Below are 54,450 nucleotides of genomic sequence, written 5' to 3' on the forward strand. Positions count from 1 at the left end.
GCGGTCGGGCAGCAACGGCTCGATCCGTGCCCATTGGGCGTCAGTCAACGACACACATCAACCAACGATCAGATGATCCGTAAGAAACGGCCTAGTGGTGGAACCCCGAACGGGGCGCCGTGGTCGGTACGGGCGGGGGTGAGGCCGTGAGGTGCTCCACGGACCGGCGCAGGTCGGCGACGAGCAGGGCGATCTGGTCCCGGGTCACGCCGTGCCGGACGAGGACGCGCTGGATGACCGTGTCCTGTCGGTCGGCGGGCAGCGGGTACGAGGGCACCTGCCAGCCCCTCATGCGCAGTCGTTCGGAGAGGTCGTAGAGGGTGAAGCCGGCCGCTTGCGGGTCGGTGAGCTTGTAGGAGACGGCCGGCAGGCCGCCCTCGCCGTCGTAGAGGAGGGTGAAGGGGCCCATCCCGGCGATCTCGCCGGCCAGGTACTGGGCGGTCTGGGCGCAGGCCTCCTGGACGCGCCGGTAGCCGCCCCGGCCGAGGCGCAGGAAGAGGTAGTACTGGGCGATGATCTCGCCGCCGGGGCGGGAGAAGTTCAGGGCGAAGGTCGGCATGTCGCCGCCCAGGTAGTCCACGTCGAAGACGAGGTCCGCGGGCAGCAGGTCGGCGGTGCGCCAGACGATCCAGCCGACGCCGAGGGGCGTGAGCCCGTACTTGTGGCCGGAGGTGTTCACGGAGGCGACGCGCGGCAGCCGGAAGTCCCACACCACGTCGGGGTGGAGGAAGGGCGCGACGAAGCCGCCGCTGGCGCCGTCCACGTGGATGGGGACGTCCCAGCCGCTCTCGGCCTGGATCCGGTCGAGTTCCGCGGCGATCTCGGCGACGGGCTCGTAGACGCAGGTGTAGGTGACGCCCAGGATGGCGACGACGCCGATGGTGTTCTCGTCGACGTACGCGGCGAGCTGATGGGGCAGCAGGCCGTTGGCGCCGGGCTCCATCGGGACCTGGCGCAGCTCGACGTCGAAGTAGCGGGCGAACTTCTCCCAGCAGACCTGGACCGGGCCGCACACCAGGTTGGGGCGGTCCGTGGGGAGGCCGGCGGCGCGGCGGCGTTCGCGCCAGCGCCATTTGAGGGCGAGGCCGCCGAGCATGGCTGCCTCGCTGGACCCGGTGGTGGAGCAGCCGGTCGCGGTGACGCCGGCGGGGGCGTTCCACAGGTCGGCCAGGATGTTGACGCAGCGGGACTCGATCTCGGCGGTCTGCGGGTACTCGTCCTTGTCGATCATGTTCTTGTCGAGGCAGTCGTTCATCAGGCGGTGGACGCCCTCGTCCGACCAGGTGGTGCAGAAGGTGGCCAGGTTCTGGGCGGCGTTGCCGTCCAGGAGGAGTTCGTTGCGGAGCAGTTCGTAGACGACCTCGGTGGGCGAGTGTTCCTCGGGCATCCGGTACTTGGGGAGGACCTCGCCGCTCAGTGCGGACGCGAACACGTCCGTGTCGGCGTCACGGGAGCGCGCGTCCTTCGTCTCATGAAGAGCCATATCGGGACTATAGGCGACAAAGGCCCTCAATTCGGGATGAGATCAAAGCGACGCGAGGGATGGATGACGCTCTGCTTCCGGCCGACTCTGCGGTGTGACCCTCCACATACCGACCCTGGTAGTCCGAAAAAATTACTGTCCAGTAGACTCAGCCCCGCAGATCTTCCCGTTCGAACCCCAGGAGCCGGTCCGAACGGGAAGATCATCCAACTTGTTCTATGCGCAACATATCCGCCGATGTCCGGATAGCAGCCCGACGTTCCCGCGGTCCTGATACCTCTCTGACCATGAACAAGATCACCCGCCGTCAGGCCTTGGGTACAACCGCCGGTGCACTCACCGTCCTTGGCCTGACCGCTGCCGCCGCGAGCGTCGCCACAAGCGCCGCCGCGACCCCCACCGCGTCCACACCCCCGGGCACGGTCGACGAGGTCTACAAGGGCCGCCGCATCCAGATCACCCCGGGCGAGGGGGGCCACCACGGCGGCCACCACTCCCCCGGCCAGCCCACCGTACGAATAGACGGCCGCGAACTGCACGTGATGCGCAACGCCGACGGAACCTGGATCAGCGTGATCAACCACTACGAGACGTTCTCCGACCCGACCCTGCTCGCCCGCGCCGCCGTGCGCGACCTCCAGGGCGCTGCCCTCGCCCCCTTCGGAGGTGCGGCATGACCGTCCGCAAGAACCAGGCCGCGCTGACCGCCGACGAGAAGCGCGCCTTCACCTCGGCCCTGCTGGAGCTCAAGCGCACCGGCAGCTACGACCGCTTCGTCACCACCCACAACGGCTTCATCATGAGCGACACCGACTCGGGCGACCGGGTCGGCCACCGCTCCCCCTCGTTCCTGCCCTGGCACCGCCGGTTCCTGCTGGAATTCGAGGCGGCGCTGCAGAAAGTGGACGCGAACGTCTCGCTCCCCTACTGGGACTGGACCGTGGACCGCACCTCCCGCTCCTCTCTCTGGGCCCCCGACTTCCTCGGCGGCACCGGACGGGCCCGCGACGGACAGGTGCTCGACGGCCCCTTCGCCTACTCCACGGGCAAGTGGAACGTGAACGTACGGGTGGACGGTCGCGCCTACCTGCGCCGCACGCTCGGCGAGGGCGTCGCCCAGCTGCCGACCAAGGCCGAGGTGGACACCGTGCTCGCCATGCCGGTGTACGACGCGGCCCCCTGGAACAGCTCCTCCAGCGGCTTCCGCAACAACCTGGAGGGCTGGCGCGGCGCCAACCTGCACAACCGGGTGCACGTGTGGGTCGGCGGCCAGATGTCCACCGGGGTCTCCCCGAACGACCCGGTGTTCTGGATGCACCACGCCTTCATCGACAAGCTGTGGGCCGACTGGCAGGCACGCCATCCGCAGTCCACCTACCTGCCGGCGGCGGGCACCGCGAACGTCGTGGACCTCAACGACACGATGCGGCCGTGGAACGACGTGACCCCTGCCGACATGCTGGACCACCGCAAGTTCTACACCTTCGACACCGAACCGGCCGCCGCCAGCCAGCGGTAGTGCAGTTCGGGGCGACCGACCTGGCCGTACCGGGGGGTGCGGTCCGCCCGGCCGGTGTCCACCAGGTGCTCCAGGTAGCGGCGTGCGGTGATCCGGGAGATCCCGGCCGCCTCGGCCGCCCCCGCCGAGGTCAGCCCCTCGGGCGCCGCCCGCAGCAGCGCGGCGACCCGGTCCAGGGTCGGCGCGCTCAGCCCCTTGGGCAGCTCGGCCGGACGGGGTGCTCGCAGGGCGGCCATCGCCCGGTCCACGTCGTCCTGGCCGGCGGCCTCGCCCGCGGTCGCGCGGAACTCGGCGTAGCGCAGGAGCCGTTCGCGCAGGGTGGGGAAGGCGAAGGGCTTCAGCACGTACTGGACCACGCCGAGGGAGACGCTCTCGCGCACCACGGCCAGGTCGCGTGCGGAGGTCACCACGATCACGTCGACGGGATGTCCGGCGGCGCGCAGCCCGCGTGCGTAGCGCAGGCCGTGCCCGTCGGGCAGACCGAGGTCGAGCAGCAGCAGGTCGACGCGGGTCCGCTCCAGGACCCGGGTGGCCTCGGCGAGGGAGTGGACGGCTCCCACGGCGCTGAAGCCGGGCACCCGGCCCACGTAGAGCGCGTGCGCGTCCGCGGCGACCGGGTCGTCCTCGACCACCAGGACGCGTACGTCGCCCGCGCTCACCGCGTACCCCCTGCTGCCGGATCCGCCGCGGCGCCCCGCGGGGGCACGGCCCGATCCGGCTCCGCCCCCTGCGGGGCCGGCAAGCGGACCGTGAACTCCGCGCCGCCGCCCGGGCCCTGCGCGGCGGTCACCGTGCCGCCGTAGCGCTGGGCCACCTGCTGGACCAGGGCGAGACCCAGGCCGCGCCCCTCGCCCTTGCCGGACCAGCCCCGGCGGAACACGTCCACCCCCTCGGGCAGTCCCGGTCCGTTGTCCGCGACCCGCAGCAGCAGCTCGTCCCGCTCCGGCCGCAGCGTCACCGCGATCCGCGCGCCCGGTACGGCGGTCACGGCGTCGACCGCGTTGTCGATGAGGTTGCCCAGCACCGTGACCAGGTCACGGGCCGGCGGCAGCCCGCCCCCGTCGGCCAGGCTGCGGCTGTCCGCGGTGACGACCAGCTCCACGCCCCGCTCGTGCGCCTGCGCGGCCTTGCCCAGCAGGAGCGCCACCAGCACCGGCTCCCCGACCGCGGTGACCACCTCGTCGGTGAGGGCCTGGGCCAGTTCCAGTTCGGCGGTGGCGAAGTCCACCGCCTCGTCCGCACGGCCGAGTTCGATGAGCGAGACCACGGTGTGCAGCCGGTTGGCCGCCTCGTGGGCCTGGGAGCGCAGGGCCTGCGTGAAACCCCGCTCGTGGTCCAGCTCGCCGGTCAGCACCTGCAGTTCCGTGTGGTCCCGCAGGGTGACCACGGTGCCCCGGCGGCCGCCGCCCGCCACCGGCGAGCTGTTGACGACCAGCACCCGGTCCGCGGTCAGGTGCACCTCGTCCACCCGGGGCCGGTCGGCGAGCAGGGCTCCGGTGAGGGGGGCCGGCAGACCGAGGTCGGCGACCCCGGTGCCGGTGATCTCGCCGCCGGGCAGGCCCAGGAGTTCCCGCCCGGCGTCGTTGATCAGGGTGATCCTGCGCTGCCCGTCGAGCATGAGCAGCCCCTCGCGGACCCCGTGCAGGGCCGCCTGGTGGTAGTCGTACATCCGGCTGAGCTCGGCCGCGTTCATGCCATGAGTGTGGCGGCGCAGCCGGGCGTTGACGACGTACGTGCCGACCCCGCCGAGGGCGAGTGCGGCGGCCGCGACCCAGGCGAGGGCGGAGAGCTGCGCGCCGAGCCGGTCGCTGATCGCGCGGACCGTGATCCCGGCGCTCACCAGGCCGACGATCCGGCCGTCGTCCTCCAGCGGGGTGACGACGCGGATGGAGGGGCCGAGGGTGCCCGTATAGGTCTCGCTGAAGGTCTCGCCGCGCAGCGCGGGGGCGGTGTTGCCCATGAAGGGCTCGCCGATCCGGCGCGGGTCGGGGTGGGTCCAGCGCCGCCCGTCGGGGGCCATGATCGTCACGAAGTCCACCCCGGAGTCCGCGCGGACCTTCTGGGCGTAGGGCTGAAGCTCGACCGACGGATCGCTCCCGCGGGCCGCTCCCCGTACGGCCTCGCGTACGGAGGGTGAGTCGGCGACCGCGTGGGCCACGGCGCCGGCCTGCCGCCTGGCGGCCTCCTCGGCCTGGCCCCGGGCGGTGGCGTACGCGTAGACGGCGCAGCCCGCGACGACCAGCGCGACCAGCAGGACCTGCATGGCGAAGAGCTGGCCGGCGAGGCTGCGCGGGGGGCGGGGAAAGCGGAACATGGCGCTCAGTGTGCACCGGGTCGTGAACTCAATGAACGCAAGGGTGACCGGGGTCACAGCCCTGGGCGATGGTCTCCCCGAACGTATTCACCACCGGGAGGCATCGTGGCCGCCAGACGCGACAGAACGCACTATCTCTACATCGCGGTGATCGGCGCGGTGCTGCTCGGCATCGCCGTCGGCTTCGCCGCACCCGGCGTGGCCGTGGAGCTCAAGCCGCTGGGCACCGGCTTCGTCAACCTCATCAAGATGATGATCTCGCCCGTGATCTTCTGCACGATCGTGCTGGGCATCGGGTCCGTCCGCAAGGCCGCCAAGGTGGGCGCCGTGGGCGGTCTCGCCCTCGGCTACTTCATGGTCATGTCCACGGTGGCGCTGGCCATCGGCCTGCTGGTGGGCAACCTGCTGGAGCCGGGCAGCGGGCTGCACCTGACCGAGGCGGCGCGCAGCGCCGGCGAGGCGCAGGCCAAGGCGGGCGGGGCGGAGAGCACGCCGGAGTTCCTGCTCGGGATCATCCCGACCACGCTGGTGTCCGCCTTCACCGGGGGCGAGGTGCTCCAGACGCTGCTGGTGGCGCTGCTGTGCGGGTTCGCGTTGCAGGCCATGGGCGCGGCGGGAGAGCCGGTGCTGCGGGGCATCGGACACATCCAGAAGCTGGTGTTCCGGGTCCTCGCGATGATCATGTGGGCGGCTCCGGTGGGCGCCTTCGGGGCGATCGCGGCGGTGGTCGGGGCCACCGGCATCGACGCGCTGAAGTCCCTCGCCGTCATCATGATCGGCTTCTACACCACCTGTCTGCTCTTCGTGTTCGTGGTCCTGGGCACCCTGCTGCGGGTGTGCACGGGGGTCAGCGTCTTCGCGCTGCTGCGCTATCTGGGCCGGGAGTTCCTGCTGATCCTCTCGACCTCCTCCTCGGAGTCGGCGCTGCCGCGGCTGATCGCGAAGATGGAGCACTTGGGTGTGTCGCGGCCGGTCACCGGGATCACCGTGCCGACCGGGTACTCCTTCAACCTGGACGGGACCGCGATCTATCTGACGATGTCCTCGCTGTTCGTCGCCGAGGCGATGGGCAAGCCGCTCGCCCTGGGCGAGCAGATCTCGCTGCTGCTGTTCATGATCATCGCCTCGAAGGGTGCGGCCGGGGTGACCGGCGCGGGCCTGGCCACCCTCGCCGGCGGACTCCAGTCGCACCGGCCGGAACTGGTCGACGGGGTCGGCCTGATCGTGGGCATCGACCGGTTCATGAGCGAGGCCCGGGCCCTGACCAACTTCGCGGGCAACGCGGTCGCGACGGTGCTCATCGGGACGTGGACGAAGGAGTTCGACCACGCGCGGGCCGCCGAAGTCCTCGGGGGCCGGTTGCCGTTCGACGAGACCACGCTGGTCGACGACGGGCACGGGGCGGAACCGGCCGGTGCGGAGCCCGTCAGGACGCAACCGTCCGCGGCGGAGCCTGTCGGGACGGAACCGGCCGGGCCCGACACCGCTCCGACCGCCATGCCCGCCCCGTCGCACGGCCCCAAGGACGGCGTACCGGTGTAGCCGGTCCGCCCACACGGGCCGGCCGGGCAGGGCTCGCCCCCACGGTGCCCAGCCCGGCCGGCCCGCCACATTCTCCGCACTTGCACCCATAGTCGGTATTCGGCCACCGATAAACGAACCCCGGTGCTGCAAAAGGTACTTCCGTAACCGGCCGCGTGCATGACATCTTGCGTCCACCACTTGTTTCGTACGACCCGGCATGACCACCGGGTCTTCGGAGGACGCATTGATACCCCACATATCCAGCCGACCTCGACGTACCCTCGTGCTGGCCGCCACGCTCGGCGCGGCACTCGCCTTCGGGGCACCCGCCGCGCTCGCCGGCACCGCCCCCGTCTCTCCCTCCGGCTCCCCCGCCTCCGCCCCCGCGGCGGCGGCACCCCGGGCCGCGGCCCCGACTTCCCAGAGTGCGACCTGGGTTGCCGGTACCCGCGCCTACCTCGTGATCACCGCCCCCGGTGACACCACGGCGGTGCGGGGCGCCATCACCGCCAACGGCGGCACGGTGTTCAACAACTACGACGCGATCGGCGTGATCATCGCCCACTCCGCGTCCGGCACCTTCGCCACCACCATGCGCGGTGTGAGCGGCGTCCAGCAGGTCGGCGCCACCCGCACCTCGGACGTCCCCGCGGACGCCTACAACCCGGCGCTGCCCGCCAACCCGGCGCAGTCCACGACGCCTTCGGGCGAGCCGGTCCGCGCGGACATGACCCAGATCAAGGCCGACCAGGCCTGGGCCGTCACCACCGGTTCCGCCTCCGTCAAGGTCGGCATCCTGGACACCGGTGTGGACGACCAGCACCAGGACCTGGCCCCGAACTTCAACGCGGCGGACTCCGCGTCCTGCGCCTACGGCAAGCCGGACACCCGTACGGGCGCCTGGCGGGACGTCGGCACCCACGGCACGCACGTGGCCGGTACGGTCGCCGCCGCCAAGAACGGCAAGGGCGTCATCGGCGTCGCGCCGGGCGTGAAGATCTCCTCGGTGCGCATCGCCGAGCCGACCTCCTCGCTCTTCTTCGCCGAGAACACCGTCTGTGGCTTCATGTGGGCCGGTGACCACGGCTTCAAGGTCACCAACAACAGCTACTACACGGACCCGTGGCAGTTCAACTGCCCGGACAACGCCGACCAGGCCGCCATCATCGAGGGCGTCAAGCGCGCCCAGGAGTACGCCGAGGGCAAGGGCTCGCTGCAGGTCGCGGCGGCCGGCAACTCCAACATCGACCTGGCCAACAAGACGACCGACACCGAGTCCCCGAACGACTCCACCCCGGTCACCCGCACCATCACCAACGCCTGCCTGGACATCCCGACCGAACTCCCGGGCGTGGTCACGGTCTCGGCGATGGGCACCACCGCGAAGGCCTCGTACTCCAACTACGGTCTGAACGTCGTCGACATCACGGCCCCCGGCGGCGACACCACCGGCATCTACAGCACCCAGCCGGGCGGCAAGTACGGCACCATGAGCGGTACGTCGATGGCGTCCCCGCACGTCGCCGGTGTGGCGGCCCTGCTCGCCAGCACCAACCCCGGCATCACCCCGGCGCAGCTGCGCGACAAGCTGGCCACCCAGGCCAACGACGTCGCCTGCCCGTCGGACAGCCGCTGCAAGGGCACCACGGCGAAGAACGGCTTCTTCGGCGAGGGCCAGGTCGACGCCCTCAAGGCGGTCGGCTCCACCCCGCCGCCCGGCAAGTACTTCGAGAACACCGGCGACTTCGCCATCGGTGACAACACCACCGTGGAGAGCCCGATCACCGTCAGCGGGGTGACCGGCAACGCCCCGGCCACCCTCAAGGTGGGCGTGAACATCGTGCACACCTACATCGGTGACCTGAAGGTCGACCTGATCGCCCCCGACGGCACCGTCTACACGGTCCACAACCGGGCCGGCGGCAGCACCGACAACATCAACCAGGTCTTCACCGTCAACGCCTCCTCCGAGGTCGCGAACGGCACCTGGAAGCTGCGGGTCAACGACAACGCCGGCGGCGACACCGGCAAGATCGACTCCTGGAACCTGACCTTCTGAGAAGGCGGTCCTAGGACCTGAGCACATCCGCGAGCCAGTCGAACACGACCTCGCAGTGCTGCTGGGGGGCCATCGGGGAGCAGTGCAACTGCGCCCCGGTGGCCTCCGTCATCTTCACGTAGTCCTTGCGCGAGCGGAGCAGGTCGTACATCTGCCGCGGCTGGCCCGGGTAGAAGGTCTCGAAGTCGTAGTCCAGGACGAGCACCGGTGCCTTGATCCGCGGCACGACCTTGGTGACGTCGAGGCCGATGGCCACCTGGGCCGGCGTCCAGACGTCGGTGAGGACCTTCCCGGCGCGGGCCTGGAGCAGGGCCTGGCGGTCGAAGATCTCGAAGCGCTTCTTGACCGTGAAGGCCAGCTGCGGGGTCAGTTCCGGGACCACGTCCTCGTTCCAGACCCGGTTGGTCTCCTCCTTGTCGGCCGTGACGATGTCGCGCAGCTCCTTGTCGAAGCCGAGCCACGGGCTGACGCAGCCCGGCTGGCAGACGACCGCCGCGAGCCGGTGCTCGAAGGCGGCGGCGCGGGCCACGAGGTTGCCGCCCATGCTGAGGCCGGTGAGCGCGATCCGGGCGCTGTCCACGTCCTTGCGCCGGTCCAGCCAGTCGACGATCGGGCCGACGACCTCCTCCCACTTGGTGGTGAAGGGCATCTCCTCGACGAAGAGCAGCTGCCCCTGCCCGGGGCCGTCGTAGACGAGGGCGTTCCAGCCGCGGTCGAGGGCCGCGGACACCCCGTAGGTCCACATGTCGAGGTTCTGCCCGTCGCTGCCGTTGGTGAGGATGACGGTCGGGCGGGCGGTCTCGGGGCCGTCCGGGCGGAAGAACCAGACCGGCAGGTGCGTGCGGCCGTACGGGACCTTCGCGCGGACGGCGGGCGGGCTGCAGAGCCCGGCGAAGGTGTCCCATGCGGTGCGTCCGGCCCGGTAGACCGCCTCCTCGTCCCCGGGGTGGTCGGTGCCGAGGACGTAGAACAGTGCCTGCGCGTAGTACTGGGCGGCCCGCAGGGAGCGGAAGCGCCGGGTCTGCGAGGGGGCCTCGTGGCCGCTCCGGCCGGCCGCCGGCGGTGCGGCGAGCTTGTCGCCCCAGGAACGGAAGGTGTCGCTGAAGCTCTGCTCCGACAGCCCGGCGGCGTTGATCGCGTTGACGGCGGTCAGCACCTCACCGACCTCGGAGGCCCGCATTCCGGCCGCGCCGAGGGCCAACAGGCCGGCGAAGTTGAAGCCCGGATCGGCGAAGAGCTTCATCGCCCCCGGCGTGGGGTCGGGGGCCGCGGCGGACGGTTCGGCCGAGGCGGACGGCGGGGGTTCGGCGGCCGCCGCCGGGGCGCCGCCGCCCAGGGCGAGGGAGCCCGCACCGACGGCGAGTCCGGTGAGCGCGGCGCGGCGGGACAGCTCGGACGGCTGGTGCGGTGCAGGAGCGGTCATGCACCGGACCGTAGGAGGAGCCCGGGTGCCACCGCAGCCAGCCACACCCTGCACTCATCCGAACGGCCCCCGGACAGGGCCTAGCGCGTCCGCAGCACGCAGTCCCCGCAGAGGCCGCCGCCGGGCACCTGGTAGTACAGGCAGCAGCTGCGCCGTACGAAGGCCACCCCGAGGCCCTCCTCGTGGATGAAGGTGCCGGTCCCCGCCAGGGCTCCGCCCTCGGCGAGCAGGGCGCCCGCCAGCGTCACGGCCGCGCCGCCCGGCACCCGGTCGAGCAGCACCCGCAGCGCGCCGACCAGCCCGGACGCCGCGTTCCCCCGCAGGACCTTCTGCGAGACCCCGAACCGCTCCCGAAGGCCCGCGTCGAGCACGGCCAGGTTCCCGAGGACCGTCTCTCCGAGCGTGTCGGCCGGCCGGTCCGCGGGCTCGGGCAGCCACAGCTCGAGCGAGCCCGCGTCCGGCAGCCGCCACCACACCCGGTCGGCGGCCAGGTCGGGCACCCGCCCGGCCAGTGCCGCGCACCCGAGCCCGAGCGACCACAGCCGGGAGGCGATCCCGAGCTGGGCCGTCGAGGCGGCGACCCGACCGGGGCCGCTGCCGATCCGCCGGCCCACCTCGGCCACGTACGGCCCCAGCCGCTCCCCGTACAGCGCCGTCAGCGGCCGGAAGCCGGGCCCGGGCGGCTGCGTCCCGTACGGGACGGTGAAGAAGGGCCCCACGGCGGCCAGTCGCCGCAGTACGTCGTCCATGACCGCCATGATCTCAGGCCCGGCCGGGGCGACCCGGGGCGGTCGGCTCAGAGCCCGGCGAGGAACTCCAGCAGCGCCCGGTTGAAGGCCTCCGGCTGCTCCACGCCGGGCAGATGACCGGCTCCCTCGATGACGGTGAGCACCGCGTTCGGCAGCAGCGCGTGCAGGGCCTGGGCTTCGGCGACCGGGGTGTAGACGTCGTCCGCCCCGACCAGCACCAGGCAGGGCTCCGCGGTCTCGGCGAGGACGGGCCGGTAGTCGGGGCGCTCGGCCCGGCCGCGCAGGGCGGCGGCCGCGCCCTGTGGGTCGGTCGCGCACATCATGGCGCTCACCCGTGCGGCGGCCTCGGGCATGCCGGTCACGTTGTAGGGCGCCAGCATCTTGTCCATGACCTCCTCGGCGTACGGCCGCATGCCCTCGGCGATCAGCCGTTCGGCCGTCTCGCGGCGCAGCTTCGCGCCCTCGTCCGTCTCCGGTACGGGCGAGGTGTCGGAGAGCACGAGGGCCCGTACCAGACCCGGGTGGCGCAGTCGGAGCTCCATCGCGATCTGACCGCCCATGGACACACCACCGACGACCACCTGTTCGATGCCCAGGCGGGCGAGGAGGGAGGCGAGATCATCGGCGAGATCGGCGAGCAGGGCCTTGCCCCGCACGACCGGGCTTTCCCCGTATCCCCGCAGGTCAGGGGCGATGACACGGTATCCGGCGGCCGTGAGCGCGGCCGTCTGGGGGGCCCACATCGTGCGGTTGAAGGGATGTCCGTGGATCAGGATTACGGCCGCTCCGTCGCGGGGACCCAAGTCCTCGAAAGTCAGCGTCACACCATTGCCAAATTGGGGGTTCATGAGAGGACATTAAGGGGCTACATTGAGCCACTCGCGTTCACCTGACAGCCGGTTGCCTTTCACTCGTGTTTTGCACGGGGGGCGACGTCATGGACGCAGACTGTGCAACCACCCCACCGCCCAGAAGGACCGAAGGCTCCGTGCCCGTACCCGTACACCTCGCGGGCCGCACCGTGCGGCTCGAGCCCCTCGCCCCCCACCACACCGAGGCTCTGGCCGTGGCCGGGGCCGAGGATCGTACGACTTACGCCTTCACCCCCGTACCCCATGGGGTGCAGGCGTCCCACGAGTACATCGACCGTGCCCTCGCCGATCAGGCGGCGGGTCGATCGCTCCCCTTCGCCATCGTCAGAGCCACTGACGGGCGTGTCGTCGGTTCGACCCGGTTCCTGGAACTCGACTACTGGCAGGGGCCACTGGTGTGGCCCGCCGTGCCGGGCGTCCCGTTCGGCGATCCGGCGACGGCGATCCCCGATGCCGCCGAGATCGGCAATACCTGGCTGTCCCCCGCCGCCCAGGGAACCGGCATCAACACCGAGGCGAAGCTGCTCATGCTCCGCCATGCCTTCGAGACCTGGGGTGTGAGGCGCATCTCGCTGCGCGCCGATGCGCGCAACGGCCGGTCGAGAGCCGCGATGGAACGTCTCGGCTTCACCTGCGAGGGGGTCCGACGGGCCCATTCGCGGGGACTGGACGGCGCCGTCCGCAGTACTGCCTTCTACTCGATCCTCGACGAGGAGTGGCCGGCCGTGCGGTCGATCATCGAGCTGAGGCTGTCGGCCGGCGCGCAGCGCAAGCGTCGCCGCAAGACGCTGATCCCGGCCTAGCCGGAACGGACATCGGAACGGACACCGGAACAGACAAACGGAAAAACGGTCCTGCCCCGGCCCCGGCCTGCCACCGGCCGGTCGTGGGGGCGGCCGTTCCCGGGGCCTCGCCGCGGCCTCCTCATCCGAGGAAGGCCGGGGCGAGGGCCGAGTCCATGAGCCTGGCCGGGGCTCCGCTCCCGTCGGCCGGTACCGAGTACAGATCGGCGCCGAAGTCCCCCGGCAGGGCGTAGACGACGGTCCGGTCGTCGGTCCACACCACCTGGTCGTCCACGCTGCGCTCCTCACCGAGCGGGGTTTCCGCGCCGGAGGCCAGGTCCAGCGCGTACAGCCGCCACGGCGCCTCGGCCGGCAGGCCGGGCACCCGCTTCTTGAACACCACCCGGGTCCCGTCGGGTGACAGCGACGGGCACTCGACGTTCTCGCGCAGGGTGGTCACCGTGCGCGCGCCCACGTCCCCGCGGACCAGGTGGGTCCGGCCGCCGGTCGCCAGCGTCGCGTAGAACGTCCGCTCGTCGGCGGCGAAGGTGACACCCCAGAAATTCACGTCGGCGCTGCGGTACGGCTTGCCGTCCTTGAGGATCGTGAAGTCCTCCAGCGAGGCGTCGAGCCTGCCCGTGCGCAGGTCGAGCACCGAGGTCCGCGTCGAGAAATTCGTACCCGCGTACGAGTCCCCGCCGACGAAGACGGTCCAGGCGGCGAGGTGCCCGCCGGGTGAGACCCGGGCGCGGGTGGGGACACCGTTCAGCGGATGCGCCGACACCTCCTGCAGGCGGGCGTCGAGGACCACGGCCCGGTAGCCGTCCTGGACCCCGCTCCGGTCCGCCCGGAGGCAGATCCCGGTGCCGCCGGCCGCGTGGAAGCGCAGGCAGCTCACCCCGGACGCGGTGCGGGCACCCTCGGGCGCGCCGGCCGGGACGGTGGCGAGCTCGTCGCGGTGCGGGCCCCAGGCCATGTTCCGGAACACGATCCGCCGGCCGCCCTCGTCCGGGGCCAGTGAGACCGCGCCCGCCGAGATCCCCGGGCCGCCCGCCCGGGCGTGGTCCTTCTCCTCGGCCCGGGACGACGCCCGCAGGACGGCGACCACGCCCACGGCGGCGAGCAGGAGCACCGCGGTCGCGAACAGCAGCATCCGGCGCTGGAAGGTCATGAAGCGGCTCCGGGCGGGGTGGGGGTCCGGGGGCTGGGCGGGGGCACCATACCCAGCGGCCCCTGCATGAGCCAGGGACGTACGGCGTCGGGTGGGGGAACTCCATGTGCCGTTCCGGCGGCAGGCAATGACCTCCCCCAGGGCACCCCAAGAGAAGTCAAAATGCGGAACCCTGACATGCTTTCGTTCATCCTTCGAACGGAAGGATCCAGCTTCCAGACCACCCCGCCCCTCTGGGGCAGCACCAGCCGGAGAGCCACCGCACATGTCGTACGCACCCGACGGGCAGCAGTACCAGCCGTACCGGCCGCAAGGGCAGAGCCCGCAGCCGCCCTACGGCGACCAGTACGGCCAGCCGTACGGACAGCAGCCGTACGGGGCCGGGGGCGGCCAGCAGCAGCCCCCCGGCCGGCCGCAGCCTCCGTACGGGCAGCAGCCGCAGTACGAGTACGAGCCACAGGACCACCAGGGCTACCAGGAACCGCCCGAGCCCCCGCGCCGCAAGTCCCGGGGCCGGCGCTGGGTGATCGCGGGGGCCACCGTCCTCGCGCTCGCGGGCATAGCCGCGCTCGTGATGAACCACTACGAGATACCCCCCTTCACCGACAAGGGGTCCGCCGTGTCCTTCGGGCAGCCGTCCGCAGGCGGCGGCGGCAAGAAGAACGACGCACCGCAGCAGGCCGCGAACTCCAAGATGCTGATGCCGACGGGTCCGGCCGCCGACTTCAAGAACTCGATGACCCTGCCCGACGGCACCCACGTGGCCGTCACCACGCTGGACGGCAAGAAGTCCGGCTTCAAGGGCAAGGTCTGGGTCTGGGCGCCCAAGGAGTACAACGACCCGAAGTTCGCCAAGAGCGGCTTCCCGGTCATGATCGCCCTCCCGGGCGGCGCCGGTTACCCCAGCAACTACTGGATGGGCACCGACCTCGGTCTGCAGACCAGCATCAGCAAGTGGTACGCCGAGGGGAAGAGCAAGCCCTTCATCCTGGCCATGCCGGTCCTCAACCCGGCGCCGGACGACAAGGGCATCTACTGGGACGGCTCCGACATACCCGGCCAGCCCAAGATGGGCACCTGGCTGACCGAGGACGTCCCGGACCTGATGAAGGCGAACTTCCGCACCGTCAAGTCCCGTGACGGCTGGGCCTTCATGGGCTCGTCCACCGGCGGGTTCGCGGGCCTGAAGGCCGTGCTGAAGCACCCGGACAAGTTCAAGGCCGTGATCGCCTCCGGCCCGGACGTCGTCCCGGACTCCTCCCTGTGGAAGGGCCACGAAAAGGAGAAGGCCGAGAACAACCCGGAGGTGCTGGCGAAGCAGCTCATCGACAGCAAGGGTCCGGACGTGTACCTGGCCTTCCAGGTCGGCGACAGCGAGAACAACAAGAAGACCCTGCCGGACGTGCAGAAGTTCATCGCCACCTACGGCAACAAGGGGCCCATACACACCGAGTTGAGGGTCATCAAGGGCGGCCAGCACAACGCCAAGACCTACGTCCCCAACATGGGTGAGGGACCGGTCCAGTTCATCAGCAAGGTCATGGAAGGGCCCGTCGAGTAACCACCGGCGCCCCCGCACGATCGAGTTCCGGCCCGCCGAACACCTTCGGCGGGCCGTTGCCGTCCCAGGCCGCCCAGCCCGGGTCGCCCGTCACCGCGAACCGCACCCAGGCCGCGTGCATCTCGTCGGCCAGCGCCTGCGGGGCGTCCGGCCCGGCCAGCCAGGAGGCCTCCGGCGCCGAGAGCGTGTCGAACACGAAGCCGATCTCCAGGGCGTGGCAGGCACCGAGCCCCGGGACGCCGGAGGGCCAGCCGAACTCGTACAGGTAGCTCGGGGCCGCCCGCCGCGCCCCGGCGAGCCTGCGCAGCGGGTCGCGCAGCAGCCGGTCGGTGATCAGCTGGCCGGCGAGCTCGGCCGGGCCCGCCCCGGGCAGGGCTGCGCGCAGCGCCCGTACGTCGGCCCGCTCCTTGCCGGCGCGGGCCCGGGCCAGCGCCACGGCGAGCGGGCCCAGCCGGTCCAGCAGTCGCATCCCGCCGGTGGGGGCGAGCCAAAGCCGGTACTCGTCGCTGGTCCATCCGAGGAGCAGGGGCACGTCGCCGGAGACGGCGGAGCCGGTCAGGGCGTCGAGGGGGTCGCCGGGGACGGTGCCGGGATCGGCGACCAGGCCGAAGGCGGGGCCGCCGAGGAGCGGGCCGGAGCGGCGCAGCACGGCCGCCTGGGCGGCGAGCAGGGTGGGCAGGGCGGTGGCCGTGAAGGCCTCGGCGGTGGCGCCCACCTTGAGCAGTGAGGCCATCCGCCGGACCATGGTGCGCACCTTGTCGCGCGGCAGGACCTCGGGGGCTCCGCTCTGCAGGACGGCCCGGGCGAAGAGCCCGGTGGCGCGCGGGGCGGCCAGGAGGGCGCCGATGCTGATGGCTCCGGCGGATTCGCCGAAGACGGTGACGCGGGCGGGGTCCCCGCCGAAGGCCTCGATGTTGTCACGGACCCATTCCAGGGCGGCGATCTGGTCGAGCAGGCCGCGGTTGGCGGGGGCGTCGGGGAAGAGGCCGTAGCCGAGGACGCCGAGGCGGAAGTTGCAGGAGACGAGCACGACCCCGTCGCGGGCGAAGGCCGAGCCGTCGTACACGGGGACGGCCGAGGAGCCGCGGGTGTGCGCCCCGCCGTGGATCCACACCATGACGGGCAGCCGGGCCCCGGGTGCCGGATCGGGGGTCCACACGTTCACGCTCAGGCAGTCGTCCCCGGGGATCTCGGGGTCGGGCAGCAGGGCCGCGAACGTGTCCGGATAGGGCACCTTGGGCGCGGTGGGGCCGAAGGCGGTGGCATCGCGCACGCCGTCCCAGGCGGCAGCGGGCCGGGGCGCCGCGAAGCGCAGGGCGCCGACGGGCGGAGCGGCGTACGGGATGCCCCGGAAGACGGCGGTCCCGTCGGCCCCGGTCCGGCCCTCGACCACGCCGGCCGCGGTCCTGACCCGCGGCCGGCCGCCGACTGCGGCTCCGGCGTCGCCCACTGCGCTCATCCCGTCCTCCTGAACCCTGGTGCTGGGCGCACGGTCGCACAGCCGTCCAACGGGTGACAAGGCGTGACCGTGCCCGGGCCCGCCCAGGTTGGACGGGCATGCGATTCCTGCGTATCCACCACACCACGGTGCCCGTCCTGCTGCTCGCGGGCGCCTCGCTCCTCGGCGGCCCGGCCGTGGCCGCGGCCGGGCCGGAGTTCCAGTACGTCGGCCAGGACGACCAGGTCCACGGGCTGACCGCGCCGAAGGGCTGCGTCGAGGCGGAGGGCGGCGGCGCCCGGGCGGTCACGAACGGGACCCGGGGCACGGCGACCCTCTACCGGGAACCGGGCTGCGCGGGCCGGGTGGTCGGGGTACTGCGGCCCGGCGACGTCAGCCAGGTGCGGCCGTACTTCGCCTCGGTGCGTTTTCCCGTCACCGGGTAGGCCCAGCGGCCGTGACCCCTTGGCCGCCCCTGCGTTGTATGCCATGTCAAATGCCGCAGATTCTGCGGCGCCCCACATCTCACGAGGAGATCTTGATGTCGCGTATCGCGAAGGCATTCGCCATCACCGCTGTCACCGGTAGCGCCGTGGTCGCCGGTGCCGGTCTGGCCGTCGCCGATGCCGGAGCGCACGGTGCGGCGGTCGGCTCCCCCGGTGTCCTGTCGGGCAACCTGCTCCAGGTTCCGGTGCACGTCCCGGTCAACGTCTGCGGCAACACGGTGAACGTGATCGGTCTGCTGAACCCCGCGTTCGGCAACACCTGCGTCAACGCGTCGGGCCACGGCGGCGACCACCACACCGAGGGCGAGGGCTACGGCCACTGATCGTCTGATCGACCGAAGGGCCCCCGCCACACCGGCGGGGGCCCTTTCATGTGCGCAGGAGGGCGGACAGTGCGTCCTCGAGGTCTTCGATCCGGCGGTAGTGGACGGCAGCCATCCCCACCTCGCGGGCCGCGACGACGTTCTCGGAGGTGTCGTCGATGAACAGGCAGCGGTGGGCCGGGGCTCCGACCCGTTCGGCGGCTATGCGGTAGACCCGCGGATCCGGCTTCGCGACACCGATGCGGGAGGTGTTCACCACGACGTCGGCGAGGTCGTGAAGGCCTTGTCGGACAAGGTCCGACTCCAACCGCGTGGTCGCGTTGGAAACCAGGGCCACGGCCACGACTTCGCGGACCCTGGTGAGCAGGGAGACGACCTCTTGGTCGACGCGCGGCACGAGTGCGGACCAGGCCGCGACGATGCTGCGGGCGCGGTCCGTCGATCCACATGCGTCGGCGAGGTCCGCGGCCACCGCGGCACGCCATTCCTCATCGGTGACCTCCCCCGTGATCGCGGGGTGCAGGCGGGGCGGCGCGAAGGCGGCCGCCGCGATCGTGCCCGCGGGAAGTCCGTGGACATGGTCGAGGTCGGCGGGGCCGGGAGCGGGCCAGTGCCTCAGCACGCCGTCGATGTCGCAGAGCACGGCGTCGTAGGGGCGAACCGTCATGATCGGGACTCCTTCACGGTGTTCCACTCGTGGCAGGATCGCCACGGGATGGGTACCGAAGGCATCCTCGCAGGCCGTCCCCCCGGCGTATCACTCGTAGCGGTAAAGGGTCTGGTGGCCGAGGATTTCGCGTGGGGGGATGTTCCACGGGGGCATCGGCTCGTCGAGGGAGATCACGCGGCCCTGCTGGAGGTCGCCGCGGGCGAGGGGGGTCGCGGGGAGGTAGCCGGCGGCGGGGTGCTTCTGCTGCCAGCGGTCCCAGATCAGGTCCACGAAGGCGTGGTGCAGCCAGAAGGCCGGGTCGTTGGGGGCCGTGCCGCCCGTCATGTGGCCGCCGATCCACTGGTGGACCTTGTTGTGGTTGCGCCAGCGCTCGCTCTTGGGGGCGGCCCAGCCCTCCAGCTTGTTGCGGAAGCCGCCCGCGCCGGCGGTGGAGTCCCACGGCGCGCTGTCGTAGACCGGGTCGTCGATCGCCCACTGCAGTTCGGCCGCGGTGGGCAGCGTGATCGGGTTTTGCGGCCGGCCGAGGTTGCGGGTGAGGAAGGCGGACTCCGTGATGCCCACGGTCACGGTCCAGTTGCCCTTGTCGTAGGCGAACGGCCCGGTCATCACCTTGCGGTCGCTCGCCCGGCCGGTGCCGCCGAGGAAGTCGTCGGCCCAGAGGGAGGAGACCGGGCTGGTGTCGGTGGTCCAGTCCCAGTACGGGATGGACACGCCCGCGTCGATCTCCTGCAGCTTCCGCTCGAACTCCAGCAGGTAGAGCCGGTGCCAGGGGAAGAAGGAGGGCGACATGTGCCCGACGCGCAGCTTGCGGTCGCGGTCGGGCACGAAGTACTTGTCGTGGGTGCGCACGAACGTGTCGTAGGTGCCGTTGCGTTTCAGCTCCAGCACCGCCGTCGTGAACCGCTTCTTCTGGGCACTGGTCAGGTTCTTCTGGTTCTGCCGGGTGTGCAACGCGGGGCTCCTCCCGTTCCCGTGGGTGTGTCAGCCGTGGTGCGGGGCGGCCGCGAACGCCAGCTGCGCCGTGCCGAGTTCGTCGACGGCGGCCCGGGCCAGTTCCATCGGCGTCTCATAGGACTGGAAGTGGTTGATCCCGCTGAGGTAGCTGCCGTCGGCCCGGCGCATGACGTGCAGGGGGCGGCCGTCGATGCGGACCCCGGCGACGTCGACGGCGATGTGCCGGCCGCGGTACGTCTCCTCCTCCGCGAGCGGCGCCGGGGTCAGGGTCTGCCGGGGGCGCCGGGCGCGCAGCACGGGCGCCAGGGCCGCGGCCGTACCGGCGAGCACGGCCGCGGTGAAAGCCGTACGCAGGACCGCGCGGCGGGTCGGTGGTGCGGCGTCGGATGCAGCGGACATACGGTCTCCCTCGCTCGGTGGCCGGCGGCTACGGGTCTAACGCCGCGGGGCGGGCGAGGTCACCCGTGAGCGTTACGGGGCCGCTTGTAGTAGAGGGTGGTGGGGTGGAGACGGCCGGCCGGATCGGTGGCGTAGTCGGGGATGGTGCCGACCTCCGTCCAGCCCGCGGAGCGGTAGACGCGCTCGGCGCCGCTGCCGGTCTCGGTGTCCAGGAACAGCAGCACCACCCCGGCGCGGGCGGCGGCGCTCTCGGCCTCGGCCAGCAGCGCGCGGGCGGTTCCCCGGCCGCGGGCGGCCGGGTGGACCATGAGCTTGCGCAGCTCGGCGCGGTGGCGGCCGTTGGGCTTGGACTCCCGGTACCAGCTCACGGTGCCGTCGATGCGGCCGTCCTCGCCGGTGCGGGAGACCCACAGCGCGAGGGATCCGTCCTCGACGGCGGGCAGCAGGGAGTCCCACCAGGCGGCGGCGCCCTCGTGGTCGAGGCCGGCGAGGAAGCCGAGGGAGGAGCCGCCCTCGACCACCGCGAGGAGGAGCGCGGCGAGTTCGTCGCGGTGGGCGCGGAGTCCGGCCGCGTCGAGCACGGTGATGGTCTTCGTCATGCGGCGAGCGTAGGGATCAGCCGGGGACGCGCTGCAGGCGGGGCAGGTGGAGGTCGCGGAAGACCGCGGCCATGCGCAGGATGAACACGAGGCCTGCGGAGACGGCCGCGTTGGCCGTGTCCGGGAGCCCGGCCCAGTGCAGGCCGAGGTAGGCGGCGGCGCCGGCGAGCGCGGCGGTCGCGTACACCTCCTCGCGCAGCAGCAGGGGCGGGAACTCCCCGCAGAGCACGTCGCGGATGACCTCGCCGGTGACTCCGGTGAGGACGGCGAGGATGAGCACGGCGACGGGCGTGACCTGGGCGTCGATGGCGGCGCGGGCGCCGATGACGGTGACGACGGCGAGCCCGACGGCGTCGACGACCATGAGGGCGCGGTGCGGGAGTTCCCGGCGGCGCAGGTAGATCATGGTCAGGACGGCCACGGAGGCGATGAGGACGAGCAGCACCCAGTCGTGCGTCCAGTAGAGCGGGTGCCGGTCGAGGATGAGGTCGCGCAGGGTGCCGCCGGAGATGGCGGCCGCGAAGGCGAGGACCAGCCCGCCGAAGGGGTCCATGCGGGCGCGGTGCGCGGCGAGCACGCCGGAGGCGGCGAAGGCGGCTATGCCGAGGAGGTAGAGGGCGTGCAGCATGGCGGCCTCCTTCACGGGGCGGGCGGGTGAACGGGTTCTGCGCGGGCAACCCGTCGAGGGTGCCGCACCCGGCGCCGCCACCGCATCGGCCGTCCGGCCGGGGCCCACGGGACCCGTATCGGCCGAAGGTACGACGCACGGCCCGCCGTGGTGGCACCCCGGCGGGCCGGCCGTCACGTCCCGTACGGCGCCGGAGTCAGTACAGTTTGTTCACCGCGGTGCGCAGGACGTTCTTCCATGCGGCCACGGGCGGGGCTCCCCAGTAGCTCGACCACCGGACCAGGGTGACGGTGTCCCCGTCGCGGCTCACGCCCCACAGGTAGTTGAAGTCCGGGCGCTCCTGGGCGTCGGTGTCGAAGGTGGACATGCCCTGGAGGGTGGCGCCCTCCTCCACGTTCACCACACCGTGGTCGTAGCCCGTCGCCTTCAGGTCGGGCCGCTCGTTGCGGCGGCGGGGGCAGTCGGCGTAGTTCTGCCGGGCCGCGTCCGCGAACGCGACGGCCTCGGCCTCGGTCGCGAAGACCACCACCTTCTGCTCGGCGGTGGCGGTCTCGGCGGTGGTGAACTCGCGGTGCCAGACGTTCACCTCGGGCCGCTGCCACGACCAGTCCTCCAGGCAGTCGTACGAGGCCCCCCAGCCCTGCTGGACCGGCGGGGCCGACCACCCGACGCCGTCCCCGAGGCGGATGTCGGAGATGTAGAGGGTCCCCGGCCTCGGCCGCCACGGCTCGGCGCTCGCCGCCGGTCCCGCCGTCACGAAGGCCAGCACCGCGGCCGCCGCCACCGCCGCCGATCCGCGCATCCCCGCACGTACCCGTACCCGCATCGCTTTCCCCCTGAGTGTCCCGGTGTCCCCGCCCCGGCCGGGGCGTGGATACGCTCCAGCCTGCGCAGCGCCGCCCCGGTCACGGAGGCCCTTCGGAGACGATGACCTGAATTCCCGTCGGACTGTCCGAAAACGACAAAGACCCCAACAGGGAACCTTTCACTCCGGCATGCGTCCATCGCTCGGGACCGCGAACGCTGTAGGGGGTGAGGCCGCTACGACACGCGGCCGGGGAGACGCCGGCCGGGGCACGGCCCGGGCCCGGCTGTTCGGCGTGGCCCGGAACCGGCATGTCCGCGCCCAGGTGCTCGCGCTCCACGGGCGGGGTGATGCCGCTCCCTGATCCCCTGCCGGAAGGACCTCCTAGGGAGCGGGGAGTTCGGCGAAGTCCGCGACCAGGCCTCGGTGGTGGCCCGCCGTGCCGAGGGCCAGGGAGTCGGCCTTGGCCCGCTTGAGGTAGAGGTGGGCCGGGTGCTCCCAGGTCATGCCGATGCCGCCGTGGAGCTGTACGCACTCCTCGGCGGCGCGGACGGCCACGCCCGAGCAGTAGGCCTGGGCGACGGCGACGGTGAGCGGCGCGTCGGGGGCCTCGGTGGCGAGGGCGTCGGCCGCGGCCCTGGCCGCCGCGCGCGCGGAGGCCACGTCGAGCCAGAGCCGGGCGAGGCGGTGCTTGAGGGCCTGGAAGGATCCGACGGGCCGGTTGAACTGGTGGCGGGTGCGGACGTGCCCGACGGTCTCCGTCAGGCACCACTCGGCCAGCCCGAGCTGCTCGGAGGCGAGCAGTCCGGCCCCCGAGAGCAGCGCTCCGGCCACGGCCGCCCGGGCTGTGGCGGGGTCGGCGAGGCGGGTGCCGGCGGCCGATCGCAGGGTGACGGTGGCGAGCGGGCGGGTCAGGTCCAGCGGGACCTGCGCGGTCAGCTCGGCGGAGGCGGCCGGGACGGCGTACAGCCCGGTCTCGGCGAGTACCAGCAGGACGTCGGCGGCCACCGCGTCCGCGACGGCGGTGACGGTGCCGCTCAGCGTCCCGCCGCCGGAGTCCCGGATCGCGGGCGGGAGGGGCGCCCCGGGAGCGAGGGTCAGCGGCACGGCCGGTACGCACACCGTGTGTCCGGAGGCCAGCTCCCGCAGCAGCGGGGCGGCCTCCGGGGTGTCGCAGCCGAGCAGGATCTCCGTGGCGAGCACGGCGCTCGTCAGGTACGGGACGGGCGCCACGGCCCGGCCCAGCTCCTCGAGCACCACGGCCGCCTCGCGGTGGCCGGCGCCCTGTCCCCCGAGCTTCTCGGGTACGAGGAGCCCGGCGGCGCCGATCCCGACGGCGAGCGTGTTCCACAGTGCCGGGTCGTGCGGCCGGCCTGTCTCGGCCCGGGCGAGGACGCTCTTCGCGTCGCAGCGGTCGGCGAGGAGGGCCCGTACGGCGGAGCGGAGCTCCTCCTCGGTCTCGGAGTAGAGCAGGTCGGTCGGCGCGGCGGGTGTCGGCTGCGTGGTCGGCGTCGGCTGCGTTCGCTGCGTTGTCATCGGGAGAGGTCCTTCCACGCGATGTCCTTGTCGTCGCGCGGCTCGGGGGGCAGGCCGAGGACGCGTTCGGCGACGATGTTGAGGAGGATTTCGCTGGTGCCGCCCTCGATGCTGTTGCCCTTGGCGCGCAGGTAGCGGTAGCCGGCGTCGCGGCCGGTGAAGTCGACCAGTTCGGGCCGGCGCATGGTCCAGTCCTCGTACAGGAGGCCCTCCTCGCCGAGGAGTTCGACCTCCAGTCCGCTGATCTCCTGGTTGAGCCGGGCGAAGGTGAGCTTCATGCCCGATCCCTCGGGGCCGGGCTGTCCGGCGGCGAGCTGCTGGCGCAGCCGTTCCCCGGTGAGGCGGGCGACCTCTGCCTCGACCCACAGTTCCAGCAGCCGCTGGTGGAGGGCGTGGGTGCGCAGCGCGGGGCGCTCGCGCCAGGCGGCGGCGACCGGCGCGATCATGCCGCCCTCGCGCGGGATGCGCATGCCGCCGATGGAGACGCGTTCGTTCATCAGGGTGGTGCGGGCGACGGCCCAGCCCTCGCCCACCGCGCCCAGGCGGTGGCTGTCGGGGATGCGGACGCCGGTGAGGAAGACCTCGTTGAACTCGGCCTCGCCGGTGATCTGGCGCAGCGGCCGGACCTCGACGCCGGGGGCGTGCATGTCGCAGAGGAAGTAGGTGATGCCCTGGTGCTTGGGGAGTGCGGGGTCGGTGCGGGCGATCAGGATGGCCCAGCGGGCGGTGTGGGCGCTGGAGGTCCACACCTTCTGGCCGTCCACGATCCAGTCGCCGGAGCCCGTCTCGCGGACCGCGCGGGTGCCGAGCGCGGCGAGGTCGGATCCGGCGCCGGGCTCGCTGAAGAGCTGGCACCAGACCTCCGCGCCGACCCACAGGGGGCGCAGGAAGCGGTTCTTCTGCTCCTCGGTGCCGTACGCGAGGATGGTGGGCGCGGCCATGCCGAGGCCGATGCCGATCCGGCGCGGGTCGTTGTCGGGGGCGCCTGCGGCTTCCAGCTCGGCGTCGACGACGGCCTGGAGGGTGCGGGGTGCGCCGAGGCCGCCGAGGCCCACCGGGTAGTGGACCCAGGCGAGTCCGGCGTCGAAGCGGGCGCGCAGGAAGTCGGCGCGGGCGGTGTCCCCGGGCGGGTGGGCGGCGAGCAGGTCCCGTACCCGGGCGCGCAGCTCCTCGGCGGTGGTGGCCGCGGCGGTCATCGCGGGCCTCCGTCCTGGGCCGGTACGACGACCAGCCGGCCGGTGGTGGTCCCGTCGGCGAGGCGCTGTACGGCGTCGGCGGCCGCGGCGAGCGGGACCCGTTCGCTGACCAGCGGTTTCACGGCTCCCTCGGCGGCGAGGCGGGTGAGCTCGGTGTGGCAGGCGAGGATGGCGGCGGGCTCCTTGGTGGCGTAGAGCCCCCAGTGCAGGCCGAGGATGGCGTAGTTCTTCACCAGTGCGTGGTTGAGCGCGGGGGCCGGGACGGTGCCGCTGGCGAAGCCGACGACGACGATGCGGCCCTCGAAGGCCACGCACTTGGCGGAGGCGGTGTAGGAGTCGCCGCCGACCGGGTCGTAGACGACGTCGGCGCCGCGCCCGCCGGTGAACTCCTTGACGCGGGCGACGAGGTCCTCCGCCGTGCGGTCGATCACCAGGTCGCAGCCGAGCTCCTCGGCGGTGCGGGCCTTGGCCTTGCCTCCGACCACCCCGATGACGGTGGCGCCGGCGGCCTTGCCGAGCTGGACGGCGGCGCTGCCGACCCCGCCGGCGGCCGCGTGCACGAGGAGCGTCTCGCCGCTCTGCAGGCGGGCGCGGCGGTGCAGGCCGAACCAGCCGGTCTGGTAGCCGATGTGCAGGGCGGCCGCCTCGGCGTCGTCGAGGGTGTCCGGGGCCGGGAGCAGGGCGCGCGCGGGCGCGGTGACGTACTCGGCGAAACCGCCGTGCGGCAGGCTCGGGTTGGCGATGACGCGGCGGCCGTCCTCCGTCTCGCCGCAGATCTCGACGCCGGGGGTGAAGGGCAGCGGGGGCCGGATCTGGTACTGCCCGCGGACGAGCAGCGCGTCGGGGAAGTTGACGTTCGCCGCGAGCACTTTGAGCCTCACCTCGCCCTCGCCGGGTACCGGCTCGGGAACCTCTTCGAGGCGCATGGCCTCACGGGGCTCACCGGGGGTATGTACTCGCCATGCCTGCATCCGGGGCCTCCAGCCGCCGTCGAGGAATCACGCTCCGCGCGCATACTAAGCGGTCGCTTGCCCTTCTGTGAACCCATCGCCTCCGAAGGTGTGTGCACGGGGCCTGTTCGTCGTGCAGCATGTGTCCCGTAGATCAACAGTGATCGACATCGATCAACAGGCAGATGCCGCAGGGCATATGACCGCACCATCGGGGGGACTCGCGCCATGAACAGAATCGGGATGAGAAACGTGACGGCCGCGGCGGGGGCCGCCGCCGTCCTCGCGGGGCTGATCACCGCCGCCGGACCGGCCTCCGCCGCCTCCGGCGCCGCCGCGTGCAGCCCCGCCATCGAGCTGCTCCCCTCCCTGCCGGGGGTGAGCGGGGGCGCCGTGGCGGGCTTCGGCACCGGCGGGCTCGTGGTCGGCGACAGCGGCGGCCGGCCCGCGTACTGGACCGGCGCCGAGCACACGGTCCACGCCGTTCCGCTGCCCGCCGGCTTCGACCGGGGCAGCGTCAAGGCCGTCAGCGCCAAGGGCCTGATGGTGGGCACGGCCACCCGCGACTCGGACAGGGCGAGCATCGCCTTCACCCACCAGGCGGGCGCCGCCACCTCCGAGGCCCTGACCACCGCCCTGCCCGAGTGGCAGGACGTCGGCGTCGACGTCAACGAGTCGGGCCGGGTCGTCGCCGTGGACAACGGCGTCGCCAAGGAGTGGGTGGACGGCAAGGTCGTGCGCGAACTGCCGGTTCCCGCGGGCGAGATCCCCGGTACCAAGATCACCTCGCTGAACGGCATCAACAAGCGGGGCGACATCGTCGGCACGGCCACCGGCTCCTACTTCGACGCCGAGAACGACATCATGGTCACCAAGACCTTCCCTGTCGTCTGGCCGGCCGGCGGCGGCTACCCGCCGTACAGCCTCCAGGTGTGGAACGGCTACCACTACTCGTACTCCACGATCGGCAGGGACATCGACGACCGCGGCCGCGTCGTCGGCCTGGAGGACTACTACTACCGCAACGACCCGAAGCTGACCCCGGCCGTCTGGAAGAAGCCGTACGACGCCCTGCCCGCCGACCCGGGCCGCCTGAACGGCTACCGCGACCTGGAGCTCTCGGGCAGCAGCCCGACCTCGAACGTGGCCGTCGGCACCGCCACCACCTTCGAGGAGAGCTGGCCCAGCTACTTCCAGGCCGTCTACTGGCCCGGGAAGGGTGCTCCGCTGGCGCTCCCCTTCCCGACGGGCGCCCCGGGCGCCGTTCCGCGCACCCGTGCCTTCGCCGCCACCGACGACGACCGCGTCGGCGGCACCGTCAGCGACCGGGAGACCGGGGCGAGCAGCGCCGTGATCTGGACCTGCGCGAGCAAGCAGGCGTACGCGCCGAAGAGCTGATCCTGTCCGGGGCATGGTGATCTCGGCGCCCGCGCGCTATCGATGCCCCATGACGGACGACATCCCGCGCGGCCTGCCCGCGCCCCCGCCGCTCGGCGCCGCCGCCCTGCCCCCCGGTACGTACGCGGGGCAGGTGGTCCTCGTGACCGGCGGCGGCACCGGGCTCGGCAAGGCCATCGCCACCGAGTTCGCGCGGCTCGGAGCCGATCTGGTGATCGCCGGCCGGCGCTCCGAGCAGCTGAAGGCGGCGCAGGAGGAGCTGGCGGCCGTACCCGGCGCGGGCCGGGTGACGGCCGCGGTCTGCGACATCAGGGATCCCGAGCGGATCGCGGAGGTGTTCGACGCGGCCGAGGCGGCGCTCGGCCCGCCTGACGTCCTGGTCAACAACGCCGCCGCGAACTTCCCCTCCCCCGCGGAGGACCTGTCGCCGAACGCCTGGCGGGCGGTGGTCGACATCACCCTGACCGGGACCTGGTTCGTGACCCGCGAGTTCGGCCGCCGCCACCTCGCCGCGGGCACCCCCGGTTCGATCGTGAACGTCGGCGCCTCGTACGCCTGGACGGGCGGGCCCGGCTTCGCCCACAGCGCCGCCGCCAAGGCCGGGGTGAAGAACCTGGTGGAGACGCTCGCCGTCGAGTGGGGCCCGTACGGCATCCAGGTCAACGGGCTGGTGCCGGGGCTGTTCCCGCACGCCGACATGACCGAGGACATCCGCGGCGGCCTGGAGCGGGCCGCGCCCCACTCCAAGGACGCCCGGCAGCCCGCGCTGCGGGTCGGCGCCCCGCGTGAACTGGGCTGGGCCGCCACCTTCCTGGCCTCGCCCTACGCCCGCTTCGTCACCGGCCACACGCTGGTGGTCGACGGCGCGAACTGGCAGCGCCGCTCGGTGGTCAATCCGGCGGTCGTCCCGGTGCGGGAGCAGCTGGGGCGCGGCCCGTTCGTCCCCTGAGCGACGCCGGTTGTCAGTGACCGGTGCGAGGATCGGATCATGTCTCTCGCTGATCTGACCCTTGACCGCTGGCGCTCGCTCGACGCGGCCGCCGCCGAACGCCTCGCGCACGAGGCGGCCGCGCAGGTGGGCGGCCGGGTGGTGCTGTTCGACGCCGCCCGGCACCCGGGCGGGTCGCTGCACCGCGTCCGCGTCGAGCGCGAGGGACGGGAGTTCGCCCTCATACCCGGCGGGACGGTGCGGCTGGGGTTCGACGCGGACGCCTTCACGGCGACGCCCGCGCAGAACGCCGACTACGCGGAGAGCGTGGACGAGGGGTACGGGTACGGCCACCCCGACCTGAAGTCCTATCTCGCCGACGTGCTCAGCCCGCCGCGCACCGCGACGCTGGCCGCCGTGCTCATGGCCGTGGAGGACGAGGCCCTGAGCGACCACCCGTCCGGCATGCCGGACGCCCTCGCGGCGCGCGGGCTGCGGATGCCCGGCGCCGACGAGTGGGAACACGCGTGCGGGGCCGGGGCGGGCACGCTGTTCCGGTGGGGGAACGAGTGCCCCCTGGGCGAGCCCTCGTACGGGGGCAGCGGCGGTGTGCGGCACGAACCGAACGCCTTCGGGCTGCACATCGCCTACGACAGCTACGGCACGGAGCTGAGCGGGGACCCGACCGCGGTGCACGGCGGCGACGGCGGCGAGGCCGTCTGCGGTGGGTACGGCGACCTGCTCGCCTGGCTGCCGCTGGCCACCGCCAACCGCAACCCGTACACGGCCGAGTTCGTGTACGGGCCGGAGGGCGAGGGCATGTACGGGGATTTCTCGACCCGGCCGGTGCTCAGCCTCCGCTGAAGCGCGGGGGGCGGCGGGCCGCCTTGGCCCCGTAGCCCTCGCGGCAGTCGTCCGAGGTGAGGGTGAGGGCCGCGGTCATCGCCACCCGGTCGAGGGCCGCGGGAAGGGCGGCGTCGGCGTACGCGTCGACCGCGCGCTTGATGCCCTGGACGGCGAGGGGCGCGTTCGCGGCGATCTCCGCGGCCAGGGCGCGTGAGGCCGGCTCCAGTTCCTCGCCGGGGACGAGCAGTTGGACCAGGTTCAGGCACCGCGCCGTCGCCGCGTCGATCCGACGGCCGGTCAGGGCCAGGTACTTGGCCCAGCCCGCGCCCGCCTCGCGGGCGATGCGGAGGTCGCCGCCGGCGTCCACCGCCACGCCCAACCCGGCTTCGGGCAGGGCGAAGACGGCGTCCTCGGCCGCCACCCGGATGTCGGCCATCAGGGCCAGTTCGAAGCCGAAGCCGAGGCAGTAGCCCTGGACGGCCGCCACCACCGGCTGCGGCAGCCGGGCGAGGACCGCGAAGCGCTCGTGCACCCAGCGGATGCCCTCGTAGTAGTTCCGGGTGCGCTCGGCGGCGGATCCGCCCGTGATGCCACCGCCGGGGGCGGTCACGTCGATGCCCGCGCAGAAGGCCCGGCCCTCGGCCCGCAGCAGCACCGCCCGGACGGACGCGTCGAAGCGGATCCGGTCCGCGAGCAGCCCGAGCTGGCGGGTGGACTCCCAGCTCCAGCCGTTGAGCTTGTCCGGGCGGCACAGTGTGAGGACCGCGAGGCCGTCCGCGACCTCCAGCCGGATCCGCTCCTCACCCTCCGCGATCTCCGTGGAGATGGTGTCGATCACCGTGTCCCGCACCCCCGGCCCGATGGCTGAAACCGACGAACTGACGAGCCGTCAGACTAGGGGTGGAGGGTCAACGGGGGAAGACCTCGAAGGGCACGGCCGGACGGCCGCCGAAGCGGGCCGCCGCCTGCTGGGCGTTCCCGGTGAGGAAGGTGCGGACGTACTCCTCCGGGTCCTGGTCGGTGAGCACCTCGATGTACGCCTTGTGTTCCAGCAGGGACTTCACCGATCGCTCCAGCCCGGGACCGGCGTCGGCCGCGTGCGTCGGGGTGGTGGATCCGGCCACCGCGACCCAGCGCACGCCGTTCCACGGCTCCAGGCCCTGCTCGATGAGCTCGGGGAAGATCCAGCGGTTCCCGGCGTCCCCGGCCGCGTCCAGGACGGCCCGTCCGACGGCCTTGTGGTCGGGGGTGTTCCAGAAACCGCCGCCCTGCGCGCCGCCCCACGTGTCACGGTGGTTGAGGGTGACGATCAGCTCGGGCCGGTGTCGCCGAATGGCCGCGGCGATGTCCCGGCGCAGATCGAGTCCGTACTCGACGACGCCGTCGCGGTAGTCCAGGAACTCCACCTCGGACACGCCGACGACCGCGGCACTGGCCCGCTGTTCCGCCTCTCGCAAGGGAGCGCAGTCGGCGGGCGCGATGCTGTCGATGCCCGCCTCGCCGCGCGTGGCGAGGAGGTAGACGACCTCCCGCCCCCCGTCCGTCCAGTCCGCGACGGCAGCCGCGCACCCGTACTCCAGGTCGTCGGGATGGGCCACCACGGCGAGAGCGCGCTGCCAGTCGGTGGGCATGGGTTGCAAGGCGGTCTGCTGATCAGGTTGTTCGGTCATGATCACACCCTAAGAGACCCGGCCCCCACCGGGCGGGTGACGGCGCCGCCGGATGACCGGGGCGGCGCCGCCACGCCCGTCTCCTAGGCCTCGTCGCGTACGAGGGAGAGGAGTCGGTCCAGGACTCGGGTGCCGCTGGCGCGGACGCCGTCGTGCTCGTACTCGTCCGTCACCCAGGTGCGCAGGCCGCGTACGGTGCGGGCCGTGGCCAGGGAGCCGGCGGTGTCCACGTACATGTCGTCGTGGTAGACGGCGGCCGCCACCGGCACCTCGTTGGCCGCCAGGCGCGCCGGGTCGTAGAGGGGCTGCCAGCCGGTACGGGCGGCCAGCAGTTCGGCGGTCTCGCGGAGCGGGACGAGGGACGGGTCGGTGGTGAAGTGCCAGGGGTGGATGGTCTCGCCGGTGAAGAGCAGGGGCTCGTCGCCCGCGAGGGCCTTCGCCGCGTCGAACCGGGGGTGTCCCGCACGGACCCGTTCCGCGGCCCAGGCGGTGGGCGTGGCCGGGTCCTGGGCGTAGATCGCCTCGTGGACCAGCGCGTAGAGGGGGTGACCGGCGAAGGAGAGCAGGGCGCGGGCGCCCTCCAGGAAGGCGTCGGAGAGGGCCGGGCCGGCCGGGGTCGGCACGAAGGCGTCCTCCAGCAGGTAGTGGAGCTGGTGGCTGCCGTCGCCGCCGCCGAGGAGGATGCCGAGGGACTGGAAGGCCTCGACGGTGAGGCGGTGGCCGCCGGGGAGTTCGGCCGGCTGGTCCGCGAGGTGGGCCGCGATCCGGCGGGCGCGCTCGGCGTCCATCGGGTATCGGGCGTAGTGGGCCAGGTTCTTGCGCTCCATGCGGGGGAAGGCCGCCTCGTACACCTCGTCGGCGGTGGCCGTGAGGGAGGGCAGGCCGCCGGTGATCAGGGCGGCGCTGAGCCCCTCGGGCGCGGTGGAGAGGTAGTGGGTCGCGCAGAAGCCGCCGAAGCTCTGGCCGAGCACGGTCCAGGGCGCTCCGCCGGTCAGGCCGGGGCGGATGGCCTCGGCGTCGCGCACGATGGAGTCGGAGCGGAAGTGGGCGAGGAACTCCGCCTGCTGGGCGGGGGTTCCGCGCAGGGGCAGGGTCTGCCGGTTCAGCGGGGTGGAGCGGCCGGTTCCGCGCTGGTCGAGCAGGAGCACCCGGTACTCGGTGAGGGCCCGCGCCAGCCAGGCCTGCCGGCCGACGAAGCGGCGGGCGCCGAAGCCCGGACCGCCCTCCAGGTACAGCAGCCACGGCAGCGTCTCGGGATCCTTGCCGGTGGCGACCACCTCACGGGCGTACAGCTCGATCCGCTCCCCGTCCGGGCGTGCGTGGTCCAGGGGGACGGTGAACCGGTGGTCGGTGAGGACCGTGCCGGGCTGGCGGTAGCTGTGGGCGATGGTCACGGGCGGCCCCCTGGGGTACGAGGTGCGGAAGGGCGCGCCCCGGCCGGGTGGCGGCGGGGCGCGGTGGTGGCGGTCGGCCGAGTCTATGGGGTGCGCTGCCGGCCGGGCCGGGCCCCGTGGGGCCTTCGGCCCGGTGCGGCCTTCGGGCCGGTGGCCTCCGGCCCGGCCGGCGGGCTCGGTGTCAGAACTCGACGACCGAGCGGAGCACCTCGCCGCGTTCCATCCGGGCGAAGGCGTCCTCGACCCCGTCGAGGGGGATGGTCTCGGAGACGAAGGCGTCCAGGTCGAGCCGGCCCTGCAGGTAGAGGTCGATGAGCAGCGGGAAGTCGCGCTCCGGCAGACAGTCCCCGTACCAGGACGACTTGAGGGCGCCGCCGCGGCCGAAGACGTCGAGGAGCGGGAGTTCGAGCTTCATCTCCGGCGTCGGCACGCCCACCAGGACCACCGTCCCGGCGAGGTCGCGGGCGTAGAAGGCCTGCCGGTAGGTCTCGGGGCGGCCCACCGCGTCGATGACCACGTCCGCGCCGTTGCCTTCGGTCAGGCCCTGGACGGCCTTGACCACGTCCTCCGTGCGGCCGTTGACGGTGTGGGTGGCGCCCAGGCCGCGCGCCCACTCCAGCTTCCGGTCGTCCAGGTCCACCGCGATGATCTTCGAGGCGCCCGCCAGTCGGGCTCCGGCCACCGCCGCGTTGCCCACTCCCCCGCAGCCGATGACGGCGACGGAGTCGCCCCGGCCGACGTTGCCGGTGTTGAGGGCGGCGCCGAGGCCGGCCATCACCCCGCAGCCGAGCAGTCCGGCGGCGGCCGGGGCCGCGGCCGGGTCCACCTTGGTGCACTGACCGGCCGCCACCAGGGTCTTCTCGGCGAAGGCGCCGATCCCGAGGGCCGGGGAGAGCGGGGTGCCGTCCTCCAGGGTCATGCGCTGCGTGGCGTTGTGCGTGGCGAAGCAGTACCAGGGCCGCCCGCGCTTGCAGGCGCGACAGGCGCCGCACACCGCGCGCCAGTTGAGGACGACGAAGTCGCCGGGGGCCACGGAGGTGACGTCCGGGCCGACGGATTCGACGATCCCGGCGGCCTCGTGGCCCAGCAGGAAGGGGAACTCGTCGTTGATCCCGCCCTCGCGGTAGTGCAGGTCGGTGTGGCAGACCCCGCAGGCCTGGACCTTGACGAGCGCCTCGCCGGGTCCCGGGTCGGGCACGAGGACCGTCGTCGTCTCCACCGGTGCGCCCTTGCTCCGGGCGATGACCCCTCGTACGCGATGCGTCACGTCTTACCCCGCTCTGATCGAATCGGTCTGGATCAACGAACGTACACGGACGGCACGCGGTACGGGAGTTGTGTCACGTTTCGGCGCGCGACCCGACCAGATCCGGCGGTACGGCGGCCCGGAGCGCCGCGCCGAAGGCGGCCACGGCGGGATGGGCGCCGGCCCCGCTGCGAAAGGCGAGGCCGGTACGGCGGCGCACGGGCAGCCGGGTGAGGCGCACGGCCGGATCCGCGGGGCCGGTGACCCCGAGCTGCGGTACGAGGGCCACCCCCTGGCCGGCCGCCACCAGCGCGAGCACGGTGGCGAACTCGTCGACCTGGTGGCGGACCCGCGGCGTGAAACCGGCGGCCTCGCAGGCCCGTACGGTCATGGCGTGGCAGAGGGTGCCGGGCGTGGCGGTGATCCAGGGCGCCCGCGCGTGCGCGCGCAGGACCGCGCCCGGGTCGGGCCCCTCGGACGGCTCGGGTGTCTCGCCCGCGGGCGCGGCCAGGAACATCGCCTCGACGAAGAGCGGCTCGGTGGCCAGCCCCGGCTCCTGCGGGGCGGGGACGAAGTCGTACTCGTGGACCAGGGCCACGTCCAGGTCGCCGGCCCGCAGGGCGTGCGCCACCGCCGCCGGGTCGGTCTCGGAGACCATCGGCTCCAGGGCGGGGTGGCGCCGGGCGAGGGCGGCCAGCGCGGCCGGGACGATGGCCCGGGTGGCCGTGGGGAAGGCGCCGATCCGCAGGGCTCCGGCCAGGCCGCCGCGCGCCTCGGCGAGGTCGGCTTCGGCCTGCTCCAGCCGTTCGAGGACGGCCTCGGCGTGCCGGACCAGGTTCTCCCCGGCCGGGGTGAGCCGTACCCGGCGTCCGGTGCGCTCCAGCAGGGGCAGGCCGGCCTCCCGTTCCAGCACGCTGAGCTGCTGGGAGACCGCCGAAGGGCTGAACGCGAGGGCCTCGGCCACGGCGGCGATGGTGCCGCGGCGGGCGAGTTCGCGCAGCAGGCGCAGGCGTCGTACATCGAGCATCGGCCCAGCTTACGGTTCCGGTAAGAAACACGAACTGGATTTGACGCTCCGGGGAGGCGAGGCTCTTCGGCATGGCACAGGACACGGCACACCCCATGGCGCAGGACACGGCTCAGGAGACAGTTCAGGACACGGCTCAGGACATCGCACGGCACAGCGCGGGAGACCTTTCGCTCGACGGGATCCACGTACCGCTCGTCACCCCCTTCACCCCCGCCGGGGACGTGGCCGCCGGGGCCCTGGAGGCGCTCGCCCACGAGGTGCTCGACGCGGGCGCCACCGGGATCGTCGCCCTCGGCACCACCGCGGAGGCGGCCTGCCTCGACGAGGCGGAGCGCGACCTCGTCACCGGCGTGTGCGCGGAGGTCTGCCGGGAGCGGGGTGCGCTGCTGACCGTGGGCGCCGGGGCGAGCGGCACCCGGGCCGCCGAGGCCTCCCTGGCCCGGCTGGCGCGGTGGCCGCAGGTACGGGCGGCGCTGGTGACCGTGCCCGCGTTCGTACGGCCTTCGGCTCCGGGGGTGCTGGCGCACTTCGCGCGCCTGACGGAGGTGAGCCCCGTACCGCTGATCGTCTATCACATCCCGTACCGCACCGGGCAGCCGTTGGACGCGGTCGCGCTGCGGGCCCTCGGTTCCCTGTCCGGGGTCGCCGGGATGAAGTACGCGGGCGGCGGCATCGACCAGGACGCGGTGGCGCTGCTCGGGGACCTGCCGGCCGGGTTCGAGGTGCTGGCCGGCGACGACGCGTACCTGTCGCCGCTGCTGGCGCTGGGTGCGGCGGGCGGGATCCTCGCCTCGGCGCACCTGGCGACGGAGCGGTTCGTGGAGCTCGCGGCGGCCTGGCGGGCCGGTGACGTGGCCCGGGCGCGGCCGCTGGGGCACGCGCTGGCCCGGATGTCGGCGGCGGCCTTCGCGGAGCCCAATCCGGCGGTCGTCAAGGCCGTGCTGCACGCGCAGGGCCGCATTCCCAGCCCCGGCGTACGGCTCCCGTTGCTGCAGGCCTCGGAGGCGGCGGTGGCGGCCACCCTGGAACGCCTGGGCGAGCTTCCCGACGGCCCGCCACAGTAGGCGACGGATGCCGGAAAGAGTCCGTTGTGGGCGATTTGCCACCTAAGGGCCTGTCGCCCGAATGAGGCGCATGGAGACCGAACTTGCCCCTATTGGGCAAAGGGGCCCCGACCCGTGATGTGAGTCACGCGGGAGGGGCCAACATCATTTCCACAGAACGGCCGATTCCCTTTTCCCGGAAAGGGAATCGGCTATTTCACCGAGGGGCCTTCATGGTCATTTAACGGGCCGATAGCGGGATGTCGATCTATCGGTGGAATTCGGGGCTTGTTCCCGCCCTCAGAGCTCACTTACCTTCACCTCACTCCAGGTGGTCCGCTCGCCGAATAGGCCGCCGCCCGGGCTCTCCCGTCCCCCCACGTGAGGAATTCCCCCATGCCTGCAAAGGGTAAGCACCGTCGGCCGAAGCACCACCCGATCACCCGCAAGCTGGCCCTGGCCGGCACCGGTGGAGCGGCCCTCACCCTGCCGCTGATCAGCGCGACCACCGCGGGTGCGGTGCCGACGGCGACCGCGACCACGGTCGCGACCACCACCACCGCCGCGACCGCCACCACGGCGGCGGACGTGGTGACGGCGGCCGCCAAGACCTATTCCGTGGTCGCCGGCGACACCCTTTCGGAGATCGCCGCTGACCATTCCGTGAGCGGCGGCTGGCAGCAGCTCTATGCGGCGAACCGGAGCGTCATCGGCGACAACCCGTCGATCATCCGGCCCGGCATCAAACTGGAGCTCGGCACCCAGGCGGAGACCGCCCGTGCGAGCAGGTCCGCCGCCCGGACCGCCCTCGCACCCGCTGCGAAGCCGGCGGCCAAGCCCGCCGCCGCCAAGCCCGCCAGCGCCTACCCGAACAACCTCGACGGGTGGATCCGCGAGTCCCTCGACGTCATGGCCAAGCACGGAATTCCCGGCAGCTACAACGGAATTCACCGCAATGTGATGCGGGAGTCCTCCGGCAATCCGATGGCGATCAACAACTGGGACATCAACGCCCAGAACGGGATCCCGTCCAAGGGTCTGCTCCAGGTCATCGACCCGACCTTCCAGGCCTACCACGTGCCCGGTACCTCGCAGAACTCCTACGACCCGGTCGCCAACATCACCGCCGCCTGCAACTACGCGGCAGCCCGCTACGGCTCGATCGACAACGTCAACGGGCCCTACTAGACCCCGCCTCGGTGACGGGCGGCGCGGACCGACGGGCGGCGCGGACGAGGATCCGCAGGGGCGCCGCCAGGCCGTAGCCGACGTCCCGGCGCAGGGCACCCACGCCCGCCCGCTCCACGCGGGTCAGCTGGTGCTCCATGAGCTCCTTCATCGTCGCGATCACGGGACGCAGTCCTGGTTCGGCGAGGTCGAGGACGCCGTGGGTGGCGTCGAGGGCCGTGCGCGCACGCCGGCTCTCGCCGGCGAGGAGGGCGCGCACGCCCGGGGTGTCACGGGCCTGTTCGAGGTCGGCGCGGGTCACGGAGTGCTCCGCGAGCCGCTCGCGCGGGATGCAGAGCCGGCCGTCCGCGAGGTCACCGCAGAGGTCGGCGAGGAAGTCCACGCGCTGGGCGGCGTCGACGAACCGCCGCCATCCGGCGGCCTGTTCGGGGTCGGGGCCGCCCCGGTACTGGAGTCCGGTGAAGACCAGTACGCCGGGCCACGCGTAGGCGTCGAGATAGTCCTGGAAGTCCTCCTCGGCGGCGAAGCCGTCGAAGGCGGCCTCGGCGGTGGCGGCGCCCTCCAGGAAGCGGGAGACCCAGTGCGCGGGGAGGGCGCGGGAGTCCACCGCGTGGGCGTAGGCGCGCAGCACGGGGTCGGCGCTGTCCCCCGATGTCAGGGCCGCCTCGGTCCGCCCGGCCAGCGCCGCGAGTCCCTCGGCCCGCTGGTGCGCGGTGCCGGTCTCGGCCACGTCGTCGACCAGGTTCATGAAGGCGAGTCCCGCGGCCAGGTACGGCACCAGCGGCGGCGCCGCGAGCAGCCGCAGCGCGAGGTACGGGGCCGGTTCGCGGCGGAGCACCCGGCGGGCGGCGTGCGTGTAGTCGTCGCGCAGCCGGGGGCCGGATATTCCGGCCGCCGTGAGGGTGGTGCGCCAGCTGGGCATGGAGGTCGAACTCCTTGAACGTGTCGGACCGTACGTGCGGCCGCGTCCGCGACCGCACGTCTGTACGGGTACACGATCTCAGGAGGCGACGACCTTCTTGACCTTGCCGTCGATTCCGGCGAGGACGTAGCCGCCGCGGCCGTACTCGTCGCTGAGGTAGGGCCGCATGCAGGGGACCTGGTCCATCATCCAGGGTTCGACGATGACGTAGCGGGAGGTCGGGTTCGGGACGTTCAGGTCCTTCTTCGACTGCTCCAGCAGGGCGGGCAGCGCGTCCCAGTTGACCGTGGCCATGTCGATCAGCGGCTCGCCCTCGTCGACGGTGCCGTCCGGGCCGGTGCGCTTGGCGGTGCCGTCGCGGTACTGCCAGGCGTCGACGGTCTCGGCGCCGGGGGCGGTCGGGATGGAGGCGAGGACGTAGCCGTCGTAGACCTTCAGGTCCACGAACGTCGTGGTGCCGGTCTGCTGCTTGAGCGCTTCCAGGGCCGTCCGGATGTTCTCCGGAGTGAGCATGCTGCCCTTGGGCGCCGTCCCGGTCTTGGGCGTGCTCGCCTTCGGTCCGGGGGTCGAGGCGCCGGCAGTGGTGGGGACGGACGGGGCGGCGGCGGTGCTGGTGCGGGTGTCCGAGGCTTTCGCGTCGTCGCCGGAGTTGCCGTCCGGCAGCAGCTGGACGATCCCGAAGACCCCGGCCGCCAGTACCGCCGTGAGCGCGACGGCGAGCAGGACCGGGCGCCGGTTCGGGGCGGGCGTCGCCCGGATCGTCGCGGTGGTGCCCGCGTAGGGGGAGCCGGCCGGGCTGCCGAACGGCGTCGGCGTGGGCGGCGAGGCGGGCGGCCCGTAGGGGCCGCCGTACGGACCGTACTGCCCGTACGGACCCGATGCGGCCGAGGCGACCGGGGCAGCAGGGGCGGCAGGGGTAGCCACGGACACGGCGGCGGCGCCGCCCGCACCCGAGCCGGCCCCGAGAGCGGCGCTCGCGTCTCGGAGCAGTTGTTCCAGCTGCGCTCCGTCGGGGCGCGCGGCCGGGTCCCGTACGAGCAGCCGTTCCAGTACGGGCCCCAGCGGGCCGGAGCGTACGGGCGCCGGGATCGGCTCGTCGAGCACGGCGACGACGGTGGCCAGGCTGGTGGCCCGGCGCAGCGGGTGGACCCCTTCCGCAGCCACGTACAGCAGCATGCCCAGCGACCACAGGTCGGAGGCGGCCAGCCCCTCCTCCCCGCGGACGCGTTCGGGCGCTATGTACTCGGGCGAGCCGATCAGCACCCCGGTCGAGGTGAGCGCGGTCGATCCGTGCAGCGCCGCGATGCCGAAGTCGGTGAGCACCGCCGACCCGCTCGGGCGCAGCAGCACGTTGGCCGGCTTCACGTCGCGGTGGAGGACCCCCTCGGCGTGTGCGGCGCGCAGCGCGGACAGGACGTCGAGGCCGAGCCGGAGCACGTCCGCGGGCGGCATCGGGCCCGAGACCAGACGGTCGTGCAGGGAGCCGCCCTGGACCAGCTCCATGACGATCCACGGGTGTCCGTCCGCGCCGGCCGCCGGTTCGACGATGTGGTGGATCGTCACCACGTGGGGGTGGGCGAGGCGGGCGAGGGCGCGGGCCTCGCGGACGGCCCGTTCGCGCAGCTGGTCGGTGAGGCCGGGCTGGGCGGCGGCGGTCGCCGGGTCCGGCGGGCGCACCTCCTTGAGTGCGACCTCGCGGTGCAGGGCGATGTCGCGGGCCCGCCACACCGTACCCATGCCGCCGCTGCCCAGGGGCGCGACCAGTTCGAAGCGCCCGTCGATCAGCTGTCTGCCGGCATCACTCGTGTCCATGGCCGGTCATCGTAGGCGCCCGCAGTGTCAGCAGCGCAGGCGGTCCACCGTCACCGTGCCCTGGACGGTGCCCACCGTACGGTCGTAACAACCGCCGGGTGCTCCTGACCCGTACAGGCGGTGGCGGGCGCTGGTGGTGGCGACCGCGTGCCGCTGGTCGCGCGGGACGTTCGCCGTGTAGGTGGCGTCGCCCGTGTACTGGTCGTCGAGCCGGGCCGAGTCCACCGGCCGGCCGCCGCGCAGGGTGACGGTGTCCGCGCGGTCGCCGAGCGAGAGGACGGTGCGCAGCCGGTCACCGGCGCCGAGGGTGGTCTCGCCGTTCATCGTGTAGGTGCGGGCGGTCCGGGTGGTGGTCGGCCCGTGCGTCACGCTCTCCTCGTCGGTCCAGGTGGCGTCGAGGGCGTCGAAGTTCTCGCCCTCCGTCCACCGGTGGACGGAGGTGTTGTGCACGGTGCGGGTGACGGTGGTGGCCACCCGGCCGTGGGAGGTGTTCAGGTGCCCGGTGACGGTCAGTCGGTGGCCGCCCTCGGTGTCCAGGCGGTGTTGTCCGCCGGGGGCGGCGGGCGTCCAGCGGGAGTGGCCCGCCGGATCGCTCTGCTCGTGCCGGGTCAGGGCGCCGGTGACGACCCGTCGGGCCTCGTCCTGCCACAGCAGCAGGTTGGTGGGGGTGCTCCAGCCGCTCTGACCGGCCGGCACCCCGGCGACGGACACCTCGATCCGGTGCGGGCGGCCGTCGTTGAGGAGGGCGGCGTAGGGGGTGAGGTCGTAGCGGATCGGCTGGACGTCGAAGGCGCGCGGGCCGGGGGTGACGTACCAGAGGAAGGGGTTGGACCAGCCGCCGGTCCAGACGGTGGGGAAGGGCGCGGCGATGCCGGCGAGCTGCCCGTCGACGGAGACGCCGACCTCGCGGTAGGGGCCGTCGGCGGCCTTGCAGGAGTACGGGGCCGCCTCCGGGGTGGTCATGTACCAGTACTCCTCGCAGCCGCCGCCGGAGCCGGTGGCGTACACCTCGGCGAGGATGCGCTCGGTGTTGCGCGGGGTGGTGACCGACGGGGAGGTGAGGGGCAGGACGCGGTCGGGGGTGTCGGGGGCCGCGGCGCCGCCCTCGGCGGCGTAGAAGGTCAGGGTCACCTTGACGTCGATGACGCCGGTGTACGTGTCGTTGACGACGTTGCCGATGAGCATCTCGACGGGCTGCGGGCGGGCGAGGGTGTCGCGGTAGCGGGTGACGTCCTTCTCCACGGACCAGGTGATCCCGTCGGGCGAGGGCTGGGGGGTGGAGGTCCGCAGGATCTCGACGCCGCCGACGGAGAGGTGGCCGAGCCTGTCGTACTGGCGGCCCTTGACCTTGCCGTCGAGGCGCAGGACCACCTTCGCCCAGGGGCCGGTGCCGCAGGCCGCGTGCGGCGCGTAATTGCCCTGGTACGGGGTGAAGTCGCGGAACTGCGCCTCGGCGAGGGTCACCTCGCAGGACCGGGTCGCGGGCCGGGTGACGGGCGGGGCGGGGGTGAGGGGGTCGTGCCAGTCCGTGCCGAACTCGGCGGGCGGCGGGTCGGCGGGGGTCACGCCGTGCACGGCCGGCGGGGCGGTCGGGGTGAGGCCGTGCGCGGGTCCCGCGGCGGCCAGGGTGCCGGCGGCCAGCGCGATCGCGCCGAGCAGGCCCGTGATCCTGTGTCGTCTCATGGACCCGCAGTGAAACGCGGGCCGGCCCGGCCGTGCCAGGGCCGGTGCGCGGACCCTGGCCTGTTCTCGCCGTCAGCCGCGCAGGACGACCACGCCGTCGTCGTCCGCGTGGACCGTGTCCCCGGGGCGGAAGGTGATCTCGCCGATGGTGACGGGCTCGTCCACCGCGCCCTCGCCGGTCTTGCCGCTCTTGCGCGGGACCGTGCCCAGCGCCTTGATGCCGAGGTCGAGGCCGCCGAGGGCGACGCTGTCGCGGACCGAGCCGTTGATGATCAGGCCCGCCCAGCCGTTGCTCTCGGCCGCGCCGGCGAGGAGGTCGCCGACCAGGGCGGTCCGGGGCGAACCGGCGCCGTCCACGACGAGCACGGCGCCCTCGCCCGGCGTGTGCACGAGGGCGCGCAGCAGGGCGTTGTCCTCGTGGCAGCGGACGGTCCGTACGGGACCGGCGAACAGGCGGCGGCCGCCGAACTGGCGGAACGCGGTGGTGCAGATGCCGAGGGACTCGCCGTACTCGTCGTACAGGTCGGCCGTGGGGACGGGGGTGACGCTCATGTCAGTACCGGTTTCCTCGCTGCTCGTTCTCGTACATCGCGTGGTCCGGCCAGGGTAGTGGGGCCTTCCCGCGACCCGGCTGGGGGCCTGACATCGGCCGGAACCTGACGGGTCGTGGTGCGGGTGCGGGTGCGGCGGCGCGCGGAGCCGGGTCAGTCCCGGGAGTTGCCGAACAGGATGCGGTAGCCGATGAGCAGGACCAGCGAGCCCGCGATGGCGGAGCCCCAGGTGGCCAGGTCGAAGAATTCCGTCTGGATCGGCTTGTCCAGGACCTTCGCCGAGAGCCAGCCGCCGATGAAGGCACCGGCGACGCCGATGAGGGTGGTGCCGATCAGACCGCCGGGGTCCCGGCCGGGCAACAGGACCTTGGCTATTCCGCCGGCCAGCAGTCCCAGGATGATCCAGCTGACGATCCCCATGCCCAGTCACTCCGCTTCGATGGTTCGGTGGTTCGGTCGTTCGGTTCACCAGGGAGGACGCCGTCGTGGCCGAAACGGTTCTCTCCGACTCAGACCGCCACGCGGCCGGCCGGCACGGCGGGCTCGGCGGCGGCCGGAGCCGCGGTGGGCACCGCGCGCGGGGGCGCCGCCCCGGCGGACGGCGTCCGGGTCAGCAGGACCACTCCGCGGGCCGCCAGCAGGGCCCCGGCCGCGGCCAGCAGCATCCCCGGCGCTCCGCCTTGGAGGCGTTCGCCGAGCAGGACCATGCCGATGGCGGCCGCGGCGAGCGGGTTGGCCAGGTTCACCACGGCGAGCGGGGCACCGAGGCCGCCGCGGTAGGCCCGTTGTGACAGGAGCATCCCGCCGACGGCGAAGAACATCACGAGCAGGGCCACCGCGACGACCCGGAAGCTGAGCAGGGCCCCGCCGCGGCCGCCCGCCACGGCCACGGTCTGGGTCAGGGCGGAGGCCGCCGCCGAGGCCAGCCCGGAGGCCGTCGCGTGCCGCAGTCCCGAGCGCGGGTCCTTGGACGCGGTCAGTACGAGGATCACGGCGGCCGTCGCCCCGGAGACGGCCAGCGCCTCGGCCAGGGTGAGGGTGTCGTCGGGGGCCGGCCCGGAGGCCGGGAGCAGGAGCAGGCCGAGCCCGGCGACGGTGGCCAGGGTGCCCCGCCATTCGGTGGCCGCCACCCGGCGTCCGGACCGCCGCGCGCCCAGCGGGACGGCGGCGACCAGGGTGAGCGCGCCGAGCGGCTGCACCAGGGTGAGGGGGCCGTACCGCAGGGCGGCCGCGTGCAGGAGGGCGGCGGCCGCGTTCAGCCCGGCCGACCACCACCAGGCGCCGGAGCCCATCAGTGCCTTGGCGCTGCGCGCGACGGCGGCGCGGGCGAGGCGCTCCTGGGCGACGGCGCCGGCCGCGTAGGCCACGGCCGAGGCGAGGCAGAGCGCGAGGGCGAGGACGGTGTCGTTCATTGCCCGGCTCCCACGGGGGCCGCGGCGCTCTGCCGGTCCGGCAGCCCTCCCGCGGCGGCGTCCGCATCGGCGTCCGCGTCGGAATCCGTGCCCGAATCCGTGCCCGAGGCAGTACGCCCGTCCGCGCGCGGGTCCGCGCCGGGGCCGCTCGCGCGCGGCCGGGGGATCAGCAGGAGGGCCACCCCGAGCAGGACGGCGGCCACGACCGCGTCGAGCCAGTAGTGGTTGGCCGTGCCGACGATCACCAGCAGGGTCAGCAACGGGTGCAGCAGCCACAGCAGGCGCCACCGGGAGGGGGCCTTCCCGTCCGGGGACGGGGTGCGGGTGGCGGCGATCACGCCGAGCGCGAGCATCAGCGCCCAGCCGAAGTGCAGCGAGGGCATCGCGGCGAACTGGTTGGCCAGGGTGTCGGCGTCCGGCGCGGCCCGGTAGACGGTGGGCCCGTAGACCTGCCCGGTGTCGATGAGCCCTGCGGCTTCGAGCATCCGCGGGGGCGCGAGCGGGAAGGCGAGGTGCAGGACGAGGGCGGCTCCGGTGAGCACGGCGAGGACCCGGCGGGTCCACAGGTAGTGCGCGGGGCGGCGGACGTAGAGCCAGATCAGGAAGAGCGCGGTCGCGGGGAAGTGGACGACCGCGTAGTAGGTGTTCGCGGTGTGCACGAGGGCGTCCCCGTGGAGCAGCAGCCGCTGCACCGCGCCTTCACCGGGCAGGCGCAGCGCTCGCTCGGCGTCCCATATTCGCTCCGCGTTGCGGAACGCTTCCCCGGTGCGGTCGGTCGAGAGCAGCCGGCCGGCCTTGTAGACGGTGAAGAAGCCCGCGACGAGCAGCAGCTCGCGTATGAGGCGACGGCGCGCGGCTCTCGGTCCGGCTGGCCCGGCCTCCGGCCCGGCAGGTGTGGTGTGGGAGGTCATCCCCCGGTCTCTCTTCCTGTTTACGCGCACTGCGACACGCCAGTGTATCGATACATTGGCGTATCGATACGCTGGTGTACCGATACGGTCGCGTTCCCGTACACTTCCGTAGTGGAACCGCCGCCGAGGAGCCCCGAGGAGAGCCGCACCCCATGACGTCGCAGCCGCCCCCCGCGCGCCGCTCCAAGATCACCCCGGAGCGGGAGCAGGAGTTCTACGACGCCGTCCTGGAGCAGCTGCGCGAGCACGGCTACGAGGCGCTGACCATGGAGGGCATCGCCGCCCGGGCCAGCTGTGGGAAGTCCACGCTCTACCGCCAGTGGAAGACCAAGCCCCAGCTCGTCGCCGCCGCCCTGCGCGCCGGCCGTCACGGCAGCCTCGTCGCGGTGGACACCGGGACGCTGGCGGGCGACCTGCGCGAGGCGGCCCGGATCGCGGCCGGCACCTCCGGGCGGGACACCCGGCTGACGCAGGCCCTCGGGCACGCCGTGCTCAGTGACGAGGAACTGCAGGCCGCCCTGCGCGAGGCGCTGGTCGAGCCCGAACTCGCCGCGTTCGACGTGATGGTGCGGCGGGCCGTGGCACGCGGCGAGATCGCCGCCGGCCACCCGGCCGTGGAGTTCCTGCCGGCCCAGCTGATGGGCGTGCTCCGGATCCGGCCGCTACTGGAAGGACGGTACGCGGACGCCGACTACCTGGTCCGGTTCGTCGACGCGGTCATGCTCCCGTCCCTGGGCCTCGCACCCTCCCATCCCGCCCGGCCCCCGGCCGGACGGACCCCCTGAACCGGCGGGCCGCCGTCCCGATGACCTGACGGCGACCCGCCCGCGCTGCCTCGTGGGGACGGCGGCAGCGCGCCACCCGGACCGGGCGGCGGCCACTCACTCGAGGAGTGGCCGCCGCCCGGTCTGTGCGGCACCGCGAGCGCCCCGGCGGCCGTGTTCAGCGGACACCGCCCATGACCCGGGCGAACTCCTCCGGGTCGGCGTCGAAACCGCGCAGTCGCACCTCGAACGACCAGGCGCCCGAGTCCTCGCGGGTGAACTCGGCGACGGTGGCCGCCGTGGCGGAGGCCACGGACGCGAAGTCGCCCTCGGCGAGGTCGGTGTGCCCCTCGCGGACGCGGAACCCCGTGCCGGCGATGTCGGCGAAGGTCTTCGCGCGGCCCCCGGCGCCCGTGTCCGCGCCCACGCTCTGGATGACCACGCCGACCACCACCCGGCGCAGCCCGGGCCCCATCCGGTCCAGCTCGAAGGTCATCACCTCGTCGAAGCCGAAGCCCTGGCCGGTGTGGCTGTCCCGGTTCAGGCTGATGGTCCCGTCGGGCGAGCGGCTGCCGAAGTGGACCAGCTGGACCGGCGTGCCGTGGAGGTCCGCTGCTCCGTAGACCGCGGCGACGATGTCGAGGTCGCTCGCGGGCGTGCCCGCGGGGCTGGGGTCCCACCGCAGCGCGAACTCCACCTTGCCCAGGCCCTTGCGTACACCAGTCACCGAACTCCCCCTTCGTTCACCAGGACTTGCCCCCGCATGATCCCACGGGCCCCCGCCGCGGCCCGAAGCACCGTACGTTCCCGGCCGGTCACCGGTCGCCGTCCTGTACGGGTTTGCCCGGGCGGGCCCGTCCCGCCCACAGGACAGGGAGCGCCGGGAGCCACAGGGTCCGGATGAACCCGATCTGCACCCCTTCGTCCAGGAGCGGCGCGTTCCCGCGTCCACGCACACGGACCCGGTTCTCACGCCCGCCCCTTTCTCCCGCGCCGGCCCGGTTCAACCGCAGGATCCACGGCTGAACCGGATCGTTATCCTCAAGTTTCGCTCAAATCTAGTGACGCTGTGCCCACGGGCTTCCTAGCTTCCTCGTACACACGTCTCGACGTCACCGACGTCTCCGCGGTTCCACATGCCCCGGCGATCCCGGTGGCGCATTCCGCGTTACCCCAGGAAAGAGTGCAGCATGAAGGTTCCCCAGGCCGGTGCGGTCGCCGCAGTGATCGCCATCGCCCTGACCGCCTCCGGGTGCGTCTTCGGTGACGACGAGGACCAGGGGACCCTCTCCATCGGCATCAAGTTCGATCAGCCGGGCATCGGCATGCGGGAGACCGGCGGCGTCTACTCCGGCTTCGACGTGGACGTCGCGACCTACGTGGCCAAGGAGCTCGGCTACAAGGCGGACCGGATCGAGTTCAAGCAGGTCCTCAGCAACGACCGCGAGCTGCTCCTCCAGTACAACGAGGTGAAGTTCGTCGTCGCGAGCTACTCGATCAACGAGAAGCGCAAGGAGAAGGTCGACTTCGCCGGCCCGTACTTCGTCGCGCACCAGGACCTGATGACCCGTGCCGACGACACGTCCATCAACAAGGCCGAGGACCTCAACTCCAAGACGATGTGCTCGGTGACCGGCTCCACCTCGGCCGAGAACCTCAAGAAGAACCTCGCCCCCAAGGCGGCCCTGCTGGAGCTCGGCGCCTACTCGGACTGCGTCGTCGCCCTCCAGGAGAGCCGGGTCGACGCCATGACCACGGACAACGCCATCCTGGCCGGGTACGCCGCCCGCAAGGAGAACCAGGGCAAGTTCAAGCTGACGGGCCAGAGCCTCAGCACCGAGAACTACGGCATCGGTGTCAAGAAGGGCAACAAGGAGCTCCAGCGCAAGATCAACGACGCGCTGAAGAAGATGGTCCAGGACGGCTCCTGGGAAACGGCCGTGAAGAAGAACTTCGGCCCGAACTACAAGTACGAGCCGGCGCCGGCGATCACCGCGGTCAACTGACGCCCGCCGGGGCAGGGGGCCGCTCCCCCGCCCCGGTTCCGGCCCCGGTGGTCAGACCACCGGGGCCTTGCTGCGCAGTACGGTCAGGAACTCCCTCATCCAGCGCGAGTGGTCCGGCCAGGCCCGGGCCGAGACCAGGGTGCCGTCGACCACGGTCTCGGAGTCCTCGAACTCGGCCCCGGCCGCCTTCATGTCCAGCTCCAGCGCCGGATACGCGGTCACGCGGCGGCCGGCCAGGCCCCCGGCCGCGGCGGTGATGAGCGGCCCGTGGCAGATCTGCGCGATCGGCTTGTCGGACTCGGCGAAGGCCGCCAGGATCCGCCGCACCTCGGGATCGTTGCGCAGGTACTCCGGCGCCCGGCCGCCCGGGACCACGAGGGCCGCGTAGTCCTCCGTGACCACCTCCGTGAAGGCCAGGTCGGCCGGCCAGGTGTAGCCGGGCTTCTCGGTGTAGGTGTCGAAGCCCTCCTCGAAGTCGTGGACCACGAACCGCAGTTTCTTCACCTGCGGCGCCGCGATGTGCACCTCGTAGCCCTCCTCGCGCAGGCGCTGATATGGATACAGGACCTCCAGCGATTCGGCCGCGTCGCCGGTCACGATGAGGATCTTCACTGCCATGAGCTGCTCCAGATGGGGCTGGTCGTGGTCGGTCCGGCCCCGCCCGGGGCCACCGCTACCCTGCCCGCGGCAGACAGCCGGCACACACGAAGATCCCCCACTGTCGACACATGGTTTTCACCTGTTCGGCACATGACAATGTGACCCTCGCTGTGCCACTGACACTCCGCCAATTCCCCGGGCGGGGACGGTGCGTATGGAGAGGTACCCCCCACCCGATGAGAATCTCGCGCCTGACCCCCTGGGCGGCCGCCCTCGCCGCCGCCGCCCTGTTCGCCGTACCGGCGGCCGCGTCCGCCGGCCAGCAGCGCACGGCCACTGCCGGCACCCCGACGGCCGCCGCCGCGGCGGACCCGTACGCGGACTACTACGCGAGCGCCCAGGGCAAGACCGGGGCCGCGCTGAAGACCGCCCTGCACGGCATCATCAAGAACCAGTCCAAGGTGAGCTACGACGGGGTGTGGAACGCCCTGAAGGTCACCGACCAGGACCCGGCGAACCCCAACAACGTCATCCTCGTCTACTCGGGCCGCTCCCAGTCCAAGTCGACGAACGGCGGCGGGGTCAACGACTGGAACCGCGAGCACGTCTGGGCCAAGAGCCACGGCGACTTCGGCACCGCCACCGGCCCGGGCACCGACCTGCACCACCTGCGCCCGGAGGACGTGACCGTCAACAGCACCCGGGGCAACAAGGACTTCGACAAGGGCGGCAGCCCGGTCAGCGAGGCCCCCGGCAGCCTGACCGACGCCGACTCCTTCGAGCCGCGCGACGCGGTCAAGGGCGACGTGGCCCGGATGCTGCTCTACATGGCCGTGCGCTACGACGGCGGTGACGGCTTCGCGGACCTGGAGCTCAACGACAAGGTCAACAACGGCTCCGCGCCGCTCTTCGGCCGGCTCAGCCTGCTGAAGCAGTGGAACCAGATGGACCCGCCGGACGCCTTCGAGCAGCGCCGCAACCAGGTCATATTCGACACCTACCAGCACAACCGCAACCCGTTCATCGACCACCCGGAGTGGGTCAACTCCATCTGGTGACCCGGCGCGGCCGCCGTCACGGCGGCCGCCCCGTCCGGTGGCGACCACGGGAGGCAGCCGCGGGTCCGGGCCGCCCGCGCCGGGATCGGCCCGCAACGATGGCCGAAAGTCGTGCATTGTCGGCCCGGTGTCGGGCCGTCGCGGATCGCGGAGCCCTCTCCCCGCTCAGAGCCGGTCGGCGAGGGCCTGGAAGCCGGACCAGGGCAGCTGGGGTGCGCGGGAGTCCCAGACCTTCTGGGAGAGCGCGGCCAGCGGCAGCCGGATGCCGTCCGCCACCTGGGCCTGGGTCTGGGCGCCGGACAGGTCGGCCCAGACGGCGAGGCGCCCGCCCAGGATCTGGTTCGCGTACGAGGCCGGGACGGCAGTGGTGCCGCGCAGGACCAGCGGGGTCCACTCCTCGTAGATCCGCCGGCCGGTGGGGTAGGTGAACTCGTTCGGCTCACCGAGCACGTAGTACAGGTACTCGTCGTTGAGGTTCACCAGCTTGCGGCCCTCGCGCAGGTACTCCAGCGGCGGCCGGGCGCCGATCTCCTTGCCGGTCCAGTACTCGACCTGGATGTCCTTGGCCGCGCTCGTCACCCCGCCCGCGAAGAACCCGTCGTTCCACGCCTTGAGCGCCTTGCCGGACGGGCGGACCACGTCGGCGCGGTCGTTGAGCCAGCCCGTGGCCAGGTCCTGCACCCGCGCCGAGGGACCGTACCGCTGCTGGGCCGCCCGGGCGAGCTGCGGGAAGGAGGCCTGCGGGTCCCGGTAGACCAGCGCCTGGTACTCGTCGGCGCCCAGGTGCCAGGCTCCTCCGGGGAACAGCGGCTGGTACTCGCGCAACAGGTCGTCGACGAGCTTCGCGGCCGCCGGGTTGGATATGTCCACCGCTCCCTTGACCGCCTTGCCCTGTACGTCGCGCAGTTGCAGGTCGGGGTGGGCGCGCAGGACGGCGCCCAGGTGTCCGGGAGAGTCGATCTCCGGGACCACCGTGATGTGCAGCCGGGCGGCGAGCGCCGTGATCTCGCGGACCTGCGCCTTGGTGAGGTGCGGATTCGAGACGATCTCGGGGTGGGTGTCGGACTGGATGCGGAAGGCCTGGTCGTCGGAGAAGTGCAGGCCGAGCTGGTTCAGCTTGAGGTCGGCCATCTCGCGCAGCCGGTCCTCTATCCAGTCGGGCGTGAAGTGCTTGCGCGCTATGTCGAGGTTGAGGCCGCGCTGGGGCTTGGCCGGGGCGTCGTTCACGGTTCCCTCGGGGGCCGAACCGGCGCTCTTCACCGCCTGTTTGAGGGTGCGGGTCCCGTAGAAGACCCCGGCCTCGTCGGGGCCCTTGATCCGGACCGTGCCGTCCTTGACGGTGAGGGTGTACGACTCGGGCTTGCCCGCCCCCTCCAGGGAGAGCTCCACATCGCCCGCGCGCGGCGCCGTCGAGTCGGCGTACCCCAGGCCCAGTTCCCCGGCGAGCAGCTTGGCCTCGTCGGACAGGGCGGCGGCGTCGCCCTGCGCGACGACCACGCGGGCGTCGGGGGCGGGCTTCCAGCCGGGGCCGCGGGCGGGCACGTGCTCCCGGACGGCCGGGATGGTGCGCGGGGCCGTGGACAGGGGGTAGGACGGCGTCGGGGTGGGGGTGGGCGGCGCCGGGGCGGCACCCGTCGGGGCGGCCGCCGCCGTGGAGGAGCCCGGGGCGGCGGGGGTGCGCGCCTCGTCCGAGGCGGCCGTGCAGCCGGGGACGGCGAGGGTCACCAGCGCGGCGGCCGTTGCCGTCGCGATGGTCCGGACCCTCCTGTGACGCCTCGGTTTCCGCATCATGCACCTGTGTCCCCCGTACCCAACCTGGCACGGGGGACACGGGCGCGCGACCCGGGAGTCTCAGACCCGGACTCTCGGACCCGGGCTCTCGGACCGGGGCGTCTCAGACGAGGGCGTCGAGCGCCGCGGCGGCGAAGGCGTGGTCCTGCTCGGGGGCTGCGCCGCCGACGCCGATGGCGCCCACGAGCCGGCCGTCGCGGTGGACGGGCAGTCCTCCCGCGATGAACAGCAGGGGGCGGTCCAGGGCCGTGGGCAGCGTGTGGAGGGGACCTCCGGGGCGGACCGCCTCGACGAGGTCGGCGGTGGGCGCGTTCAGCTGGAGGGCCGTGTAGGCCTTGCGGGTGCTGGTCTCGCCGGAGATCAGTACGGCCCGGTCGTCGCGGCGGAAGGCGAGCAGGTGGCCGCCGGCGTCGAGGACGGTGACGCTGACCGTGACCCCGGCCGCTTCCGCGGCGGTCTTGGCGACGCCGACGAGCAGCTCGGCGTCCTCGGTGGTCAGGGCGGCGACGGCGGTGCGGGTGGGGGTGGACATGGCGGTTTCTCCTTGCGGGGGTTGTGTACGGGGAACAGGGGGTGGATCAGTGGCGGGCGGGTGCGGCGGCGGTCGCCTCGCGGGCCGCGGACGACGCGACCACCCGGCCGGCGCCGGCGCCGGCGGCGGCGCGCCCGGCCGTACGGCGTTCCAGTGCGCCCGAGGCGAGGGCGAGCACCAGGGCGGAGGCGGCCAGTGCCGCGCCGACCCAGTTCGGGGCGGTCCAGCCGAGGCCGGCGGCGATCACGAGCCCGCCGAGCCAGGCGGCGAGCGCGTTGCCGAGGTTGAAGGCGCCGATGTTGACGGCGGAGGCCAGGGTGGGCGCCCCGGCCGCCTGGTCCAGGACCCGCTTCTGGAGCGGCGGCACGGTCGCGAAGCCGAGGGCGCCGATCAGCACCACGGTGACGGCTGCGCCGGCCTTGGTGTGGGCGGTGAGCGTGAACACGGCCAGGGTGACGGCGAGCGCGCCGAGGGACACGTACAGCATCGGCATGAGCGCGCGGTCGGCGTACCGGCCGCCGATGAGGTTGCCGGCGACCATGCCCAGGCCGAAGAGGACGAGGAGCCAGGTGACGGAGGAGTCGGCGAAGCCGGCGACGTTGGTCATCATCGGGGTGATGTAGGTGATCGCGGCGAAGACTCCGCCGAAGCCGAGGACGGTCATCGCCATCGCGAGCAGCACCTGGACGTTGCGGAAGGCGGCGAGCTCGCGGCGGATCCGTACGCCGCCCTCGGGCCGGGGCAGTTCGGGGACCAGCTTGGCGATGCCGAGCAGACCGGCGATGCCGAGCGCGGCGACGATGAGGAAGGTGACGCGCCAGCCGAGGGTCTGCCCGACGAGGGTGCCGAGCGGGACGCCGACCACGTTGGCCACGGTCAGGCCGGTGAACATCATGGCGATGGCGCCGGCCTTCTTCTCGGGGGCGACGAGCTCGGCGGCGACGACCGCGCCGATGCCGAAGAAGGCGCCGTGGGCGAGGGAGGCGACGACGCGGCCGGTGAGCATGACGCCGAAGGAGGGGGCGAGTGCGGAGAGCACGTTGCCGGCGATGAAGAGGCCCATGAGCAGCATCAGCATGCGCTTGCGGGGGATGCGGGTGCCGAGCACGGTCATGAGCGGGGCGCCGAGGACGACGCCGAGGGCGTAGCCGGTGACCAGGAAGCCCGCCGTGGGGATCGAGACACCGTAGGTGCCGGCGACTTCGGGGAGCAGGCCCATGATGACGAATTCGGTGGTGCCGATCCCGAAGGCCCCGACGGCGAGGGCGAGGAGTGCGAGAGGCATGGGGGGAGGTGCCCTTCAGAGGGGAGGTGGTGGTGCGGGTGCGGTCCGTCCGCCGAGTACGGTTGCGGTCGCCGCTTACGTGCGTCCACATTAATTGCAGACGCGGGATATTTGCAAGCGCGGGCTATTGCAGGCGTGGCCTATCCTGGGGATCACACCGCTCGCACGGCACGCTTCGACGGAGGAAGCCCATGACGGCCACGGACAGCGCGCTCACCGCCCTCTCCCAGGGCTGGTGCGCCCTCTCCCTCCTGCACGGGCGGATCGAGTCGCACATCGAACGGGCCCTGCAGGCCGGGCACGGCCTGAGCGTGCGCGAGTACTCGCTCCTCGACGTCCTCAGCCGCCAGCACAACGGGCCGGGCGGGCACCTGCGGATGCACCAGGTCGCCGACTCGGTGGTGCTCAGCCAGAGCGCGACGACCCGCCTGGTCAGCAGGCTGGAGGACCGCGGCCTGCTGAACCGCTACCTCTGCGACACCGACCGCCGGGGCATCTACACCGACGTGAGCGAGGCGGGCCTGGCCCTGCTGGCCGCGGCCCGGCCCACGAACGACACCGCGCTGCGCGAGGCCCTGGACGAGGCCGCGCGCAACCCGGAGCTCGCCCCGCTGGTGTCGGCCGTGGAGAACCTCCGCCGCTGAGCCGGACGGCCTAGCTCGGACCGCCGGTGGCCGGCGGTGAGGAGGTCACCGCCCGGCCCGGTGGGGTGGAGGGGACCGCCGACGGCGACACCGACCCCGAGCCCTTCGGCGCGGCGGGCGAGGAAGGGCTCGGGCTCCCCGACACGGCCGGGGGCGAGGACGCCCCCGGGCTCCCCGACGCGTCCACGCCCGGGGTCGGCGTCGTCGTCCCGGCGGACCGCTGGGAGGGCGACGGCGAGGACTCCGGTGTCGGGCGGAACGGGCCGGGGCCCGTGACCTTCGGCGGAGTGGCCGGCGGCGTCGGGCCCGGCGCCGGATCCGGAGCGAGCAGCAGGTAACCGATCCCGGCGGCAGCGGCCGCGGCCAGGCCCGCCAGGGGCAGCGCGAACCGGCGCAGCCTTTCCACGGGCAGCCGCCTCACCTGCGGTCCCGGCGGATCCGCGGGGCGCAGCCGGCGGACGTCGATGCTGTCCGCGCGCGCGTCGAGGGCCTGCCGCAGCCGCCGCTCGACCGGGCGTTCGGCGAGGCGTTCGCCGTCACGCGTCATATCCGTCCCTCCAGAATCCGTTCCAGCGCGTCCAGGCCGCGGCTCGCGTTGGACTTGACCGCTCCCCGGCTGATCCCGAGGGTGGCCGCGATCTCCGCCTCGCTGAGGTCGGCCCAGTACCGCAGCACCAGGACCTGCCGGCGGCGCGGTGTCAGCCGGCCGAGCGCGGCGAGCACCTCGCGGTGCGCCTCGTCCAGGACCACGTGGTCCTCGGCGGACGGTACGTCGGCGGGCGGTGGCGGTGTCCAGGCCCGTACGGTGCGCCGGCGGCGCAGGACGGAGCGCGAGGTGTTGACGACCGCGGTGCGCAGGTAGCCGAGGGCGTTGTCGACCTCGGCTATCTGCTCCCCGTGACGCCGGTACAGGGCCGTGAAGGCGTCCTGGACCACGTCCTCGGCCGTGGCCAGGTCGTCGACGAGCAGCACCGCCAGCCGGACCATCCGCAGCCGGTGCGCGTGGTAGAGCTCCGTGACGGTGGGCGGCTGCGGCTCGCCGTCTCCCGCGCGCCCGTACGCGTGCGCGGAGCCGTACGAGGGCCCGTACGGGGATCCGTACGGGCGCGGGGTGGCCGGCGGGGCGGAACGCTCGCCGCGCAGCAACGACCACAGGCCCCGCCACGCCCGGCCGAAGCCGGGCGTGAGGGGGCCGACGGGTGGTGCGAGGTGGAGCACGGAATTCCTCAGTTCGCGCGGCGCCGCACGGCGTACAGGGCTGCCGCGCCGGCGAGGACCAGGCCGGCGGCCCCCGCCCCCAGGGCCGTGGTGGTCGCGGAGGAGCCAGTATGCGCGAGCTCGGCGCCCTCGGCGGCGGGGCCCGGCTCGGACGGGGAGGCGCTGGGCTTGGGACCGGCCGTCCCCGGGGTCGACGCGGAGACGCTGGGGGCGGCGCTGGGCGCGGCGCTGGGGGCCGCGCTGGGGGCCGCGCTGGGCGCGGCGCTGGGGGCCGCGCTCTTCGCGCCCGAACCCGCGCTCGGCGGGGTGCTGACCGAGGCGGACGGCTTGGCTCCGCCCGCGCTGGGCGAGGCACTGGCCGGAACGCTGACCGACGGAGCCGGCGCGGGCGAGCTGCCGCTCGCGGCGGAGGCCGGACCGGCGAGGGAGACGGCCACTGCGGCCGCGGCAGCGGTGACGGCCGCCCGGCGGAAGGCCAGGGGGACGCGCTGGACACGCTTCAGGTTCTTCAAGGTGGTTCTCCACGGTCGGGTCGAGGGCACGGAACTGCGCCCTTCACCCCCGCACGACGCGCGACCCCCCGGGAGGTTGCCGCCGATCCGGAAAAACTTTCCGGCCGGTTTCCGGAGGCCCGCCCGGGCCGCCGCGCAGGCCCTCGCCCAAGCCCTCGCCCAACCCCTCGCGCAGGGCGGTGCCCAGGGTGGCGACGCCCTCCTCGATCTCCCCGGCCGAGCCGGCCGCGTAGCCGAGGATCAGGCCCGGCGGGCCCGGCCGGACGCGGTGCCAGGACAGTGGGTGGGTCTTGACGCCCAGGGCCAGCGCCGCCGAGGCCAGGGCCGTGTCCTCGAAGCCGGCGCCGTCGAAGGTGACCATCAGGTGCAGGCCGGCCGCCGCGCCGTGCACCCGGGCCCCGGGCAGGTGCTCGCCGAGCGCCCGGAGCATGGCGTCGCGGCGGCGGCGGTGGCGGCGCCGCACGTGGCGCAGGTGCCGCTCCAGCTCGCCCGAGTCCATCAGCCGGGCGAGGACCAGCTGGGCGAGGACCGGGTTGCCCAGGTCG

General features: G+C 73.1%; 55 protein-coding genes (1 of these 55 only partly in view). 17 read left to right on the top strand and 38 right to left on the bottom strand.

What is annotated here, in order from left to right; translation table 11 throughout:
* Positions 1-91 precede the first annotated feature (91 nt).
* The gene (locus AB0D29_RS30815) at positions 92-1,483 is read right to left on the bottom strand and encodes a glutamate decarboxylase (RefSeq protein ID WP_362858735.1); all 1,392 of its coding nucleotides are present in this window, start codon (positions 1,481-1,483) and stop codon (positions 92-94) included.
* A 287-nt stretch (positions 1,484-1,770) separates the two neighbouring features.
* On the opposite strand from AB0D29_RS30815, the gene AB0D29_RS30820 reads away from it, so the two are divergent.
* Positions 1,771-2,160, top strand: a complete 390-nt coding sequence (locus AB0D29_RS30820) for a tyrosinase cofactor (protein ID WP_362858736.1) — start codon at positions 1,771-1,773, stop codon at positions 2,158-2,160.
* Entirely contained in the window at positions 2,157-3,002 is an 846-nt protein-coding gene (locus AB0D29_RS30825) for a tyrosinase family protein (RefSeq protein ID WP_362858738.1), read from the top strand. Before AB0D29_RS30820 ends, AB0D29_RS30825 begins: the two co-directional genes overlap by 4 nt.
* Here AB0D29_RS30825 and AB0D29_RS30830 read toward each other — a convergent pair.
* Both AB0D29_RS30830 and AB0D29_RS30835 read right to left on the bottom strand, forming a co-directional pair.
* Complete coding sequence (locus AB0D29_RS30830) at positions 2,960-3,661, bottom strand: response regulator (protein WP_362858739.1); 702 nt, start codon at positions 3,659-3,661, stop codon at positions 2,960-2,962. The genes AB0D29_RS30825 and AB0D29_RS30830 overlap by 43 nt on opposite strands.
* Complete coding sequence (locus AB0D29_RS30835; protein ID WP_362858836.1) at positions 3,658-5,265, bottom strand: sensor histidine kinase; 1,608 nt, start codon at positions 5,263-5,265, stop codon at positions 3,658-3,660. Before AB0D29_RS30835 ends, AB0D29_RS30830 begins: the two co-directional genes overlap by 4 nt.
* Before the next feature lie 156 nt (positions 5,266-5,421).
* Here AB0D29_RS30835 and AB0D29_RS30840 point away from each other — a divergent pair, with 156 nt between their 5' ends.
* Both AB0D29_RS30840 and AB0D29_RS30845 read left to right on the top strand, forming a co-directional pair.
* A complete protein-coding gene (locus tag AB0D29_RS30840; protein WP_362858741.1) occupies positions 5,422-6,858 on the top strand; it encodes a cation:dicarboxylase symporter family transporter in 1,437 nt (478 codons plus the stop codon).
* Positions 6,859-7,123: 265 nt separating this feature from the next.
* Positions 7,124-8,899, top strand: a complete 1,776-nt coding sequence (locus tag AB0D29_RS30845; protein WP_362858743.1) for a S8 family serine peptidase — start codon at positions 7,124-7,126, stop codon at positions 8,897-8,899.
* 10 nt (positions 8,900-8,909) lie between these two features.
* Here AB0D29_RS30845 and AB0D29_RS30850 read toward each other — a convergent pair whose 3' ends face one another.
* From AB0D29_RS30850 to AB0D29_RS30860, 3 genes are all read right to left on the bottom strand, one after another.
* Positions 8,910-10,322: an alpha/beta hydrolase gene (locus tag AB0D29_RS30850; RefSeq protein WP_362858745.1), complete on the bottom strand. Its 1,413-nt coding sequence runs from the start codon at positions 10,320-10,322 to the stop codon at positions 8,910-8,912.
* A gap of 80 nt (positions 10,323-10,402) precedes the next feature.
* Positions 10,403-11,071 carry a (2Fe-2S)-binding protein gene (locus AB0D29_RS30855; RefSeq protein ID WP_362858748.1) on the bottom strand — a complete coding sequence of 223 codons (669 nt, stop codon included), beginning with the start codon at positions 11,069-11,071 and terminating at the stop codon, positions 10,403-10,405.
* Between the two features lie 47 nt (positions 11,072-11,118).
* Positions 11,119-11,919 carry an alpha/beta fold hydrolase gene (locus AB0D29_RS30860; RefSeq protein WP_362858749.1) on the bottom strand — a complete coding sequence of 267 codons (801 nt, stop codon included), beginning with the start codon at positions 11,917-11,919 and terminating at the stop codon, positions 11,119-11,121.
* A gap of 140 nt (positions 11,920-12,059) precedes the next feature.
* Here AB0D29_RS30860 and AB0D29_RS30865 point away from each other — a divergent pair, with 140 nt between their 5' ends.
* Positions 12,060-12,746: a GNAT family protein gene (locus AB0D29_RS30865; protein WP_326478024.1), complete on the top strand. Its 687-nt coding sequence runs from the start codon at positions 12,060-12,062 to the stop codon at positions 12,744-12,746.
* Positions 12,747-12,867: 121 nt separating this feature from the next.
* Here AB0D29_RS30865 and AB0D29_RS30870 read toward each other — a convergent pair whose 3' ends face one another.
* Positions 12,868-13,896, bottom strand: coding sequence for a hypothetical protein (locus AB0D29_RS30870; RefSeq protein ID WP_362858751.1), 1,029 nt, complete (start codon positions 13,894-13,896; stop codon positions 12,868-12,870).
* 265 nt (positions 13,897-14,161) lie between these two features.
* Here AB0D29_RS30870 and AB0D29_RS30875 point away from each other — a divergent pair, with 265 nt between their 5' ends.
* A complete protein-coding gene (locus AB0D29_RS30875) occupies positions 14,162-15,457 on the top strand; it encodes an alpha/beta hydrolase-fold protein (protein ID WP_362858753.1) in 1,296 nt (431 codons plus the stop codon).
* Here AB0D29_RS30875 and AB0D29_RS30880 read toward each other — a convergent pair.
* On the bottom strand, positions 15,435-16,916 hold the full coding sequence (locus AB0D29_RS30880) for a carboxylesterase family protein (protein WP_362858754.1): 1,482 nt from the start codon (positions 16,914-16,916) through the stop codon (positions 15,435-15,437). The two genes, AB0D29_RS30875 and AB0D29_RS30880, sit on opposite strands and share 23 nt — an antisense overlap.
* A 98-nt stretch (positions 16,917-17,014) precedes the next feature.
* Here AB0D29_RS30880 and AB0D29_RS30885 point away from each other — a divergent pair, with 98 nt between their 5' ends.
* Complete coding sequence (locus AB0D29_RS30885; RefSeq protein WP_362858755.1) at positions 17,015-17,341, top strand: hypothetical protein; 327 nt, start codon at positions 17,015-17,017, stop codon at positions 17,339-17,341.
* Between the two features lie 95 nt (positions 17,342-17,436).
* Positions 17,437-17,724 carry a chaplin gene (locus tag AB0D29_RS30890; protein WP_362858757.1) on the top strand — a complete coding sequence of 96 codons (288 nt, stop codon included), beginning with the start codon at positions 17,437-17,439 and terminating at the stop codon, positions 17,722-17,724.
* Positions 17,725-17,770: 46 nt separating this feature from the next.
* On the opposite strand, the gene AB0D29_RS30895 is transcribed toward AB0D29_RS30890, so the two are convergent.
* From AB0D29_RS30895 to AB0D29_RS30935, 9 genes are all read right to left on the bottom strand, one after another.
* Positions 17,771-18,391 (bottom strand): HAD-IA family hydrolase, encoded by a 621-nt coding sequence (locus AB0D29_RS30895; RefSeq protein ID WP_362858758.1) that lies wholly within the window; start codon positions 18,389-18,391, stop codon positions 17,771-17,773.
* Positions 18,392-18,481: 90 nt separating this feature from the next.
* The gene (locus AB0D29_RS30900) at positions 18,482-19,345 is read right to left on the bottom strand and encodes a tyrosinase family protein (RefSeq protein ID WP_362858760.1); all 864 of its coding nucleotides are present in this window, start codon (positions 19,343-19,345) and stop codon (positions 18,482-18,484) included.
* Positions 19,346-19,375: 30 nt separating this feature from the next.
* Positions 19,376-19,747, bottom strand: a complete 372-nt coding sequence (locus AB0D29_RS30905) for a tyrosinase family oxidase copper chaperone (RefSeq protein ID WP_362804853.1) — start codon at positions 19,745-19,747, stop codon at positions 19,376-19,378.
* Between the two features lie 59 nt (positions 19,748-19,806).
* Positions 19,807-20,346 (bottom strand): GNAT family N-acetyltransferase, encoded by a 540-nt coding sequence (locus AB0D29_RS30910; RefSeq protein ID WP_362858762.1) that lies wholly within the window; start codon positions 20,344-20,346, stop codon positions 19,807-19,809.
* A 16-nt stretch (positions 20,347-20,362) separates the two neighbouring features.
* Positions 20,363-20,974, bottom strand: coding sequence for a trimeric intracellular cation channel family protein (locus AB0D29_RS30915; RefSeq protein ID WP_362858764.1), 612 nt, complete (start codon positions 20,972-20,974; stop codon positions 20,363-20,365).
* Between the two features lie 196 nt (positions 20,975-21,170).
* Positions 21,171-21,800 carry a hypothetical protein gene (locus AB0D29_RS30920; RefSeq protein ID WP_362858765.1) on the bottom strand — a complete coding sequence of 210 codons (630 nt, stop codon included), beginning with the start codon at positions 21,798-21,800 and terminating at the stop codon, positions 21,171-21,173.
* A 363-nt stretch (positions 21,801-22,163) separates the two neighbouring features.
* Positions 22,164-23,315 carry an acyl-CoA dehydrogenase family protein gene (locus AB0D29_RS30925; protein WP_362858766.1) on the bottom strand — a complete coding sequence of 384 codons (1,152 nt, stop codon included), beginning with the start codon at positions 23,313-23,315 and terminating at the stop codon, positions 22,164-22,166.
* Positions 23,312-24,511, bottom strand: coding sequence for an acyl-CoA dehydrogenase family protein (locus AB0D29_RS30930; protein ID WP_362858768.1), 1,200 nt, complete (start codon positions 24,509-24,511; stop codon positions 23,312-23,314). The genes AB0D29_RS30925 and AB0D29_RS30930 overlap by 4 nt, the downstream gene beginning before the upstream one ends.
* Positions 24,508-25,482, bottom strand: coding sequence for an NADPH:quinone oxidoreductase family protein (locus tag AB0D29_RS30935; protein ID WP_362858769.1), 975 nt, complete (start codon positions 25,480-25,482; stop codon positions 24,508-24,510). Before AB0D29_RS30935 ends, AB0D29_RS30930 begins: the two co-directional genes overlap by 4 nt.
* Positions 25,483-25,704: 222 nt before the next feature.
* Here AB0D29_RS30935 and AB0D29_RS30940 point away from each other — a divergent pair, with 222 nt between their 5' ends.
* The 3 genes from AB0D29_RS30940 to AB0D29_RS30950 are packed head-to-tail and all read left to right on the top strand — an operon-like array spanning position 25,705 to position 28,651.
* Positions 25,705-26,859 (top strand): hypothetical protein, encoded by a 1,155-nt coding sequence (locus AB0D29_RS30940; RefSeq protein ID WP_362858771.1) that lies wholly within the window; start codon positions 25,705-25,707, stop codon positions 26,857-26,859.
* A gap of 49 nt (positions 26,860-26,908) precedes the next feature.
* The gene (locus AB0D29_RS30945) at positions 26,909-27,808 is read left to right on the top strand and encodes an SDR family oxidoreductase (RefSeq protein ID WP_362858772.1); all 900 of its coding nucleotides are present in this window, start codon (positions 26,909-26,911) and stop codon (positions 27,806-27,808) included.
* Positions 27,809-27,847: 39 nt separating this feature from the next.
* Positions 27,848-28,651 (top strand): hypothetical protein, encoded by an 804-nt coding sequence (locus AB0D29_RS30950; RefSeq protein WP_362858773.1) that lies wholly within the window; start codon positions 27,848-27,850, stop codon positions 28,649-28,651.
* Here the strand turns inward: AB0D29_RS30950 and AB0D29_RS30955 are convergent.
* From AB0D29_RS30955 to AB0D29_RS30975, 5 genes are all read right to left on the bottom strand, one after another.
* Positions 28,638-29,471, bottom strand: a complete 834-nt coding sequence (locus AB0D29_RS30955) for an enoyl-CoA hydratase/isomerase family protein (RefSeq protein WP_362858774.1) — start codon at positions 29,469-29,471, stop codon at positions 28,638-28,640. The two genes, AB0D29_RS30950 and AB0D29_RS30955, sit on opposite strands and share 14 nt — an antisense overlap.
* Positions 29,472-29,541: 70 nt before the next feature.
* Positions 29,542-30,303 (bottom strand): PIG-L deacetylase family protein, encoded by a 762-nt coding sequence (locus AB0D29_RS30960; protein ID WP_362858776.1) that lies wholly within the window; start codon positions 30,301-30,303, stop codon positions 29,542-29,544.
* An 83-nt stretch (positions 30,304-30,386) separates the two neighbouring features.
* Entirely contained in the window at positions 30,387-31,691 is a 1,305-nt protein-coding gene (locus AB0D29_RS30965) for an alpha/beta fold hydrolase (protein WP_362858837.1), read from the bottom strand.
* A gap of 187 nt (positions 31,692-31,878) precedes the next feature.
* The gene (locus AB0D29_RS30970) at positions 31,879-32,964 is read right to left on the bottom strand and encodes an S-(hydroxymethyl)mycothiol dehydrogenase (protein ID WP_362858778.1); all 1,086 of its coding nucleotides are present in this window, start codon (positions 32,962-32,964) and stop codon (positions 31,879-31,881) included.
* 73 nt (positions 32,965-33,037) lie between these two features.
* Positions 33,038-33,970 carry a LysR family transcriptional regulator gene (locus AB0D29_RS30975; protein ID WP_362858780.1) on the bottom strand — a complete coding sequence of 311 codons (933 nt, stop codon included), beginning with the start codon at positions 33,968-33,970 and terminating at the stop codon, positions 33,038-33,040.
* A 71-nt stretch (positions 33,971-34,041) separates the two neighbouring features.
* On the opposite strand from AB0D29_RS30975, the gene AB0D29_RS30980 reads away from it, so the two are divergent.
* Positions 34,042-35,037 (top strand): dihydrodipicolinate synthase family protein, encoded by a 996-nt coding sequence (locus AB0D29_RS30980; protein WP_362858782.1) that lies wholly within the window; start codon positions 34,042-34,044, stop codon positions 35,035-35,037.
* A gap of 375 nt (positions 35,038-35,412) precedes the next feature.
* Positions 35,413-36,204 (top strand): LysM peptidoglycan-binding domain-containing protein, encoded by a 792-nt coding sequence (locus AB0D29_RS30985; RefSeq protein ID WP_362858783.1) that lies wholly within the window; start codon positions 35,413-35,415, stop codon positions 36,202-36,204.
* On the opposite strand, the gene AB0D29_RS30990 is transcribed toward AB0D29_RS30985, so the two are convergent.
* The 7 genes from AB0D29_RS30990 to AB0D29_RS31020 all read right to left on the bottom strand — a co-directional run bounded on the left by AB0D29_RS30990 (position 36,188) and on the right by AB0D29_RS31020 (position 43,495).
* Positions 36,188-37,126 (bottom strand): squalene/phytoene synthase family protein, encoded by a 939-nt coding sequence (locus tag AB0D29_RS30990; RefSeq protein WP_362858784.1) that lies wholly within the window; start codon positions 37,124-37,126, stop codon positions 36,188-36,190. The two genes, AB0D29_RS30985 and AB0D29_RS30990, sit on opposite strands and share 17 nt — an antisense overlap.
* A 78-nt stretch (positions 37,127-37,204) precedes the next feature.
* Entirely contained in the window at positions 37,205-38,938 is a 1,734-nt protein-coding gene (locus AB0D29_RS30995) for a serine/threonine-protein kinase (protein WP_362858786.1), read from the bottom strand.
* A 27-nt stretch (positions 38,939-38,965) separates the two neighbouring features.
* Positions 38,966-40,513, bottom strand: coding sequence for a peptide-N4-asparagine amidase (locus AB0D29_RS31000; protein ID WP_362858839.1), 1,548 nt, complete (start codon positions 40,511-40,513; stop codon positions 38,966-38,968).
* A 180-nt stretch (positions 40,514-40,693) separates the two neighbouring features.
* The gene (gene rraA, locus AB0D29_RS31005) at positions 40,694-41,173 is read right to left on the bottom strand and encodes a ribonuclease E activity regulator RraA (protein WP_362858787.1); all 480 of its coding nucleotides are present in this window, start codon (positions 41,171-41,173) and stop codon (positions 40,694-40,696) included.
* Positions 41,174-41,325: 152 nt separating this feature from the next.
* Positions 41,326-41,592: a GlsB/YeaQ/YmgE family stress response membrane protein gene (locus tag AB0D29_RS31010; protein ID WP_030390536.1), complete on the bottom strand. Its 267-nt coding sequence runs from the start codon at positions 41,590-41,592 to the stop codon at positions 41,326-41,328.
* Positions 41,593-41,681: 89 nt separating this feature from the next.
* Positions 41,682-42,584, bottom strand: coding sequence for a DMT family transporter (locus AB0D29_RS31015; RefSeq protein WP_362858788.1), 903 nt, complete (start codon positions 42,582-42,584; stop codon positions 41,682-41,684).
* Complete coding sequence (locus AB0D29_RS31020; RefSeq protein ID WP_362858789.1) at positions 42,581-43,495, bottom strand: phosphatase PAP2 family protein; 915 nt, start codon at positions 43,493-43,495, stop codon at positions 42,581-42,583. The genes AB0D29_RS31015 and AB0D29_RS31020 overlap by 4 nt, the downstream gene beginning before the upstream one ends.
* A gap of 152 nt (positions 43,496-43,647) precedes the next feature.
* Between AB0D29_RS31020 and AB0D29_RS31025 the strand changes: the two genes are divergently transcribed.
* A complete protein-coding gene (locus tag AB0D29_RS31025) occupies positions 43,648-44,280 on the top strand; it encodes a TetR/AcrR family transcriptional regulator (RefSeq protein WP_362858791.1) in 633 nt (210 codons plus the stop codon).
* A gap of 157 nt (positions 44,281-44,437) precedes the next feature.
* Here AB0D29_RS31025 and AB0D29_RS31030 read toward each other — a convergent pair whose 3' ends face one another.
* The gene (locus tag AB0D29_RS31030) at positions 44,438-44,986 is read right to left on the bottom strand and encodes a TerD family protein (protein WP_362858793.1); all 549 of its coding nucleotides are present in this window, start codon (positions 44,984-44,986) and stop codon (positions 44,438-44,440) included.
* Positions 44,987-45,449: 463 nt separating this feature from the next.
* Here AB0D29_RS31030 and AB0D29_RS31035 point away from each other — a divergent pair, with 463 nt between their 5' ends.
* On the top strand, positions 45,450-46,265 hold the full coding sequence (locus AB0D29_RS31035; protein ID WP_362858795.1) for a glutamate ABC transporter substrate-binding protein: 816 nt from the start codon (positions 45,450-45,452) through the stop codon (positions 46,263-46,265).
* 51 nt (positions 46,266-46,316) lie between these two features.
* On the opposite strand, the gene AB0D29_RS31040 is transcribed toward AB0D29_RS31035, so the two are convergent.
* A complete protein-coding gene (locus AB0D29_RS31040) occupies positions 46,317-46,883 on the bottom strand; it encodes a DJ-1/PfpI family protein (protein WP_362858796.1) in 567 nt (188 codons plus the stop codon).
* Between the two features lie 218 nt (positions 46,884-47,101).
* On the opposite strand from AB0D29_RS31040, the gene AB0D29_RS31045 reads away from it, so the two are divergent.
* A complete protein-coding gene (locus tag AB0D29_RS31045) occupies positions 47,102-47,923 on the top strand; it encodes an endonuclease (RefSeq protein WP_362858797.1) in 822 nt (273 codons plus the stop codon).
* A 165-nt stretch (positions 47,924-48,088) separates the two neighbouring features.
* Here the strand turns inward: AB0D29_RS31045 and AB0D29_RS31050 are convergent, their stop codons facing one another.
* The 3 genes from AB0D29_RS31050 to AB0D29_RS31060 all read right to left on the bottom strand — a co-directional run bounded on the left by AB0D29_RS31050 (position 48,089) and on the right by AB0D29_RS31060 (position 51,531).
* Complete coding sequence (locus AB0D29_RS31050; RefSeq protein ID WP_362858840.1) at positions 48,089-49,711, bottom strand: glycoside hydrolase family 20 protein; 1,623 nt, start codon at positions 49,709-49,711, stop codon at positions 48,089-48,091.
* A gap of 106 nt (positions 49,712-49,817) precedes the next feature.
* A complete protein-coding gene (locus AB0D29_RS31055) occupies positions 49,818-50,246 on the bottom strand; it encodes a heme-binding protein (protein ID WP_362804942.1) in 429 nt (142 codons plus the stop codon).
* 46 nt (positions 50,247-50,292) lie between these two features.
* A complete protein-coding gene (locus AB0D29_RS31060) occupies positions 50,293-51,531 on the bottom strand; it encodes an MFS transporter (RefSeq protein ID WP_362858798.1) in 1,239 nt (412 codons plus the stop codon).
* Positions 51,532-51,722: 191 nt separating this feature from the next.
* Between AB0D29_RS31060 and AB0D29_RS31065 the strand changes: the two genes are divergently transcribed.
* Complete coding sequence (locus AB0D29_RS31065) at positions 51,723-52,175, top strand: MarR family transcriptional regulator (RefSeq protein WP_351300388.1); 453 nt, start codon at positions 51,723-51,725, stop codon at positions 52,173-52,175.
* A gap of 10 nt (positions 52,176-52,185) precedes the next feature.
* On the opposite strand, the gene AB0D29_RS31070 is transcribed toward AB0D29_RS31065, so the two are convergent.
* The 4 genes in view from AB0D29_RS31070 to AB0D29_RS31085 are tightly spaced (at most 43 nt apart) and all read right to left on the bottom strand, a layout consistent with a single transcriptional unit that may run on beyond the window.
* Entirely contained in the window at positions 52,186-52,722 is a 537-nt protein-coding gene (locus AB0D29_RS31070) for a hypothetical protein (RefSeq protein ID WP_362858799.1), read from the bottom strand.
* A complete protein-coding gene (locus AB0D29_RS31075; protein ID WP_362858801.1) occupies positions 52,719-53,393 on the bottom strand; it encodes a SigE family RNA polymerase sigma factor in 675 nt (224 codons plus the stop codon). Before AB0D29_RS31075 ends, AB0D29_RS31070 begins: the two co-directional genes overlap by 4 nt.
* Positions 53,394-53,401: 8 nt before the next feature.
* A complete protein-coding gene (locus AB0D29_RS31080) occupies positions 53,402-53,905 on the bottom strand; it encodes an LPXTG cell wall anchor domain-containing protein (protein ID WP_362858802.1) in 504 nt (167 codons plus the stop codon).
* Between the two features lie 43 nt (positions 53,906-53,948).
* Positions 53,949-54,450, bottom strand: the 3' end of a protein-coding gene (locus AB0D29_RS31085; protein WP_362858803.1) for a PLP-dependent aminotransferase family protein. 1,079 nt of this gene lie beyond the right edge of the window; the window shows 502 of its 1,581 coding nt (coding positions 1,080-1,581); the start codon falls outside the window, past its right edge; its stop codon occupies positions 53,949-53,951.

It is taken from the genome of Streptomyces sp. NPDC048424 (assembly GCF_040651555.1).
Classification (GTDB): Bacteria; Actinomycetota; Actinomycetes; order Streptomycetales; family Streptomycetaceae; genus Streptomyces.

Excerpts from the sequence above, each read along its gene's own strand:
- AB0D29_RS30895 (WP_362858758.1), bottom strand. The coding sequence starts at position 18,391 with ATGACGGTTCGCCCCTACGACGCCGTGCTCTGCGACATCGACGGCGTG.
- AB0D29_RS31070 (WP_362858799.1), bottom strand. The coding sequence starts at position 52,722 with ATGACGCGTGACGGCGAACGCCTCGCCGAACGCCCGGTCGAGCGGCGG.
- AB0D29_RS30935 (WP_362858769.1), bottom strand. The coding sequence starts at position 25,482 with ATGCAGGCATGGCGAGTACATACCCCCGGTGAGCCCCGTGAGGCCATG.
- AB0D29_RS30990 (WP_362858784.1), bottom strand. The coding sequence starts at position 37,126 with ATGCCCAGCTGGCGCACCACCCTCACGGCGGCCGGAATATCCGGCCCC.
- AB0D29_RS30960 (WP_362858776.1), bottom strand. The coding sequence starts at position 30,303 with ATGACCGAACAACCTGATCAGCAGACCGCCTTGCAACCCATGCCCACC.
- AB0D29_RS30880 (WP_362858754.1), bottom strand. The coding sequence starts at position 16,916 with ATGAGCGCAGTGGGCGACGCCGGAGCCGCAGTCGGCGGCCGGCCGCGG.
- AB0D29_RS30820 (WP_362858736.1), top strand. The coding sequence starts at position 1,771 with ATGAACAAGATCACCCGCCGTCAGGCCTTGGGTACAACCGCCGGTGCA.
- AB0D29_RS31040 (WP_362858796.1), bottom strand. The coding sequence starts at position 46,883 with ATGGCAGTGAAGATCCTCATCGTGACCGGCGACGCGGCCGAATCGCTG.
- AB0D29_RS30905 (WP_362804853.1), bottom strand. The coding sequence starts at position 19,747 with ATGTCCGCTGCATCCGACGCCGCACCACCGACCCGCCGCGCGGTCCTG.
- rraA (WP_362858787.1), bottom strand. The coding sequence starts at position 41,173 with ATGAGCGTCACCCCCGTCCCCACGGCCGACCTGTACGACGAGTACGGC.
- AB0D29_RS30945 (WP_362858772.1), top strand. The coding sequence starts at position 26,909 with ATGACGGACGACATCCCGCGCGGCCTGCCCGCGCCCCCGCCGCTCGGC.
- AB0D29_RS30850 (WP_362858745.1), bottom strand. The coding sequence starts at position 10,322 with ATGACCGCTCCTGCACCGCACCAGCCGTCCGAGCTGTCCCGCCGCGCC.
- AB0D29_RS31055 (WP_362804942.1), bottom strand. The coding sequence starts at position 50,246 with ATGTCCACCCCCACCCGCACCGCCGTCGCCGCCCTGACCACCGAGGAC.
- AB0D29_RS31060 (WP_362858798.1), bottom strand. The coding sequence starts at position 51,531 with ATGCCTCTCGCACTCCTCGCCCTCGCCGTCGGGGCCTTCGGGATCGGC.
- AB0D29_RS30950 (WP_362858773.1), top strand. The coding sequence starts at position 27,848 with ATGTCTCTCGCTGATCTGACCCTTGACCGCTGGCGCTCGCTCGACGCG.
- AB0D29_RS30975 (WP_362858780.1), bottom strand. The coding sequence starts at position 33,970 with ATGCTCGATGTACGACGCCTGCGCCTGCTGCGCGAACTCGCCCGCCGC.
- AB0D29_RS31025 (WP_362858791.1), top strand. The coding sequence starts at position 43,648 with ATGACGTCGCAGCCGCCCCCCGCGCGCCGCTCCAAGATCACCCCGGAG.
- AB0D29_RS30920 (WP_362858765.1), bottom strand. The coding sequence starts at position 21,800 with ATGCGGGTACGGGTACGTGCGGGGATGCGCGGATCGGCGGCGGTGGCG.
- AB0D29_RS30875 (WP_362858753.1), top strand. The coding sequence starts at position 14,162 with ATGTCGTACGCACCCGACGGGCAGCAGTACCAGCCGTACCGGCCGCAA.
- AB0D29_RS30855 (WP_362858748.1), bottom strand. The coding sequence starts at position 11,071 with ATGGACGACGTACTGCGGCGACTGGCCGCCGTGGGGCCCTTCTTCACC.
- AB0D29_RS30915 (WP_362858764.1), bottom strand. The coding sequence starts at position 20,974 with ATGCTGCACGCCCTCTACCTCCTCGGCATAGCCGCCTTCGCCGCCTCC.
- AB0D29_RS30995 (WP_362858786.1), bottom strand. The coding sequence starts at position 38,938 with ATGGACACGAGTGATGCCGGCAGACAGCTGATCGACGGGCGCTTCGAA.
- AB0D29_RS30890 (WP_362858757.1), top strand. The coding sequence starts at position 17,437 with ATGTCGCGTATCGCGAAGGCATTCGCCATCACCGCTGTCACCGGTAGC.
- AB0D29_RS30910 (WP_362858762.1), bottom strand. The coding sequence starts at position 20,346 with ATGACGAAGACCATCACCGTGCTCGACGCGGCCGGACTCCGCGCCCAC.
- AB0D29_RS30925 (WP_362858766.1), bottom strand. The coding sequence starts at position 23,315 with ATGACAACGCAGCGAACGCAGCCGACGCCGACCACGCAGCCGACACCC.
- AB0D29_RS30940 (WP_362858771.1), top strand. The coding sequence starts at position 25,705 with ATGAGAAACGTGACGGCCGCGGCGGGGGCCGCCGCCGTCCTCGCGGGG.
- AB0D29_RS30860 (WP_362858749.1), bottom strand. The coding sequence starts at position 11,919 with ATGAACCCCCAATTTGGCAATGGTGTGACGCTGACTTTCGAGGACTTG.
- AB0D29_RS31045 (WP_362858797.1), top strand. The coding sequence starts at position 47,102 with ATGAGAATCTCGCGCCTGACCCCCTGGGCGGCCGCCCTCGCCGCCGCC.
- AB0D29_RS30835 (WP_362858836.1), bottom strand. The coding sequence starts at position 5,265 with ATGCAGGTCCTGCTGGTCGCGCTGGTCGTCGCGGGCTGCGCCGTCTAC.
- AB0D29_RS31010 (WP_030390536.1), bottom strand. The coding sequence starts at position 41,592 with ATGGGGATCGTCAGCTGGATCATCCTGGGACTGCTGGCCGGCGGAATA.
- AB0D29_RS30980 (WP_362858782.1), top strand. The coding sequence starts at position 34,042 with ATGGCACAGGACACGGCACACCCCATGGCGCAGGACACGGCTCAGGAG.
- AB0D29_RS31020 (WP_362858789.1), bottom strand. The coding sequence starts at position 43,495 with ATGACCTCCCACACCACACCTGCCGGGCCGGAGGCCGGGCCAGCCGGA.
- AB0D29_RS30985 (WP_362858783.1), top strand. The coding sequence starts at position 35,413 with ATGCCTGCAAAGGGTAAGCACCGTCGGCCGAAGCACCACCCGATCACC.
- AB0D29_RS30930 (WP_362858768.1), bottom strand. The coding sequence starts at position 24,511 with ATGACCGCCGCGGCCACCACCGCCGAGGAGCTGCGCGCCCGGGTACGG.
- AB0D29_RS30870 (WP_362858751.1), bottom strand. The coding sequence starts at position 13,896 with ATGACCTTCCAGCGCCGGATGCTGCTGTTCGCGACCGCGGTGCTCCTG.
- AB0D29_RS31015 (WP_362858788.1), bottom strand. The coding sequence starts at position 42,584 with ATGAACGACACCGTCCTCGCCCTCGCGCTCTGCCTCGCCTCGGCCGTG.
- AB0D29_RS30885 (WP_362858755.1), top strand. The coding sequence starts at position 17,015 with ATGCGATTCCTGCGTATCCACCACACCACGGTGCCCGTCCTGCTGCTC.
- AB0D29_RS30825 (WP_362858738.1), top strand. The coding sequence starts at position 2,157 with ATGACCGTCCGCAAGAACCAGGCCGCGCTGACCGCCGACGAGAAGCGC.
- AB0D29_RS30815 (WP_362858735.1), bottom strand. The coding sequence starts at position 1,483 with ATGGCTCTTCATGAGACGAAGGACGCGCGCTCCCGTGACGCCGACACG.
- AB0D29_RS31050 (WP_362858840.1), bottom strand. The coding sequence starts at position 49,711 with ATGCGGAAACCGAGGCGTCACAGGAGGGTCCGGACCATCGCGACGGCA.
- AB0D29_RS31035 (WP_362858795.1), top strand. The coding sequence starts at position 45,450 with ATGAAGGTTCCCCAGGCCGGTGCGGTCGCCGCAGTGATCGCCATCGCC.
- AB0D29_RS31065 (WP_351300388.1), top strand. The coding sequence starts at position 51,723 with ATGACGGCCACGGACAGCGCGCTCACCGCCCTCTCCCAGGGCTGGTGC.